61 protein-coding genes (1 of these 61 running past the window's edge) are annotated in these 57671 nt (G+C 31.7%); 36 read left to right on the top strand and 25 right to left on the bottom strand.

Going from position 1 to position 57671, the window contains the following annotated elements:
* Both H527_RS0109945 and H527_RS0109940 read right to left on the bottom strand, forming a co-directional pair.
* Positions 1-640, bottom strand: the 5' portion of a protein-coding gene (locus H527_RS0109945; RefSeq protein ID WP_027412577.1) for a universal stress protein. Its footprint begins 218 nt before the window's first position; 640 of the gene's 858 nt are visible here — the first part of the coding sequence; it begins with the start codon at positions 638-640; its stop codon lies off the left edge, out of view.
* A 42-nt stretch (positions 641-682) separates the two neighbouring features.
* Positions 683-1531, bottom strand: coding sequence for a universal stress protein (locus tag H527_RS0109940; RefSeq protein ID WP_027412576.1), 849 nt, complete (start codon positions 1529-1531; stop codon positions 683-685).
* A 136-nt stretch (positions 1532-1667) separates the two neighbouring features.
* Between H527_RS0109940 and H527_RS0109935 the strand changes: the two genes are divergently transcribed.
* The 9 genes from H527_RS0109935 to dsrP all read left to right on the top strand — a co-directional run bounded on the left by H527_RS0109935 (position 1668) and on the right by dsrP (position 12905).
* Entirely contained in the window at positions 1668-4058 is a 2391-nt protein-coding gene (locus tag H527_RS0109935) for a heavy metal translocating P-type ATPase (RefSeq protein ID WP_027412575.1), read from the top strand.
* Between the two features lie 2 nt (positions 4059-4060).
* Positions 4061-4672 (top strand): pyridoxamine 5'-phosphate oxidase, encoded by a 612-nt coding sequence (gene pdxH / locus H527_RS21800; RefSeq protein ID WP_051316713.1) that lies wholly within the window; start codon positions 4061-4063, stop codon positions 4670-4672.
* Between the two features lie 350 nt (positions 4673-5022).
* Positions 5023-6285, top strand: a complete 1263-nt coding sequence (locus H527_RS0109925) for an alginate export family protein (protein ID WP_035087793.1) — start codon at positions 5023-5025, stop codon at positions 6283-6285.
* Positions 6286-6297: 12 nt separating this feature from the next.
* The gene (locus tag H527_RS0109920) at positions 6298-6537 is read left to right on the top strand and encodes a hypothetical protein (protein WP_027412573.1); all 240 of its coding nucleotides are present in this window, start codon (positions 6298-6300) and stop codon (positions 6535-6537) included.
* A 4-nt stretch (positions 6538-6541) separates the two neighbouring features.
* Entirely contained in the window at positions 6542-8866 is a 2325-nt protein-coding gene (locus H527_RS0109915) for a molybdopterin-dependent oxidoreductase (protein ID WP_027412572.1), read from the top strand.
* Positions 8867-9109: 243 nt separating this feature from the next.
* A complete protein-coding gene (locus H527_RS0109910) occupies positions 9110-9793 on the top strand; it encodes a nitrate reductase cytochrome c-type subunit (RefSeq protein WP_027412571.1) in 684 nt (227 codons plus the stop codon).
* Between the two features lie 53 nt (positions 9794-9846).
* On the top strand, positions 9847-10443 hold the full coding sequence (locus tag H527_RS0109905; protein ID WP_229809263.1) for a cytochrome c family protein: 597 nt from the start codon (positions 9847-9849) through the stop codon (positions 10441-10443).
* 11 nt (positions 10444-10454) lie between these two features.
* The gene (locus H527_RS0109900) at positions 10455-11573 is read left to right on the top strand and encodes a 4Fe-4S dicluster domain-containing protein (protein ID WP_027412569.1); all 1119 of its coding nucleotides are present in this window, start codon (positions 10455-10457) and stop codon (positions 11571-11573) included.
* Between the two features lie 111 nt (positions 11574-11684).
* Positions 11685-12905 carry a sulfate reduction electron transfer complex DsrMKJOP subunit DsrP gene (dsrP, locus tag H527_RS0109895; protein WP_027412568.1) on the top strand — a complete coding sequence of 407 codons (1221 nt, stop codon included), beginning with the start codon at positions 11685-11687 and terminating at the stop codon, positions 12903-12905.
* Positions 12906-12960: 55 nt separating this feature from the next.
* Here the strand turns inward: dsrP and H527_RS24685 are convergent, their stop codons facing one another.
* Positions 12961-13095, bottom strand: a complete 135-nt coding sequence (locus H527_RS24685; RefSeq protein WP_262891727.1) for a hypothetical protein — start codon at positions 13093-13095, stop codon at positions 12961-12963.
* 504 nt (positions 13096-13599) lie between these two features.
* On the opposite strand from H527_RS24685, the gene ccoS reads away from it, so the two are divergent.
* From ccoS to H527_RS0109835, 12 genes are all read left to right on the top strand, one after another.
* The gene (gene ccoS / locus H527_RS0109890) at positions 13600-13794 is read left to right on the top strand and encodes a cbb3-type cytochrome oxidase assembly protein CcoS (RefSeq protein WP_027412567.1); all 195 of its coding nucleotides are present in this window, start codon (positions 13600-13602) and stop codon (positions 13792-13794) included.
* Between the two features lies 1 nt (position 13795).
* Entirely contained in the window at positions 13796-15988 is a 2193-nt protein-coding gene (ccoN, locus tag H527_RS0109885; RefSeq protein ID WP_027412566.1) for a cytochrome-c oxidase, cbb3-type subunit I, read from the top strand.
* A 5-nt stretch (positions 15989-15993) separates the two neighbouring features.
* Complete coding sequence (locus H527_RS0109880) at positions 15994-16179, top strand: CcoQ/FixQ family Cbb3-type cytochrome c oxidase assembly chaperone (protein WP_027412565.1); 186 nt, start codon at positions 15994-15996, stop codon at positions 16177-16179.
* A complete protein-coding gene (locus tag H527_RS0109875) occupies positions 16176-17132 on the top strand; it encodes a cbb3-type cytochrome c oxidase N-terminal domain-containing protein (protein WP_035087788.1) in 957 nt (318 codons plus the stop codon). Before H527_RS0109880 ends, H527_RS0109875 begins: the two co-directional genes overlap by 4 nt.
* A 162-nt stretch (positions 17133-17294) precedes the next feature.
* Positions 17295-18716, top strand: a complete 1422-nt coding sequence (gene ccoG, locus H527_RS0109870) for a cytochrome c oxidase accessory protein CcoG (protein ID WP_027412563.1) — start codon at positions 17295-17297, stop codon at positions 18714-18716.
* Positions 18717-18783: 67 nt separating this feature from the next.
* Entirely contained in the window at positions 18784-19230 is a 447-nt protein-coding gene (locus H527_RS0109865) for a FixH family protein (protein ID WP_027412562.1), read from the top strand.
* Positions 19231-19932: a sulfite exporter TauE/SafE family protein gene (locus H527_RS0109860; protein WP_027412561.1), complete on the top strand. Its 702-nt coding sequence runs from the start codon at positions 19231-19233 to the stop codon at positions 19930-19932.
* Positions 19933-20588: 656 nt separating this feature from the next.
* Positions 20589-21008, top strand: a complete 420-nt coding sequence (locus H527_RS0109855; RefSeq protein ID WP_027412560.1) for a hypothetical protein — start codon at positions 20589-20591, stop codon at positions 21006-21008.
* A gap of 169 nt (positions 21009-21177) precedes the next feature.
* Complete coding sequence (locus H527_RS0109850; RefSeq protein ID WP_027412559.1) at positions 21178-21621, top strand: hypothetical protein; 444 nt, start codon at positions 21178-21180, stop codon at positions 21619-21621.
* 33 nt (positions 21622-21654) lie between these two features.
* A complete protein-coding gene (locus H527_RS0109845) occupies positions 21655-22155 on the top strand; it encodes a hypothetical protein (protein WP_027412558.1) in 501 nt (166 codons plus the stop codon).
* Positions 22156-22258: 103 nt separating this feature from the next.
* Complete coding sequence (locus H527_RS0109840) at positions 22259-22900, top strand: hypothetical protein (RefSeq protein WP_027412557.1); 642 nt, start codon at positions 22259-22261, stop codon at positions 22898-22900.
* 4 nt (positions 22901-22904) lie between these two features.
* Positions 22905-23909, top strand: coding sequence for a 2-hydroxyacid dehydrogenase (locus H527_RS0109835; RefSeq protein ID WP_027412556.1), 1005 nt, complete (start codon positions 22905-22907; stop codon positions 23907-23909).
* Here the strand turns inward: H527_RS0109835 and H527_RS0109830 are convergent.
* From H527_RS0109830 to H527_RS23125, 18 genes are all read right to left on the bottom strand, one after another.
* Complete coding sequence (locus H527_RS0109830) at positions 23898-24311, bottom strand: DUF6691 family protein (protein WP_027412555.1); 414 nt, start codon at positions 24309-24311, stop codon at positions 23898-23900. The two genes, H527_RS0109835 and H527_RS0109830, sit on opposite strands and share 12 nt — an antisense overlap.
* Before the next feature lie 4 nt (positions 24312-24315).
* Positions 24316-24873: a YeeE/YedE family protein gene (locus H527_RS0109825; protein WP_027412554.1), complete on the bottom strand. Its 558-nt coding sequence runs from the start codon at positions 24871-24873 to the stop codon at positions 24316-24318.
* 67 nt (positions 24874-24940) lie between these two features.
* Positions 24941-25564: a class I SAM-dependent methyltransferase gene (locus tag H527_RS0109820; RefSeq protein WP_027412553.1), complete on the bottom strand. Its 624-nt coding sequence runs from the start codon at positions 25562-25564 to the stop codon at positions 24941-24943.
* Positions 25565-25670: 106 nt separating this feature from the next.
* Entirely contained in the window at positions 25671-27083 is a 1413-nt protein-coding gene (locus H527_RS0109815) for an MBL fold metallo-hydrolase (RefSeq protein WP_027412552.1), read from the bottom strand.
* Positions 27084-27255: 172 nt separating this feature from the next.
* Positions 27256-28053, bottom strand: a complete 798-nt coding sequence (locus H527_RS0109810) for a sulfite exporter TauE/SafE family protein (protein WP_027412551.1) — start codon at positions 28051-28053, stop codon at positions 27256-27258.
* Between the two features lie 65 nt (positions 28054-28118).
* Entirely contained in the window at positions 28119-28751 is a 633-nt protein-coding gene (locus H527_RS0109805; protein ID WP_027412550.1) for a Crp/Fnr family transcriptional regulator, read from the bottom strand.
* A complete protein-coding gene (locus tag H527_RS0109800) occupies positions 28729-29526 on the bottom strand; it encodes a patatin-like phospholipase family protein (RefSeq protein WP_027412549.1) in 798 nt (265 codons plus the stop codon). Before H527_RS0109800 ends, H527_RS0109805 begins: the two co-directional genes overlap by 23 nt.
* A gap of 13 nt (positions 29527-29539) precedes the next feature.
* Positions 29540-30961 (bottom strand): cardiolipin synthase, encoded by a 1422-nt coding sequence (gene cls, locus H527_RS0109795; RefSeq protein WP_027412548.1) that lies wholly within the window; start codon positions 30959-30961, stop codon positions 29540-29542.
* A gap of 27 nt (positions 30962-30988) precedes the next feature.
* Entirely contained in the window at positions 30989-31825 is an 837-nt protein-coding gene (locus tag H527_RS0109790) for a universal stress protein (protein WP_027412547.1), read from the bottom strand.
* A 105-nt stretch (positions 31826-31930) separates the two neighbouring features.
* On the bottom strand, positions 31931-32938 hold the full coding sequence (gene moaA / locus H527_RS0109785) for a GTP 3',8-cyclase MoaA (RefSeq protein ID WP_027412546.1): 1008 nt from the start codon (positions 32936-32938) through the stop codon (positions 31931-31933).
* Between the two features lie 34 nt (positions 32939-32972).
* Positions 32973-33884: a bifunctional molybdenum cofactor biosynthesis protein MoaC/MoaB gene (moaCB, locus tag H527_RS0109780; protein WP_027412545.1), complete on the bottom strand. Its 912-nt coding sequence runs from the start codon at positions 33882-33884 to the stop codon at positions 32973-32975.
* 135 nt (positions 33885-34019) lie between these two features.
* The gene (locus H527_RS0109775; protein WP_027412544.1) at positions 34020-34463 is read right to left on the bottom strand and encodes a molybdenum cofactor biosynthesis protein MoaE; all 444 of its coding nucleotides are present in this window, start codon (positions 34461-34463) and stop codon (positions 34020-34022) included.
* A gap of 11 nt (positions 34464-34474) precedes the next feature.
* Positions 34475-35584, bottom strand: a complete 1110-nt coding sequence (gene moeB, locus H527_RS21795) for a molybdopterin-synthase adenylyltransferase MoeB (protein WP_051316711.1) — start codon at positions 35582-35584, stop codon at positions 34475-34477.
* 24 nt (positions 35585-35608) lie between these two features.
* Positions 35609-35845 carry a MoaD/ThiS family protein gene (locus tag H527_RS0109765; RefSeq protein ID WP_027412543.1) on the bottom strand — a complete coding sequence of 79 codons (237 nt, stop codon included), beginning with the start codon at positions 35843-35845 and terminating at the stop codon, positions 35609-35611.
* On the bottom strand, positions 35829-36410 hold the full coding sequence (gene mobA, locus H527_RS21790) for a molybdenum cofactor guanylyltransferase (protein ID WP_051316710.1): 582 nt from the start codon (positions 36408-36410) through the stop codon (positions 35829-35831). Before mobA ends, H527_RS0109765 begins: the two co-directional genes overlap by 17 nt.
* 32 nt (positions 36411-36442) lie before the next feature.
* Entirely contained in the window at positions 36443-36778 is a 336-nt protein-coding gene (locus H527_RS0109755) for a winged helix-turn-helix domain-containing protein (RefSeq protein ID WP_027412542.1), read from the bottom strand.
* A gap of 616 nt (positions 36779-37394) precedes the next feature.
* Positions 37395-38570: a molybdopterin molybdotransferase MoeA gene (locus H527_RS0109750; RefSeq protein WP_027412541.1), complete on the bottom strand. Its 1176-nt coding sequence runs from the start codon at positions 38568-38570 to the stop codon at positions 37395-37397.
* Between the two features lie 279 nt (positions 38571-38849).
* Positions 38850-39392, bottom strand: coding sequence for a hypothetical protein (locus tag H527_RS23125; RefSeq protein WP_027412540.1), 543 nt, complete (start codon positions 39390-39392; stop codon positions 38850-38852).
* Positions 39393-39730: 338 nt separating this feature from the next.
* Between H527_RS23125 and H527_RS23940 the strand changes: the two genes are divergently transcribed.
* The 9 genes from H527_RS23940 to H527_RS0109700 all read left to right on the top strand — a co-directional run bounded on the left by H527_RS23940 (position 39731) and on the right by H527_RS0109700 (position 51146).
* Complete coding sequence (locus H527_RS23940) at positions 39731-39880, top strand: hypothetical protein (RefSeq protein ID WP_155837856.1); 150 nt, start codon at positions 39731-39733, stop codon at positions 39878-39880.
* Positions 39881-39964: 84 nt separating this feature from the next.
* On the top strand, positions 39965-41923 hold the full coding sequence (locus H527_RS0109735) for a tetratricopeptide repeat-containing sensor histidine kinase (RefSeq protein WP_027412539.1): 1959 nt from the start codon (positions 39965-39967) through the stop codon (positions 41921-41923).
* Between the two features lie 15 nt (positions 41924-41938).
* The gene (locus tag H527_RS0109730) at positions 41939-42607 is read left to right on the top strand and encodes a response regulator transcription factor (protein WP_027412538.1); all 669 of its coding nucleotides are present in this window, start codon (positions 41939-41941) and stop codon (positions 42605-42607) included.
* 90 nt (positions 42608-42697) lie between these two features.
* Positions 42698-42862 carry a hypothetical protein gene (locus tag H527_RS24190; RefSeq protein WP_162143814.1) on the top strand — a complete coding sequence of 55 codons (165 nt, stop codon included), beginning with the start codon at positions 42698-42700 and terminating at the stop codon, positions 42860-42862.
* Between the two features lie 726 nt (positions 42863-43588).
* Complete coding sequence (locus H527_RS0109720) at positions 43589-44557, top strand: FHA domain-containing protein (protein WP_027412537.1); 969 nt, start codon at positions 43589-43591, stop codon at positions 44555-44557.
* A gap of 65 nt (positions 44558-44622) precedes the next feature.
* Complete coding sequence (locus H527_RS0109715; RefSeq protein WP_027412536.1) at positions 44623-48651, top strand: TOMM system kinase/cyclase fusion protein; 4029 nt, start codon at positions 44623-44625, stop codon at positions 48649-48651.
* A 13-nt stretch (positions 48652-48664) separates the two neighbouring features.
* The gene (locus tag H527_RS0109710) at positions 48665-49531 is read left to right on the top strand and encodes an arylamine N-acetyltransferase (RefSeq protein WP_027412535.1); all 867 of its coding nucleotides are present in this window, start codon (positions 48665-48667) and stop codon (positions 49529-49531) included.
* A 5-nt stretch (positions 49532-49536) separates the two neighbouring features.
* The gene (locus H527_RS0109705) at positions 49537-50175 is read left to right on the top strand and encodes a hypothetical protein (protein WP_155837855.1); all 639 of its coding nucleotides are present in this window, start codon (positions 49537-49539) and stop codon (positions 50173-50175) included.
* On the top strand, positions 50169-51146 hold the full coding sequence (locus H527_RS0109700; protein ID WP_027412533.1) for a hypothetical protein: 978 nt from the start codon (positions 50169-50171) through the stop codon (positions 51144-51146). Before H527_RS0109705 ends, H527_RS0109700 begins: the two co-directional genes overlap by 7 nt.
* A gap of 368 nt (positions 51147-51514) precedes the next feature.
* Here H527_RS0109700 and H527_RS0109695 read toward each other — a convergent pair whose 3' ends face one another.
* Positions 51515-52018, bottom strand: a complete 504-nt coding sequence (locus H527_RS0109695; protein WP_027412532.1) for a ferritin-like domain-containing protein — start codon at positions 52016-52018, stop codon at positions 51515-51517.
* A 527-nt stretch (positions 52019-52545) separates the two neighbouring features.
* Between H527_RS0109695 and H527_RS0109690 the strand changes: the two genes are divergently transcribed.
* Positions 52546-53766, top strand: a complete 1221-nt coding sequence (locus tag H527_RS0109690; RefSeq protein WP_051316714.1) for a site-specific integrase — start codon at positions 52546-52548, stop codon at positions 53764-53766.
* 50 nt (positions 53767-53816) lie between these two features.
* Here the strand turns inward: H527_RS0109690 and H527_RS0109685 are convergent, their stop codons facing one another.
* Together H527_RS0109685 and H527_RS23935 are read right to left on the bottom strand one after the other, a co-directional pair.
* A complete protein-coding gene (locus H527_RS0109685; protein WP_155837854.1) occupies positions 53817-54110 on the bottom strand; it encodes a hypothetical protein in 294 nt (97 codons plus the stop codon).
* A gap of 322 nt (positions 54111-54432) precedes the next feature.
* Entirely contained in the window at positions 54433-54603 is a 171-nt protein-coding gene (locus H527_RS23935; protein WP_155837853.1) for a hypothetical protein, read from the bottom strand.
* A gap of 238 nt (positions 54604-54841) precedes the next feature.
* Here H527_RS23935 and H527_RS23930 point away from each other — a divergent pair, with 238 nt between their 5' ends.
* Genes H527_RS23930 through H527_RS0109665 form a run of 3 tightly spaced genes read left to right on the top strand, consistent with a single transcriptional unit; the run spans position 54842 to position 55918 of the window.
* The gene (locus H527_RS23930) at positions 54842-55009 is read left to right on the top strand and encodes a hypothetical protein (protein WP_155837852.1); all 168 of its coding nucleotides are present in this window, start codon (positions 54842-54844) and stop codon (positions 55007-55009) included.
* A 19-nt stretch (positions 55010-55028) separates the two neighbouring features.
* Positions 55029-55700: a hypothetical protein gene (locus H527_RS0109670; protein ID WP_027412529.1), complete on the top strand. Its 672-nt coding sequence runs from the start codon at positions 55029-55031 to the stop codon at positions 55698-55700.
* Positions 55701-55714: 14 nt separating this feature from the next.
* Positions 55715-55918 carry a hypothetical protein gene (locus tag H527_RS0109665; RefSeq protein WP_027412528.1) on the top strand — a complete coding sequence of 68 codons (204 nt, stop codon included), beginning with the start codon at positions 55715-55717 and terminating at the stop codon, positions 55916-55918.
* Here the strand turns inward: H527_RS0109665 and H527_RS0109660 are convergent.
* Positions 55915-56322 carry a helix-turn-helix transcriptional regulator gene (locus tag H527_RS0109660; protein ID WP_027412527.1) on the bottom strand — a complete coding sequence of 136 codons (408 nt, stop codon included), beginning with the start codon at positions 56320-56322 and terminating at the stop codon, positions 55915-55917. The genes H527_RS0109665 and H527_RS0109660 overlap by 4 nt on opposite strands.
* Before the next feature lie 642 nt (positions 56323-56964).
* On the opposite strand from H527_RS0109660, the gene H527_RS0109650 reads away from it, so the two are divergent.
* Positions 56965-57282, top strand: a complete 318-nt coding sequence (locus H527_RS0109650; RefSeq protein WP_027412525.1) for a hypothetical protein — start codon at positions 56965-56967, stop codon at positions 57280-57282.
* A gap of 140 nt (positions 57283-57422) precedes the next feature.
* The coding region (locus tag H527_RS21780; protein ID WP_035087777.1) for a hypothetical protein at positions 57423-57671 on the top strand (249 nt) is incomplete at its 3' end.

The following is a 57671-nucleotide window of genomic DNA, read 5'->3' as shown; positions in this document are numbered from 1 at the left end:
CTTTAAAATACATATCTAAATTACTCTTTGTTCTTTGTTGGTTGGCATCTAGAGCTACTCCGTAATATGCATTTAAAATATGTAGTTTGCTTATATGTTTGTCACATATCGTCTTTACTAAAGGTAAGTACTTGTTTTTCGGATTAAGATTATAATCTGTAGGAAATAAAACATCTTTGGGTTTTTCAAATTCAAAATTAGCAGGAACTGCAATAACTGGGCAGTTTACCTTTTTAATAGTATACATAGTGTGCGTTCCTATAAAAACTTCTTTAGCTCCAGTAGCCCCTTTAGTTCCCATAATTATAAGATCTATATCATATTTTTCTACTACTTCTTTTATCTCTCCAATCAAGGTGTTAAATGCAGATAATCGTACAAAACTATGTTTGGGGTTTTTAAATTTTTCTTTTACTTTTTCTTCTGTTCGTTCTATATCCCGATTCGAATTTATCATGGCTATATCCTCCATACCATAAGGCGTTGGATTTTCGATAAGATATCCTGTATGATACGAGACGGGTGTAAATGTATTCAGCAAATAAAAAGTAACTATATCTTCTTTAAAAAAATGCATTGCATATTGTATTGCATTAAATGCATTATCAGAAAAATCGGTAGGCAATAATATATGTTTCATTGTACTTTAATTTTTAAGTATTCGAAAACTCTTTTTTTTTTTTTAAGATCGTTGTAAGTTCTGCATAGCCAAAAAAGGAATCTTAATATGAAGTCCTATTTTATCTATAGTAGATTGGTATAAAATACTTTCTAAATAAGAATGTCTGGAGTTTACCATGACTAAAAAACCTATCGATTTTTTTTCAATAAACTCATTAATTGCAGTGGTAAGATCTTCAGCATCTTCTATATGAAAATTTAACTCTACATCAGGTAATGATTTTTTTAAGAAGTCTTTATTATCTTCTTGTCTAATAGATAGGTTTTTGCTACTAGAAACATAAAGAAAATGAATAACAGATCTAAAGCTTTTAGTTAATGTGCTCAGCAATTTTAATTCTCTTCGTTTAAAAGGTAATAAATAGTTGGTAGGAAACAAAACTCTTTCGGGGCGATTATAAGTGCAATCACTTGGGATAGCTAGCAAAGGGCATTTTACATACTTTAAAACCTGTAATGTATTGCTGCCAAAAGTAAGTTTTCTATTATCCGTACTTCCTCTTGTTCCCATTACCAGAATATCTATATTTTCTTTATCTACCAAATCATTAACCTCGTCAATCAAGCTTCCGAATCTGGATACTATGGTATAGGTATGTCTAGGATTTGGGGATATCTTTTGTATAGTAGAACGTATTTTCTCTAGAGCAAGGTCCGAGTTTTTATGAGTTGTTTCTTTTAGCTCTTCAAAAATACTCCTAGAAACCAAAGTATTATGATCATATACCTCATCGGCATACGCATGTACAATAAATAAATCTGCATGTTCATATTTAAATAGCTCTGCGGCATATCGTAAGGCATTCATTGCATTCTCTGAAAAATCTGTAGGAATCACTATTTTTCTCATTATTCTCTTTTTTGGATACTACTCAAAAATAAAGAACCATAAAAGCAAAAACTATGACTTATATCAGTTGCCGAAGTATGATATTTATCATAGAATATCCAGTCCTGCTTTTTAAAATTTGTAGCAAATAAATTGTATGTCAGAGTCTACTTGTTATCACTGTGGGAATGATTGTAATAAAACAGTAATCCAGTTTGATCAAAAAATATTCTGCTGTAATGGATGCAAAACTGTATATGATATTTTTTCGTCTAATGATTTATCCTGTTATTATGATCTGCAATCCTCTCCTGGGGCTATTCCTGAAGAGATTAAAGGAAAATACGAGTATCTCGATACTCCTGATATTACTAAAAAATTAATAGAGTTTGATGATGGTAATACACAAATCATCACATTATATATCCCGCATATACATTGTAGTTCTTGTATTTGGATTTTAGAAAACCTACATAAGTTACAACCAGCAATTACTGCTTCGCAAGTTAATTTTCCTAAAAAAAATATACGTATTACTTTTAATAGTAATCTTATATCCCTTAAAGAGTTAGTGATCTTACTAAATTCTATAGGTTACGAACCATATATTAGTCTGGATGATTATACAGCTGGTAAAAAACAAATTAACCGAAGTTTGATTTATAAACTCGGTATTTCAGGATTTGCATTTGGTAATGTAATGTTCTTATCCTTTCCAGAATATTTTGAAGTATCCGAGTACTGGCTAGAGCAATACAAACCTCTTTTTAGATGGTTAATGTTTGCTTTTTCATTGCCAGTGGTATTTTATGCTTCTTTAGACTATTTTATTTCTGCCTTTAAAGGATTACGATCCAAAATATTAAATATTGATGTTCCTATTGCACTAGGGATTTTGGTGCTTTTTGTAAGAAGTACTGCCGAAATCATTTTCGATTGGGGAACCGGTTTTTTTGACAGCCTTACCGGATTAGTATTCTTTCTTCTATTAGGAAAATTTTTTCAACAAAAAACCTATTCGTTTTTATCTTTTGAAAGGGATTATAAATCTTATTTTCCTATTGCAGTTACCAGAATTTCTACTGCAAAACAAAAAAACAAAAGAAAAGAAGAAAACATACAAGTATATGACATCAAAAAAGGAGATCGGTTATTAATACGAAACAATGAATTGATTCCTGTAGATGCTATCCTTATCGATGGTAATGCACAAATCGATTATAGTTTTGTAACTGGCGAGAGTGAATCGGTAACCAAACAATCTGGAGATACTCTTTTTGCAGGAGGCAAACAACTGTATGGAGCTATCGAAATTGAAGTATTAAAATCTGTGGAACAAAGTTATCTTACGCAATTATGGAGTAACGATGTGTTTAATCAAGATAAATCTGCTTCTTTTACCAATCTAACAGATAATGTTAGTAAATATTTCACTATCACCATTCTATGTATAGCAATACTTGCAACCACATTTTGGTTATTCACAGATTCTTCAAAAGCCGCTCAAGTATTTACCGCGGTACTTATTATTGCCTGTCCTTGTGCACTTGCTCTAGCAAGACCTTTTGCTCTGGGTAACATTCTTCGCATATTTGGGAAAACTAAATTCTATCTTAAAAATGCAGATGTTATAGAACAATTTGCTATGGCAGATACTATGATTTTTGATAAAACGGGGACTATTACCACTACTATTACCAATGATGTGAGCTACGAAGGAATGAAATTAACACCAGAGGAGGAATCTCTTCTTAAAAATACGTTACGTGCATCCAATCACCCTCTTAGTAGAACTCTGTATAACATACTAGATGAGCATGATATTTTAACATTAGATGAATATCAAGAATATGTAGGTAAAGGAATTGAAGGAAAACTACAAGAAACTTCTATAAAAATAGGGTCTGCAAGTTTTGCAGGAAACGACAAAGATTATGAAACCATAGATACATCTGTTTATATTAGTACAAATCAAGAATACAAAGGGCGCTACGTTTTTCATAATCAATATAGAAAAGGTGTTCAAAAAATATTTAAGCAATTATCCAAAGATCATAAACTTGCCATTTTATCAGGAGATAACGAAGGAGAAAAAAAACACTTAAAACAAATACTACCACAAAATACATCTTTACTTTTTAATCAAAAACCAGATGACAAGCTAAACTACATCTCTTCATTACAAAAAAACAATCAAAAAGTAGTGATGATTGGAGATGGATTAAATGATGCAGGAGCATTGGCACAAAGCAACGTTGGTATCGCAATTTCAGAAAATGTAAATGTGTTTTCTCCTGCTTGTGATGCCATTTTGGATGCTACAAAATTTAATATGATCCCTAAGTACCTACAAGTATCCAAGCAAGCAATAGCCATTATTAAATCAAGTTTTGTAGTGTCCTTTTTATATAACTGTATAGGATTATATTTTGCAGTTACTGGGCAACTCTCTCCTGTTATAGCCGCTATATTAATGCCCTTAAGCTCTATTACTATTGCCGCATACGTTACTATACTCACTAATTGGGCTGGTAAAAAAATAACATAAAAATGATACTAGATTCTTCTCAAGAGCATAACCCAATGCAACTTTTTCAACAATGGTTTTACGAAGTAGATAAAACATATCCTGAAATCGAAGTCAATGCAATGTTGTTTTCTACTATCGGCGTGGATGGTTTTCCTAAAAGCAGAATAGTACTATTAAAACGTTTTACCTGGGAAGGTTATATTTTTTTTACAAATTATAATAGCGAAAAAGGAAAAGCAATTGCACAAAACAATAAGGTTTCTATCTTATTTAACTGGGCTGTAGCCAAACGCGAAGTTTTAATCTCTGGAAAAGCAGAAAAGATTGCAAAAAATTTATCCGAAGGATATTTTGAGTCTCGCCCAGAAGGCAGCAAACTAAGTGCCTGGGCATCTAATCAAAGTGAAGTAGTCTCTTCGCGAAAAGTACTAGATGATCAATTAGAGCATTATGAAACCAAATTTAAAAACCAAAGTATTCCAAAACCCAGTAATTGGGGTGGATATCTAATTAGACCAGATAAAATAGAGTTTATAGAATATATTCCCTTAACAGGGCTTAAATGCACTATAACTTACGAACTTTCGTCGGATTATAATTGGAATATTAATATTCGATATAGCGTAAATTAACAATCTTTATCAAATCATTCATATCTGAATGAATCTCTATCTATAATATATAATCATTATTATGATATAACCTCGTTATAAAAAAGAAGATAAAAAACATTCTTATTTAGATCGAATCCTTATAAATGTTTTATGACAAATGTCATGTTTTATGTCTTCTTTAAGAAATAATTTTATACGTATATCAGAGTACTAAAAATAGGTTTTTCGTTCCTTTTAACAAAAGCACATGCTTTTTTCTAAACTGGATTGAAGAGTAATGATAACTGTTACATTTTATATCTTCATTTAAAATCGAATAAAAAAATATCAATAATATATATATAGTTTATCCATAATCAAATATTTACATGAAACTTATTAAAATTAGCATTCTTACTTTCTTTATATTATTTTTTACGAACATCCATGCTCAATTAAAAATTGACGCAGAAGTACGTCCTCGATTTGAGTATCGACATGGGTTTAAAACCCTTTTTCCAGACGACGCAGATCCAGCAGCATTTGTATCCCAACGTACAAGATTAAATGCTGGGTACACAATGGAGAAGTTAAACTTTTATGTAAGCATGCAAGACGTTAGAGTATGGGGGGATGTACCACAACTTAATACCACAGATAAAAATGGTTTTAGCGTTCATCAAGCTTGGGGGGAAATACTTTTCAACCCTGATATATCATTAAAATTAGGGCGTCAAGAAATTATGTATGACGACCATCGTATTTTTGGAAATGTAGGTTGGGCACAACAAGCCAGAAGCCACGATGCGGCACTTATAAAATACACGAAAGAAAGTTTTAAATTTGATCTCGGTTTTGCATTCAACCAAAATGAGGAAGCCCTAACAGGAACTACCTTAACAACACCTAATACGTATAAAAGTATTCAATATGTATGGCTACACAAAGACTGGAAAAATTTTTCAGGAAGTTTTCTTTTTCTAAATAATGGATTACAGTTTACAGATACCACTAATCCTGATAATGATGAAACCCGATATAGTCAAACTACAGGAGCACATTTAAAATATAAAAAAGAAAAATTTGACCTTATATCCAACCTCTTTTATCAATTTGGGAGTGATGTTAACAACAATGATTTGAGCGCATATTTACTAAGCTTAGAAACTAATTATAAAATATCTGAACAATGGAAAGCAACACTGGGAGGAGAATTACAAAGTGGTAATGATAATGGAGCACCTGCTAATGGAAACAATGATGCTTTTACACCTTTTTATGGTACTAACCACAAGTTTAATGGGTTAATGGATTATTTTTATGTAGGAAATCATGTTGGTAATTTAGGGCTTATAGATCTTTATATAAAAACTAATATCAAGTTTAATCCTAAATCTTCCCTAAATATAGCAGCTCATAATTTTATGGCAGCAGCAGATATGCCAAGGGATAACTCTAAACAATTAGGGACAGAGATAGATCTGGTGTATTCCTACAATTTGCAAAAAGACATAAATATCAAAGCTGGATATTCTCATCTATTTGCTTCAGATGGGATGGAAATATTGAAAAACAACTCCGACGGTAACACCAACAATTGGGGGTGGATTATGGTAACTATTAAACCAACACTATTTACAACCAATCCGTAAATCGAAAGTCATATGCCAATCAAAAGTTATTTAGCCCATCCACATAATGGTAAAAAAAATGAGCTTGTACAAGCATTATCTAGGATAGATCAATGTGAAGTGATGCCAGCTCAAAATAAAGATTTACTTATACTGATCACAGAAACAGAAAGCAATACAGAAGAAGAAATTCTGAAAGAAAAATTAGAAGCTCTAAAAAGCCTTAAACTGCTTGCTATGGTTTCTGGATTTAATACGCCACAAAAAAACTAGGATTATGTACACCTCTCTCACCAATAGAAGAAAATTCATAAAAAAAATGGCTATGCTATCTGCAATGACAGCAGCTGCAACTATGTTTCCTGGGATATTGTTTGCCGATGAACAAGAAAAAGGATTACCCGATGGAGATATAAACTGGACAAAAGCACCTTGTAGATTTTGTGGTGTAGGATGTGGTGTTTTAGTTGGAACAGAAAACGGAAAAGCGGTAGCAGTAAAAGGAGATCCTAAATCTACAGTTAACAAAGGACTACTTTGTGTAAAAGGATACCATCAAATCATGTGTTTGCAAGCAAAAGATAGATTAACACATGCTTTGGTTAAAAAAAATGGCACTTATGTGCAAACACCAATACAGGAAGCCTTAGATCTGGTAGCTAGCAAGATGAAAGAAACCATTGAAAAACATGGTAAAGATGCTGTAGCAATGTACACCTCTGGACAATCTACTATTCCAGAAGGGTATGTAGCCTCCAAATTCATGAAAGGAGCTATAGGAACCAATAACTTGGATTGTAATGCACGATTATGCATGGCAAGTGCAGTAACAGGGTTTTTAACATCATTTGGAGCAGATGAACCTATGGGATGCTATGAAGATATAGATCATGCAGATGTTTTTGTTCTTTGGGGTAACAACATGGCAGAAATGCACCCTGTGTTGTTTTCCAGAATGCTAGAACAAAAAAACAGAAGAGGAGCAAAAATTATTGACTTTGCAACAAGAACAACCCGTACTAGTATGGCTGCCGATAAGTCCATCCTTTTTAAACCACAAAGTGATTTGGCAGTAGCCAATGCTATATGTTATGAGATTATAAAAAATGGATGGGTAAATACATCTTTTGTAGAAAAGCATTGTAGCTTTAACAAAGGGCTTACCAATATGGGTTATGGTTTAGAAGACAATTACAAGTTTAAAGATAAACCCGAAAAAATTGATTTTAAGGCATATAAAAAATTCTTAGAAGACTACACCCCTGAAAAAGTAGAAAAAATATCAGGAGTGTCGGTTAAAGATATAAAATATATGGCCGCATATTTTGGAGATCCAAATAAAAAAGTAGTCTCCTATTGGTGTATGGGGATCAATCAACATACCCGGGGTACATGGATGAATAATTTGGTATATAACATTCATTTATTAACAGGTAAAATATCGCAACCCGGTAACGGACCATTTTCTTTAACAGGGCAACCTTCTGCATGTGGTACCGCACGAGAGGTGGGAACGTTTACTCACAAACTTCCAAAAGGAGTAGTAACCAATGAAAAGCATAGACGTTTAGCTGCCAAAATTTGGAAAGTTCCTTACGAGCGTATCCCATCAAAACCAACATACCACGCTACAGAAATGTTTAGAGCTGTAGATCGTGGAGAAATAAAATTTATTTGGACACAAGTAACCAATCCTTTAGTTTCTTTACCTAAAACAAGTCGATACCGACCAGGAATGGAAAAGGACTCTTGTTTTGTAGTCGTATCGGATGTGTTTCCTACCCCAACATCAGATGTTGCAGATGTAATATTACCAGCTTCTTGGCACATCGAAAAATCTGGTTTGTACGGAAACTCAGAACGCAGAACACAACATTGGGATAAAATGGTGGAAGGACCTGGAGAAACGACTCCAGATGCATGGATGACTATTGAAGTTGCTAAACGAATGGGATTTGGAGATTTATTTCCATATAGTGAAGAAAATCATGTAGAAGAAATCTATAATGAATATAGACAGTTCCATGAAGGAGATAAACATGGAATGGCACCATTAGAAGTCCTGAAATCTCAGCCTGGAGCCATTTGGCCTTATGTAAATGGAAAATCAACACAATGGCGATTTAATGCCAAATACGATCCAGCATGTTCTAATAATGAAGACTTTCATTTTTATGGAAAACCTGATGGAAGAGCAGTCATCTGGCAACGTCCTTATGAACCCGCACCAGAAGAGCCAGATAACGAATATCCGTTTTGGTTAAATACGGGTCGGGTTATAGAACATTGGCATACAGGCTCTATGACTCGCAGAATTCCTGTACTACATAAAGCCATGCCAAATGCCTATGTAGAGCTACATCCAAAAGATGCAGAACGCTTACAAATAAAAAATGGAGACAAAGTAAAACTAATCACACGTCGTGGTGAAATCATAATGCCTGCTTCTGTAAATCAGCGAGGTATACCAACACCATTGCAGGTTTTTGTACCCTTTTTTGATGAGAATATGCTTATTAATGATCTTACATTAGATTCTTTTTGCCCTATATCCAAAGAACCTGATTATAAAAAATGCGCAGTTAGAGTAGAAAAAGTATAGTGATAATTATAACAAACTAAGGTCTACTAATCCAGTGGTTAGTGATTATCTCGATAAAGCTGGACAAGTATTTGTTTGATAAAATATTTTTGATTTTGTAGCAAACATTAAAATATTAGAACCTCACTTAGTGAGTAAAATTTAAATCAATAACCTCGGAGCAAGCTCACGAGGGGTGCTTCCGAAAATATATTTTGTTTTCGAGGCAAACCTCTGAAAATTAAACTCCACAATGTGGATTAAATGAAAAGATTAGGTATCATATCACTATTTGTATTGTTGTTTATAGCATTTATAACTATTTGGAATTACAGCTATCAAACAGGATTGAAAGATGCATACATCCCATTAGAAAATGAGATTTCGTCTCCAAAAATCCCTTCAGAAGCAGGAGTTTTTCAGCGATCTGAATACGCATTCGATTATGTAAATATGCCCGTCGACGAAAAGCATCAAAGAACATTAGAAACATACTATGATAATAGAGCATATCATGGAGCTCCACCTAGTATACCTCATCCTGTTAAACAAGAAATGAGCATGGGAGGGAATACATGCTTGCAATGTCATCAAAATGGAGGATTTGTACAAAAATTTAATGCATACGCACCTGTAACGCCACATCCCGAAATGATAAATTGCAGGCAGTGTCATGTAACTCAAAATACCGAGACATTCTTTACTGAAACTAGTTTTGTAAAAGTTCACGCACCAACAGCAGGTATACATAATGCCTTACCAGGAAGCCCCCCAATGATCCCGCACTCTATACAAATGCGTGAAAATTGCTTGTCTTGTCATGCAGGGCCAGCTGCTCCCAAAGAAATTAGAGTTACGCATCCAGAACGTATCAATTGCAGACAATGTCATGTACCAAACGCTATTGAATACTCTGAAAAAAGTGTTTTTTCAAGAAACAATAATTAAGAATTATGACTAACTACTGTAGCACATATATACTAAGTTATTTACTTTTATTTATGATACTGTTTGTTTCCTGTAAACAAAATGAAGATAAATACCATAGCCTTACAGATAAAATTAAGGATAAAAGTAATCCCTATCATGGCACATCTATTCATTCTGAAAAATATTTGGAAGATATGGATCTTATAGAAATTACTGAAGGGGAACATACTTTTTTAATCCCTGAACGTAAAGGAAAAATAAAATCGTATGCCTGTATTGAGTGTCATTCTAAGCCATTAGATCAAATGCAAAATAGTGTAGATAGTAAAAAAGCACATTGGGATATCAAAGTAATGCATGCCAATAGCAATACCATGAACTGTACTACTTGTCATAACGGAAAGGATATGAATACACTTACTAGTCTAACTGGAAACAAAATAGATTTTAATAGAAGTTACCAGCTATGTAGTCAATGCCATACTAACCAATTTGAAGATTGGAAAGGAGGAGCACATGGAAAAAAAATTGCCGGCTGGGTACCACCAAGAGCATCAATGACTTGTGTAAACTGCCACAACCCACATAAACCAAGTTTTGAAAAAAGATGGCCTGCAAGATTTAATACCCAAACCGTAAAAGAGAGAAAAGAAGAATTAGAGCATTAATAATATAAGGTATGAGCGATAACAAAAAGTGGTTTTCATTAAACCTGAATAGTGCAAAAAAAGAATCTTCTGGTTCGTGTAGCTGTGGAAAAACATCTGGTGGATGTGGCTCACATGCTAAAAGCCAAATTAGTGATGAAGAATTTGATAATGCGGTAGATACTGCTATTGGAGATGAACGCAAAAGAGATGGTTTTGATCAAGTTTTTGATGTACAAATGGATCGTCGAACTGCATTTAGAAAATTAACAGCTAGCTTATTAATAGGCGCTGGAGCAGTAAGTACATCTTGCAGTATAACTACAGGAGAAGAGTCTAAAGAAAAAGCACAAATCGATTGGGAAGAGCAATTTAAAGGAAACTATAAATTGATGACCAATGATGAAAAAAAAGGAACTGTAGATAGATTGGTGCGCTCCTACCAGCTTCGTACTGGAAAAACAATAAGTATGACTTCTGAAAATGCCGAAGAAGATGTGCTTTTTGGATACGCATTTAATATCTCTAAATGTCAAGGGTATATGGATTGTGTGAGTGCCTGTGTTGAAGAAAATAATCAGGACCGAAACTCGCAAATGCAATATATCCGTATTCATGAAATGAAAGATGGAGAAGGTTTTAAGTTTGATGAAGCAGACGATAATTATTATCATGAAGTACCAGCTGAAGGACATTTTTATATGGGTACACAATGTTTTCATTGTGATAATCCACCTTGTGTAGAAGTATGCCCAGTTCAAGCTACTTGGCGAGAGGATGATGGTCTTGTTGTTATTGATTATGACTGGTGCGTAGGGTGTCGATATTGTATGGCTGCTTGCCCATATGATGGTAGACGTTTTAATTGGAGTACCCCAGAAGTTCCTGAAAAGGAAATTAACAAAAACCAGCACTATTTAGGAAACCGTATGCGCAAAAAAGGCGTAATGGAAAAATGTACTTTTTGTGTGCAACGATCTAGAAAAGGTCAAAATCCTGCTTGTGTAGACGCTTGTCCTACTGGTGCTCGAATTTTCGGAAATTTATTAGATCCAAATAGTACCATAAGATGGGTATTAGAAAATAAAAAAGTGTTTAGATTAAAAGAAGATCTGGGTACAGAGCCAAAGTTCTGGTACTTTATGGATTAATACTATATAATGCGTAAGGGATTGAAGCGGCATCCTTTTTTATTTCAAAAAAGATATAGTGTAAAGCCCGACCCGAAGTTATGAGGGGAACGCCATAATACAAATAGAATAATGAGACGATTTAAAGTTTTAAAAGGCTTAATAATAGACAGCCTGGATACTATAACACAAGGGTCTAAAAAATACCATATATGGATGGGTTTTTTAACTTTAGTGATGCTCATCGGGATGTATTGCTACTCTATACAGATAGAACATGGGTTAAGTGTTACGGGTATGAGCGACAGAGTAAGTTGGGGGTTGTATATATCTAATTTTACATTTTTGGTCGGGGTTGCTGCTGCTGCTGTTATGCTGGTTATGCCAACTTATGTGCTTAAAGATATTGATTTTAAACAAGCGGTACTTATAGGCGAAGGCTTGGCTGTAGCTGCACTAATTATGTGCTTAGCATTTGTTGTAGCAGATATGGGAGGGCCATCGGTTCTTTGGCACATGATACCTGGCATCGGAGTTTTTAATTTTCCGAATTCTATGTTAACCTGGGATGTGATTGTCCTTAATGGATATCTGTTTATTAATATTAGTATTCCTTTTTATATACTTTTTAGACGTTACCAAGGAAAAGTACCAAATCCTAAAATATATGTTCCTGGTGCCATATTATCTGTTTTTTGGGCAGTAGGTATACATTTAGTAACTGCATTTTTATACCAGGGATTACAAGCTCGTCCTTTTTGGAACAATGCTTTATTGGGGCCTCGATTTTTAGCATCTGCATTTGCTGCAGGACCTGCTTTGATTATATTAGTGTTAGCAATCATTCGAGGATTTACAGAGTTTAAAATTGAAGATAAAACGATTAAAAAAATTAGTATGATCGTTACAGTAGCAGCACAAATAAACTTAATCATGCTGGTTTCTGAATTATTTAAAGAATTTTATGCTCCTACACATCATAGTGAAAGTGCCTATTATTTATTTTTTGGTTTACATGGTAAGACTGCTTTATTACCTTGGATTTGGACTGCAATACCCTTAAATGTATTAGCAACGATAATGCTTACCTTTGGCAAACTAAGAAATAATTTGAAAGTATTATATTTTTGTTGCTTTATTCTTTTTGTTGCTATTTGGATAGAAAAAGGATTTGGCTTAATAGTACCTGGATTTATCCCTGGGCCTTATGGGAAAATTGTAGAGTATATGCCTACAGGAATAGAAATAGGAGTAACCATAGGTATTTGGGCATTAGGAGCTTTTATATTTACGATACTTGCTAAAACTGCGATCAAAATAGAAACTGGAAAATTACGTTTTAAAGCTAAATAAATGAAGCCGAATTCCACTATAGAATTCGGCCTCTTAGTATATTATAAAGTTTAAGTTAATACGCGTATGGCTTAATTTTTTTAAATAAAACATCCTCATTATCATAAAAATTAGTAGTACAATCCAAAAACATGTTTTGTTTTTGTGTTACGGTTTTTAATCGTTTTCTAATATTTTGTATAGTTTTCATTATGGTTAGCTTTTAAACCTCGGTACAGAGGTGGTTAATAAATAGGTGTTATCTATAACGCCTTTTTGAATTCCATGTATATCCATTAGGTGCATTTAATTTTCTAGTGATTCGGTTATTTTCTATAGTTCTCATAATTTCTAAATTTTATTTGTCTTTAAAGTTGTTATAATGCTTTGTATAATTAATTTATTTGTAACGTCTTTTGGAGTTCCATATATATCCTTTACTACCTGTTACTTTATTTGTGATTTGGTTACTGTCTAAAGTTCTCATATTTCTGTTGTTTAATTGTTTCTATACTTACTAGACGTGCTTTGTTTAATTATGTTACAGTACTATGCATTAAAAGGTACTATTTTAACATTTGTTAACATTGATTTATTCTAAATAACGTCAAAAAACCTTCATTTTTAGCTACAACTGATCATTATTAAGAAAACCTGATAAATGTCATTCTTTAAGAAAACATTCACACATACTTTTGAGGAATAAACGTAAACCATGGGTGTTATTTATATCCTTTTAACGATTAGTATAATCGTTGCCATAGTCTTTTTTATAAGTTTCATTATCTCGGTTAGAAATGGTCAATATGATGATGTATATACCCCATCTGTACGCATGCTATTTGATGACGAACTTATAAAAGAAACTAAAGAAAAATCTTCAGGATCCAATACAACTAAACAATCATAATATGGAAATGGAACAGTTCTATTACGATAATAAAATCGTGAAAAAATTCTTATATGCTACAATACTTTGGGGTATTGTTGGTATGTCGGTGGGGTTACTACTGGCATTTATGTTTTTATTCCCTAATCTAACAGATGGTATTTCATGGCTTAGTTTTGGTCGATTAAGACCACTGCATACTAATGCTGTAATTTTTGCATTTGTGGGCAATGCCATCTTTGCTGGTGTATATTATTCTACACAGCGATTATTAAAAACCCGAATGTTTAATGATACACTTAGTAACGTTAATTTTTGGGCATGGCAATTAATTATAGTTGGTGCTGCTATTACACTACCTTTGGGATATACATCATCCAAAGAATATGCAGAACTAGAATGGCCTTTTGATATTGCAATAGCAATAATTTGGGTAACTTTTGGGTGGAATCTTATCGGAACTATCTTAAAAAGAAGACAACGTCATATGTATGTTGCAATATGGTTTTACTTGGCAACCTTTGTTACCGTAGCTGTCCTTCATATATTTAATAGTTTAGCAATACCAGTAAGTGCTTTTAAAAGTTATTCGGTATATGCAGGAGTCCAGGATGCTTTGGTACAATGGTGGTATGGTCATAATGCGGTAGCATTTTTTCTAACCACTCCTTTCTTAGGATTAATGTATTATTTTATTCCAAAAGCGGCAAACAGACCTGTTTATTCTTATCGATTATCTATTGTTCACTTTTGGTCTTTAATCTTTATTTACATATGGGCAGGACCTCACCATCTATTATATTCGTCTTTACCAGAATGGGCACAAAATCTTGGGGTAGCATTTTCTGTAATGCTAATAGCTCCATCTTGGGGAGGTATGATTAATGGTTTATTAACTTTAAGAGGTGCATGGGATAAAGTGCGTACGGATCCTGTGTTAAAATTTATGGTGGTAGCTATTACCGGATACGGTATGGCGACTTTTGAAGGCCCTATGCTGTCTCTAAAAAATGTAAACGCAATTGCCCATTTTAGCGATTGGATTATTGCTCATGTTCATGTTGGAGCTTTAGCTTGGAACGGATTTTTAACCTTTGGAATGATATACTGGTTAATCCCAAGATTAACCAAAACCAAATTATGGTCTACAGGGTTAGCAAATCTTCATTTTTGGATTGGTACTCTTGGTATTATAATGTATGCCCTACCAATGTATGTTGCAGGATTTGTACAAGCATCTATGTGGAAACAATTTAATCCTGATGGAACACTTACTTATGGCAATTTCTTAGAAACCGTTAACGAAATTATCCCAATGTACTGGATGCGTGCCATAGGAGGTAGTTTGTACATTTTGGGAGCATTTGTAATGCTATACAATATTGTTAAAACAGTTAGAAGTGGTAGTACTGTTACAGATGAATTAGCACAAGCTGCTCCGCTTACCAAAGTAACTAAACATAGAACTGCCAAAGAAGGATACCACACATGGCTAGAAAGAAGACCTGTAAAATTAACCATCTTTGCTACTATTGCTATTCTAATCGGAGGTGTTGTTCAAATTGTACCTACACTAATGGTAAAGTCTAATATACCAACGATTACTAGCGTAAAACCATACACTCCTTTAGAATTAGAAGGTAGAGATATTTATATAAGAGAAAGTTGTGTTTCTTGTCACTCCCAAATGATACGTCCATTTCGTAGTGAAGTAGAACGATATGGCGAATATTCTAAAGCTGGAGAGTATATATATGATCATCCTTTTCTTTGGGGAAGTAAACGTACAGGACCCGATTTAATGAGAATTGGGGGTAAATATTCAGATAACTGGCACTTAAACCACTTTTATGATCCACAAAGTACCTCATCAGGATCTATTATGCCAAGTTATAAATGGCTGATTAAAGATGAACTAGATAAATCTAATACCGAAACCAAAATGAATGTTATGGTAACTCTTGGAGTACCTTATACTAGCGAAGAAATTGCCAGAGCACAAGAGTGGATGGATGAACAAGGTACACAAATTGAGAAAAATTTATATACAGATCCTGATTTTGCAAAAACGTATGAAGCAGACAAAAAATATGCTGAAGAAAACGGGTTAGATTTTATCGAAATGCGAAACAGAGAAGTCGTTGCACTGATAGCATATATCCAAAGATTGGGAACCGATATAAAAGTAAAAAACGTAGTTCAAACTAAAGAATAAACACCATGCTAAAATTTATAAAAGGCCATATGGAAAGTATTGACGGTATAGAGATATACCCTATAATTTCCCTTCTTATATTTTTCATATTCTTTGCGGGATTATTCTGGTGGGTTTTCACCGCAAAAAAAGACCATATAAAAGAAGTAAGTCAAATCCCATTAGATAACGAAAACGAAACTGTGTTATGAGAAGTACTGCATCCTATATAAGAGTTATTGTTTTTCTATTAATTACGTATCTGTTAATAGAAGTAACTGTCGAATCAGGAGAACAATCTGCATTTATAACGCAACCATTAACCTGGCTAGTATTAGGGATGGTAGTCTTGTTTTCTATTGCTATAGAAATTAGTTTAGAAGCATTACGTAGCATATTGTTCCGTTCTTTAAAACCTGATGCGCAAGAGCGGTATCTTTTGGCTGAAAAAACTAAAAAAGAAAAGCAATTTAGAAAAATTAAAAATGTTTACTTAAAACTTCTGGATAGCAAACCTGTAGAAAAAGAAGAAGAAATAATTCTGGATCATGATTATGATGGAATTAAAGAACTGGATAACAATCTTCCGCCATGGTGGGTATATAGTTTTTATGCAACAATTATTTTTGGAGTGATTTACTTAGTTCGTTTTCATGTATTAAATGAATACACGCAAAATGAAGAATATGAAACCGAAGTTGCCGAGGCAAAAATTGCTATCGAAGAATATAAAAAGACCGCTAAGGATTTGGTAGACATAAATACGGTTACCCTACTTACAGATGCCGCTGATATAAATGCAGGAAAAGCTGTTTTTACCACCAATTGTGTTGCATGTCATAAAGCTGATGGTGGTGGTGGTATTGGGCCAAACCTTACGGATAAATATTGGATTCTGGGTGGAGGTATTAAAAACGTGTTTAAAACAATTTCTGAAGGAGGACGAGACGGAAAAGGAATGGTTGCTTGGAAACAAACCTTGAAACCTGCCGAAATAGCACAAGTATCTAGTTATGTAATTACACTTGGAGGTACAAATCCTACAGAAGCAAAAGAGGCACAAGGAGAGATCTGGATAGATCCCGATGCTCCTGAAACAGAAGTTCCAAAAGAAGAAGCTCCTGAAAGTATATCCGATTCAACCTCGGTGGTTGTAAACCAATAAAGGTTATAACCCTTAATATATACTTAACTGAGTTTCTCAAAGATTTTTTAAAATGGTTATCCAAATAATCTTTGAGAAACTCAGATATACAGATAAGTTTTTTGAAAAACTCCCTGTAAGGTTTTAAAACAATTGTAATAATTACTAATAAAAACCACACCATTGGAAACACCAGAAAACGAAAAATTTAGAGATTCTATCGGAACAATAAACGAGGAAGGAAAACGTGCTTGGGTCTACCCTAAAAAACCTGATGGCAAATTTTATACGTATCGTAAATGGGTTAGTTATGGATTATTACTTTTTTTGTTTTCTGCTCCTTTTATCAAGATTAACGGAAATCAATTTCTGTTATTCAATGTCTTAGAACGTCGATTTAACATCTTTGGAGCCCCATTCTGGCCACAAGATTTTCATCTATTCGTTATTTCGATGCTTATAGGAGTCGTATTTATTACCTTATTTACTGTTGCTTTTGGAAGAATTTTTTGCGGATGGATTTGTCCACAGACTATTTTTATGGAAATGGTTTTTCGTAGAATAGAATATTGGATCGAAGGGGATCGTGGTAAACAAATACGCTTAGATAAACAACCTTGGAATGCCGAAAAAATAAGAAAAAGAATCCTTAAATGGTCTGTGTTTTTTATTGTTTCCTTTTTAATTGCTAATGTGTTTTTAGCATATCTAATTGGTAGCGACAAACTAATACAGTACATTACAGGAGACCCTTTTAAAAATATTAGCACCCTAATATCATTACTTATATTTACTGCTGTCTTCTATTTTGTTTTTGCATGGTTTAGAGAACAAGTTTGTATTATTGCTTGTCCTTATGGAAGATTACAAGGAGTGCTATTAGATGCAAAATCTATTGTAGTTGCTTATGATTATAAGCGTGGAGAAAAAGATGCAGGACGCGCAAAATTCAAAAAAAATGAAGACCGCCCTTCTACTGGAAAAGGAGATTGTATTGATTGCTTTCAATGCGTTCATGTTTGCCCCACAGGGATTGATATTCGCAATGGTACGCAATTAGAATGTGTAAACTGTACTGCTTGTATTGATGCTTGTGATCACATGATGGAAAAAGTAAATTTGCCCAAAGGACTTATACGATATGCCAGTGAAGATAATATAGCCAAAAAAGCAAAATTCGAATTTACTCCAAGATTAAAAGGGTATAGTGCAGTATTAGTAATTCTTACAGGAGTTCTCTTAGGAATGTCATTTTTACGAAATGATGTAGAAGCAAACATATTAAGACTACCTGGACAACTCTACGAACATAAAGAGGATAATATTATAAGTAATGTGTATACTTATAAACTAGTAAACAAAACTACCTCTACAATTGAAGATATTCATTTTGAACTATTATCTCACAAAGGAAAAATAGAATTAGTTACCCATAAAAACTTTAGTGTTCCAGAGCAAGGGCTCTCTGAAGGTACCTTATTTATAGAAATCAATAGTGCTGCATTAAAAGGGGATAAAGATCGATTAAAAATAGGTGTTTATAGTAAAGATGAATTAATTGAGACTACTACTACAGCCTTTTTAGGCCCTAGAAGCTATAAATAGTCGAGGAGTTTTATTTTTTTTGATAAATTAAAAAAACTAAAACTCACAACATAAAAAACTAAAAATCATGAAAATAAACTGGGGTACATCTATCGTATTAGTCTTTATAGCATTCATTTCTTTTATTTTATACTTCGTTATACGAATGAATACTGAAAAAAAATATGAGCATGATCTGGTAGTAAAAGACTACTACAAACAAGAACTTGCTTTTCAGAAAGAAATTGATGCCGAAGAAAATTCAAAAAGTTTAAATACTAATATTACTGTAAAGAAAACAGATAAAGGCTTAGTAATTTCTTTTCCAAAAGATAAAAATTACACAAAAATATCAGGCAATATCTACCTATACAGGCCATCTAACGAAAATTTAGATTTTAAAATACCTATTTCACTTTCTGAATCAGAGTTTGTGATTAAGGGCGAAAACATGATAGAAGGACGTTGGAATATAACCATAGATTGGAAATATGACAATACTCCTTATATGTACAAAAAATCACTTACATATTAAATGATAATATCGGCATTCATACTAGGTCTATTGGGTAGTTTTCACTGTGTAGGAATGTGCGGTCCGATTGCATTTATGTTGCCCGTAAATAGATCTAATTCTATTCAAAAATTTTTTCAAGTATTTCTATACCATTTTGGTCGGTTATTAGCATATAGTATTATCGGTGTATTTTTTGGAATCTTGGGAAAAAGTTTTTCTATTTTTGGGCTACAACAAAATCTATCTATTGTTATTGGAGTTCTGATGATTATATTCGTGTTAATTCCATATCAAATCTTTCTAAAATATAATTTCTCTAAACCTATTTATAAAATCATTGCCAAGGTTAAAAACAATTTGGGTGCAGCGCTAAAAAAGAAAACTCCCGATACTTTTCTTTCCATTGGTTTTCTTAATGGTTTTTTGCCCTGTGGTTTAGTTTATATGGCTGTTTTTGGATCTATCGCTTCTGGTACTATTTTAGATGGTAGTCTGTATATGCTTTTTTTTGGATTAGGAACCATTCCTTTAATGACTTTAGCTGTTTATGCAGGAAATTTTTTATCCCAAAAAGCACGACAACATATCCAAAAAGCAATTCCTATATTTGTAATACTAATTGGTTTACTTTTTATTATACGTGGCCTTGGGCTAGGCATTCCATATCTTTCTCCAAAACCTGTAGTAGAAATAGTTTCTTCGGATTTTGAATGCCATTAAATATTGTACGGAAGAAGTTGTATCGAGAAGTGATCTTGTGCAGAAAAAGTTCTCAATACATTTTTTACTGCGCTACGCTTCTTAAAAAACACTCCAACTGACTTCCTTGTCTCTTCGATCACTATATACACAAAAAACTTTATTCGGATTCAACAATAAAATTACACGCTAGACTTATAGCGAAAATAAAACACTGATTTTAAGGTATTTAATATTGTTATTTAGAATGAGTATGCCAAACTGGAAAACGCCCCGTATTTTACGGGACGTTTTCCAGTGCTACTGGATGTGGTGCCGTAAAACACGGGGCGACTCCAGTAGCACTGGATATTATGTCGTAAAATACAGCAAGCCACCCCATTCAACTGGAGACTCATCACACTTTATGAGGTGTTTTTATGTTGATTTTATATGGTATTCTGTCTTTTTTTTAAAAGAAAGAATAAAGGAACCTATATAAATATAGAAGGTAAAAGATAAAATAATACTGTTTTTTATCAACTCTCCATCACCGAACCCTTAGACACTCGAAAGGGCAAGTAGCGCAAATGTAAAAAGTAAAAAAACTATGGTAAGGATCACAAAACCTGATAATTATCATTTCTGTTTTTTAAAATAGTATGTAACTTTTCAACATACTATAAAACCGAAAGTAAATGGCAACAGAAATCAATGGTACTTCAGAAAAAGAATTAAAAGACTTTCATTTAGATATTTTAGACTGGAAATCAAGTATTCAATTTATCGAAACCGAAATACAATTCGTAAAACAACTACTAAACTCTTATGTATTTGAACCTAATACACCTAATCTTTTTGAAAAATTACAAGAATTTAAGGATCAGATGGAAGATGTAGAGAACGAAATACAAGCGATACATCTGGGGATAAGAAAACACGAAAATGAATTAGGCGGAATGTTAGAGTGTGATACCATTTCTTGCGATACAGTATACTACAAAGAACATGACAGGTTATCTAATCTGTTTAATGATTTTTATAAAAAATTTAGACAGTTAAAGTTGAAAACTTTTTCCTATGCTGGAGGAATTTTAAAAAATAATAAAAAGCAATAACAAATATGTAAACCTGATAATTATCATATCAATAAACACAAGGTTATTCTATTTTTAAATTAAATAACGTAATAAACAACAACAGTATTTTACTACTTCAATTGGTACAAATACTAAAGATATAGAATAGCTTTATATTAGTATTCTTTGTCTTTTTTTACATAATCTTATGAAAACAGAACAAACAAATCCAAAATATATAGAGTGGAGAAGTCCCGAAGAATTACATGAAACTTCTTTGCATTGGATTTTAGAACTTAAATTTATAAAAGATGAACAACATTTTTTAGAAGAACTTATTGAAAATCACACTCTAGAACTCGTCTCAAAAATAATATTTGGTAAAAGTAAATCCATAGTAGAGGCATTATCCATAAGTAAGAAAAATATAAAGCCACTGTTAAAAAAAATTACCAATCATCATAATGAACTTACAGTACTGTTAGATGGAGTAGATCAGCCAATAGAAGAAAAAAAATATAAAGAAGAACACCGCAAATTAACGATTGTAGTAAATGAATTTTTTGAGGAGTATAGAGAAGTAAAACGAGACATCTTTGATCTAATTAAAAGCATATTAAAGCAAAGCAAACAAAAGCGTTTATTAGATTAATTTTGATAATATTCAGATAATAATATTTTGAAAATGAAACGAGTTTTCAAGATTATAATCGGGCTTCTTTTGATAGGGTTTTCAGGATTCTGGATATGGTACGAGTATACCTATTCTATGGATACCGTAATTCCTTTTAAGGTTAAGGATCCAAATTTAGAAACCAAAGTTTTAATAGCATCACAAGGTAGTAGGTTTAAAGATTCCTTAGTTCAGGGGATCCTTAGACATTACCAAAAAGATCCTATACATTTTAAAGTAATAGATGTATATACCATGTTTACTGTAGATATAGATAAGTGGGATGCATTGGTTATTATTAATTCATGGGAGTATGGCAGCCCGCCAAGAAATGTAAAAAAGTTTATTAAAAACCATCCGGATCGATTGGATAAACTCATTATTCTATCTACCGTGGGGAGTAGTAATATAGCTTTAAAAGATATAGATGTAATATCAGGAGAGTCCATTATTGAAAAAACACCAGATTATACTAAGATTTTGGTAGATCGGTTAAATAAAATAATAAAGTAAAAAAATACGGGTTAGAGTTTTTTTGAACCCAAAAAAATATTTTGTTTCCGAGGTAAGCCTTGCAGGATTCAAACATCATTTTGAATAGAATAAATAATAAAGTATGAACAAATTATACAGATATATATTAATTGTTGTTGGACTACTTTATAGTTGTACATCTAGTGAATTGGTTGAAAATTGGAAAAATCCAGAAATCAAAGTTTTTGAAACACAAAAGGTTTTGGTTATAGGGATTACGCCAGAGGAAAGTACCAGAAAAGTATTCGAGAAAAAATTAGTAGCAGAGTTAAAAAAGAACGGAGTTAATGCTGAAAAAAGTGAGGATTATTTTGAGAATTCTTTTACCTCTTCGGCCAAAACAGAAAAAGAAATGATGGCTCTCGAGTCTAAGCTTATCGAAAATGGTTTTGATGCCATATTGCTTTCTAAAGTATTAGGAGTAGAGGATAAAATCACAGTTGTAAAAGCGTATAGAAATATAGATAAGACATTTAAGAGTTTTAGAGAGGATTATTATGAGAATCAAAAAATTTATTATGATGAAGATTATTATCAAGAGTATCAGGTTTTTCATGCAGAATCCTCCCTCTATTGTATTTGCCCAGATAAAGAAAGAGAACTAATCTGGAAAGGGGCTATAGATGTTACAGAACCCAATAATATTAAAAAAGCTGTTGGAGATTATGTTAAGGTGTTAGTTTGGGCATTAAAAGAGCAAGAATTATTAATTGTAGAAGAATAAATTTATGAAAACACTAATATACAGTGCTAAGGACTTCGAAATTCCTTTTCTTGAAAAAGCAAATAACGACGTGTATCAAGTTAAATATATACCAGAACGTCTTACTGCTAAAACTGCGGTATTAGCAATGGGTTTTGATGCTATATCTATTTTTTCTGCAGATATCGCATCCTCTCAAGTTCTGGAAAGATTAAAAGGATTTGGGATTCATTATATTGCTCTTCGCTCTACAGGATATGATAATATAAATCTTATTACTGCAAAAAAATTAGGGATCAAAGTGGCAAATGCTGCAGGATATTCCCCATATGCTATTGCAGAACATGCAGTGTCCCTTTTGTTAGCATTAAATCGTAACCTAATACGTGCCAATGAACAAGTACATGCCTATAATTTTTCATTAAGTAATCTGGTAGGGTTTGATCTTCATAAAAAAACAGTTGGTATCGTTGGAGTTGGTAGAATAGGAAAAACAATAGCTAAAATAATGCATGGATTTGGTTGTAAAATTTTAGCAAATGATCTTTATAAAGATCAAGAAGCAGAAAAAGACTATAAAATGGCCTATACAGATTTAGGGTACTTATGCAAAGAGGCTGATGTGATATTTTTGTGTATACCGCTTAATAGTAAGACACATCATCTTATCGATGCAAATTATATTCAATACATGAAAAAAGAGGTAATCCTTATCAATATTGCCAGAGGAGCAATAGTAAATACTAAGGATGTACTACAAGCATTAGAGTCTAATAAAATTTCGGGATATGGTGCAGATGTTTATGAAGAAGAAAGTGGCATATTTTTTTATGATCATTCTAAAGATACCCCAAAAGATGAGGTGTTAAAGCGCCTTATCGAGCAGCCTAATGTTCTTCTTACACCACATCAGGCATTTGCTACAAAAGAGGCACTTATGACTATAGCAGAAACCACATTTTATAATGTGAACTGTTGGCAGCAAAATATACCTAGTAAAAACGAACTAACATTAGAGTTAGTGGGGTAGTTTATTTTTTACTATTCCGTAGACTAAAGTGCCAAGGATGGCAGAAATAAGTACGATCAAAATTGGTAGGTAACCTGCACCTAGTAGTACAAACATTGGTCCTGGACAAGCACCAGCAAGAGCCCAGCCTAGACCAAATAATATACCACCAAACATATATCGGCTAAAACTCTTATCCTTGGGAGCTATATCTATAGACTCTCCATAAAAAGACTTGATTTTAAATTTTTTAATAAGTTGGGTGATTATAATGCCTAATCCTACAGCAGATCCAATAATCCCATACATATGAAAAGATTTGAATTGAAACATTTCATAAATTCGGAACCAAGAAGCGGCTTCAGATTTGAACAAAACAATTCCGAAAAAAATACCAATACCTAAATATATAATAGAGCGCATACGTTTAAAAAATTAAAGGGAATAAAAGGTGTACCATTAGTAATCCACCTATAAAAAAGCCAAATACAGCAATTAATGATGGCAATTGCAAATCACTAAGCCCAGATATAGCGTGCCCAGAAGTGCAACCACCTGCATATCTGGCACCAAAACCAACCAAGAAACCTCCTACTATTAATAAAATTAATACTTTGGGATCTGTTAGAGCATCGTTAGAAAATAAGCTATCTGGCATATATGCCTGGCCTGCACTTTCAAAACCTTTGGATTGAAGATCTGCGACGACTTCTGGATTTAGTTGTACTGCGGTATCTGTAGATAAAAATGTGTTAGCAATAAACCCACCTATAACTACTCCAAATGCTAGGATTAAATTCCATCGTTGTGCTTTCCAATCAAACCTAAAAAAACCAGAGGCTTTTCCTGCACCACAAATGGTGCACATTGTTCTTAGATTGGAGGACATTCCAAATCTTTTGCCGATCATTAGTAATACAAAAAGTACTAATGCAATTAAGGGGCCCGATACATACCATGGCCATGGGTTATAAATCCAATTCATCTGTGTTATTTTGTTGCAAAGTAATTAAATTCAAAAAGTGCTATTGGTAACTTATGTTACACAATTATCATTTTTGCTTTTGAAAGCTACAAAAAATAAAATTTTGAGTAGTGTTAAAAGGGGTTTCATGATTTATATAAGAACATTTTAATTTTTTAAAAGAGCTTTTAACTAAATCACTCATTGACTTTTCAGAATATGGAGTAATATCGATACCACTACATTTTTTTGGGCCATCTAAAGAAAAAGTTCCTATTATCAATGCTCCAGCAGGGAGTATTGCGTTTTCTATAGTCATGACATAATTATCAATTTCTTTTTGTTCTCTTAAAAAATGAAACGTAGCACGATCATGCCAAACATCATATTTTTCATTAGGTGTAAAATCTGTGATATCTGTTACTATCCAAGTAATAGTATCTGCAAGATCTCCTAATCTTTCTTTGGCTTTATGTATTGCCGTTTCAGAAACATCAAGTACTGTAATGTTACTATATCCTAAGTTTAGTAGATGATCTACCAACAAACTATCTCCGCCACCGATATCTATTATTTTTGCAGTTTTAGGAAGGTTAAGAGAAGTAATAAACTCTATAGAGGTTGTGGGAACTTTTTGATACCAGCTAACCTCTTTTAAATCTTTAGTACTATATATAGTTTCCCAATGTTTTTTTCTGTCAAAATCATTCATTTAGTTTCCTTTTAATCTCATCTGGATGGTTTAACTCCTTCAGAGGTTTGTTTTCAAAAGCAAAATATATTTATAGAGATATACTTGTTAGAGGTTCCTTCCAGAATTATTTTAAAGTAGAAGGACAAACATAATTGGTAGTTTTAATTCCTGACTCTTTAATATCCTTATAGCCACCAGCAATATCAATAAGGTTATGAATACCACGACTTTTTAAAATAGAAGCAGCAATTACAGAGCGGTAACCTCCTGCACAATGCACATAAAAGTTTTTATCTTCTGGAAACTCGGTAAGATAATCGTTAATAAAATCCAAAGGAGAGTTATTTGCTTTTTCAACATGTTCTGCTACAAACTCACTTTCTTTACGAACATCAAAAACAGGAACATCTTCATTGGTCATAATGTTCTTAAATTCTAAAGCAGAGATAGATGTTATGGTATCATAATCTTTACTAGCTTTTTTCCAAGCGGCAAAACTACCATCAAGATATCCTAAGGTATTATCAAATCCTACTCTGGATAATCGAGTAATAGTTTCTTCTACTCGTCCTTCTGGAGCGACTAATAATATAGGTTGTTTAACATCTGCTATCAAAGCACCTACCCAAGGAGCAAATCCACCATCAATACCAATAAATATAGATCTTGGGATATGTCCTTTTACATATTCATTTTGATGTCTTACATCCAAAACAACTGCGCCAGTTTCATTAGCTAACGCTTCAAAAGCATCTGGAGATAAAGGGGTGGTTCCTTGTTCTATTATTTTATCGAGATCTTCATATCCTTCTTTATTCATTTTTACATTTAAAGGAAAATATAATGGAGGAGGTAATAATCCTTCGGTGACTTCTTTTACAAATTCCTCTTTGGTCATATCTGCTCTAAGGGCATAATTCATTTTCTTTTGATTACCCAAAGTATCTACTGTTTCTTTCATCATGTTTTTACCGCACGCAGAACCTGCACCATGAGCAGGATATACTATTACATCATCTGCAAGAGGCATGATTTTAGTGCGTAAGCTATCATAAAGTTTTTCTGCTAATTGTTCTTGCGTTAAATGAGCTGCTTTTTGGGCTAGATCAGGGCGACCCACATCTCCAAGAAATAGAGTATCACCACTAAAGATAGCATGATCTTTACCATTAGCATCTTTAAGAAGGTAGGTAGTACTTTCCATAGTATGTCCTGGGGTATGTAAAGCTATAATAGTGATGTTTCCCAGAGGAAATTCTTGACTATCCTTGGCAATTATTGCTTCAAAAGATGGATTTGCATTTGGACCATATATAATGTTTGCTCCAGTCTCTTTAGCCAAAGTTACATGACCACTGACAAAATCTGCATGAAAATGGGTTTCAAAAATATATTTAATTTTTGCGTTATCTTCTTTTGCCTTTTCTAGGTATGGTTTTATTTCTCTTAGAGGGTCTATAATAGCTACTTCTCTATTACTTTCTATATAATAAGCTCCCTGAGAAAGACATCCTGTATATATTTGTTCTATTTTCATTGGTTCTATTTTTTTAATTATAATTATCTAGAGATTTTGTTGCCTGTATCTTGATTAGACTTTGATGCTAATTATAAATATTAATTGAATTTATGAGTGTTATATTATTTATTATTCAAAAATACGGCAATTATTATTTCTTTATGGTAACAATTGTTACAAAGCCCGTTGCTTATGTTAATTCTTTAAAGAGGATGTAAATACCCATTGCCAAAACAAAGCCCCCAAATCCTTTTTCTAGTTTTTTACCATCTATAAAGTTAGAGATATAGATACCTATAAAAATCCCTACTACAGAAATTGCGGTAAATATTAATAAGAAATTCCATTCTATTTTCAGGTTTTCTACATCTCCTATAAAACCAATTAAAGATTTTATAGCGATTATTAATAGGGAGGTAGCAACTGCCTTTTTCATAGGTAATTTTGCTAATAGTACTAAAGCAGGAATTATTAAAAATCCACCACCTGCGCCTACTAACCCAGTTAATATTCCTACAACAAATCCTTCGATAATAATTAATGGATAATTGTATTTTATGGGCGCCTCTGTTGTAGTTTTATTTTTGTTGTTTTTTATCATGGATATGGAGGCTAAAAGCATAATAACAGCAAAGAATAACATGATACCAATATTTTTAGTAATCATAAATTCATTAATAGAAAAAAGCGGATCTGGTATCGCAGGAACTATATATTTTCTTGTAGTGTATACTGCTATAAATGCAGGTATTGCAAATACAATTGCAGTGCGAATACTTACTAAACCTTTTCTAAGATTACTAATAGTACCTACTAATGCAGAAATACCTACAACAAAGAGCGAATATGCTGTGGCAGTAACGGGATTAAGATACATAAGGTATACAAGTACGGGTACAGTTAGTATAGATCCACCACCTCCTATTAATCCTAGAACTACGCCAATGAATAATGCTCCTATATATCCTAAAACTTCTGTAATTTCCATCTAAATATTTTTGTCAAAAATAATTTTAGAGTAGAGCTTTTACAGTAACATTTGTTACATATAGGTTAGGTTTGTAATATTTCGATATTATTTCTATTTAGTTTAACAATAGCATCTTTCTCTAATTTTTTAAGCAATCTTGAGATTACTACTCTGGATGTGTGAAGATCATAAGCGATTTGCTGATGTGTACTATGGATAACACTGGTATTATTGATTTTGATTTTATCTCTAAGATATTTTAATAAACGATCATCCATATTAAGAAAAGCGATACTATCAATAGTTTCTATTGCTTCAATTAATCTTTTATGATAGCTATCAAAAACAAAATTTCTCCAGGATTTGTATTTAGTAGTCCATTCTTCCATTTTAGATATAGGGATCATTACTAATTTGGTATCTGTTTCTGCTATGGCTTTAATTTCACTTTTATGATGTCCTAAACAACAAGATAATGTCATAGCACAAGTGTCCCCTTTTTCTAAAAAATATAATAATAACTCATCTCCATCATTATCGGTTCTAAGAACTTTTATTGCGCCATGAATAATCAAAGGCATAAATCTAATATAGCTGCCAGGTTTTATAATTTCAAAACCCTCGGGTATTTCTTTAAAAGTGGCTATTCGATTAATCTCTTCTAATAGTTCTTCTTCAAAAAAGTCACCATAACTATTCTTTATCTCTTGTATCATTTTCTTGTTTTTTTAAAAAAGATTGCAGCTGCAATTTAGCTTCCTGATATCCATACTCATATACTTTGTCTAAGCTACTGGGATTAAATACGCTATGATGGATAAGCTCTTTAGGCTGAATTATAATATCACATTGTTTAAATTTTGTTTCTCCGTTAGGCATTGCTCTAAGATAATATGCGCGTTGCATAACGTTATAAGAATGTTTAAAATCGCTAATTTTTGGCTTTTTGATAGGAGATACGTCTACCCCGATAATCAAATCACAATGTTTTTCAAGAGGAGTTATAGGAAAGTTATCTAAAATACCTCCATCTGCATATAATTCGTTATTAATCATTACGGGTGTAAAAACCCCAGGGAAAGCTGCAGAAGCAAGTAAAGGTTTGATTAGCTCCCCAGTATTAAACACTGTTGTTTTTCCTTCTATTAAATCTGTAGCGGTAACAAAAAGTTTTTTTTGCAAAGATTCAAAGGAGTTTTGAGGAAAATAGGCTAATAGATCTTTATAAAATTTTTCGGTATCTAAGAATCCTGCTTTTTTACGAGTCAATCTATTAAAGGTGAATAGAGGGGTGTTTTTGAAAAAATCTTTTATTATTTTAGGAGAATGCCCTGCAGCATATAAGGAGCCTACTATAGCTCCTGCACTTGTTCCTGAAACAAAGTTTGCGATAATCCCTGCCTCTTCTAGTGCTTGCATAGCACCAATATGTGCTACTCCTCTAAACCCCCCTCCAGAAAGAACTAATCCTATGTTTTTTGTAGTTTTCATTTTGATAATAAATTTACAAAACAGGGCTAAAAATTTTAGCAAAACCCTCTTTTAGTTTTTGACTCCATGGTCGTTGCATGAAGGTATTGAAATCTAGTTGGGTACTGTTTTTAATATCTTTTAAAAAATCATCTTTTAATGCTAACGCAAATGTATCATCATAAATTACTGCATTTACTTCGTAATTTTGTTCAAAACTTCTAATGTCTAGATTTGTGGTGCCTACAGAGGATATGGTAGTATCTACTACAATAGTTTTACTGTGTATAAACCCTTCTGGAAACAAATATATTTTTACTCCTGCTTGTAGCAAACCTTCAAAATAAGAACGAATACACCATTTTACAATAACATTATCTGATTTTTCTGAGAGTAATATTCGTACATCTACTCCGCTCATAGATGCCACTTTTAATGCATCTAGAATAGATTCTCCAGGTATTATATAAGGATTAGTAATATAGATATATTCTTTGGCTTCATTAATCATAGAGAAATACATCTGTTGTGTAGCAGAAAAATCAGAATCTGGCCCACTATGCACAATCTGAACTGTAGATCCATTTTCTTTTTTATACGTATAGAAACACGAAGTGTCTAAGATAGAATCCTCCTTACTAACCATATACCAGTCCATTGCAAAAATAGCCTGAAGACTTTGAACAACAGGGCCTTTTAGTTGTAGATGGATATCATACCAGACTCCTAAATCGGTGTCTCCTTTTATATATTTATCAGAAACGTTGATACCACCTGTAAAAGCAGTTTTGCCATCAATGACAATAATTTTACGATGATTTCTGTAATTTATGGAGGATAGAAACTTACCAAATTTTATAGGTAAAAATTTATGAATTTCAACACCAATGTTTTGAAGTTGTCGAATGTATTTTTTACTTAAAGACATGCTCCCAATACCATCGTATAGGATCTTTACAGTAACGCCTTCTTTTATTTTTTTTTGAAAAAGATTAAAAAGATCTGTAGTTAATTTTCCTTCTTCAAAAATATAATATTCTAGATGTATAAAATGTTCTGCACTTTTTAATGCATCAAATATAGCTCGAAAAGTTGCTTCGCCATTTTTTAATAATTTTACATCATTTCCAGTACAAGGAGCAAAGTAGGAGTTTTTGGTAATTAAAGAAATGATTTTATGATGCTCCTCAAACTCTTTTTTTGTAATGGGGGAGTATTGATGTATGGCTTTTGCAATATAGGAGGCTACTTTTGGAGTATGTTTAAGTTTAAATAATTTATTTTTTCTTCGATTTCTGCCTAGCATTAGGTATAGAAAAATTCCTCCTACTGGTATAGTAAAAATGGCAAATAACCAAGCAAGTGTTTTGGTTGGTCGCATGCCATTTAAAAGTAACCGTATAACGATAAATCCTCCAATTAGAATATAAAGAGCTGTAGCAACATATAGTAACATTTTATAGTTTCTATTTTATAGTTTTTTTTAACTATGCATAATCAATAAAGGCACTTTTGTACCATAGCTTATTTTAGAAGTTTCGGATCCTTTAAAAAAACGATCTAAAAAAGTTTCTTTTTGAATAAATATAGCCGTCATATCCATATCCATAATTTGTACAAAGCTATTAATAGCCAAAGCAGTAGGAACATTGGATATGGAATGAAAGGTAGGTTTTATTTCTTTAAAAAAGGAATTCATGTGTTTTTTATCATCAAAATCGGCTACGGTAACGGTATCGTCTTCTTTGATTTTAAGGATGCGTAGAGTAGATGTGTATTTTAAAAGGGTGCTCATTAGTGGATCGATATTTTCTGCATTAAAATGATCCCAATAATCTATAGCATATAAAATATTTTTTGGGTCTTTATAGGTGTACCCTTGTGGTATAACAATGGTGGGGCAATCTATTTTACGAATAACATTAAGGGTATTGCTGCCAAATACAACTTCGGTTGCTCCTGTAGCACCATTTGTACCCATAACAATTATATCAATATTTTTAGATTTTACAGTTTGTCTTATAGCATCAATAAAAATATCATAATCATTAATAGCATCAAAAGTATAGCTTTCATTAGGGTATGTTTCTTTTAGTTCTTCTACCAAATCTTCTAATTTCTTTTTAGCATCACTAATGACAGATTGATGAATAGAGGTGTTTGCAGGAGCGGCCATTAAATCATCTGTAGTATACTTAGAAACTTTTTGAACATTAAGAAGATGAAAAGTACAAAGTTCATTTTTAAAAAATTGCAAGGCATACTCTATTGCATTTCTAGCATTATCAGAAAAATCGGTAGGAAGCAAAATATTTTTCATGTAAATAGTGTTTAATATATATTCAAAAATAAATCCTATTACACAGGCTAACTATGATATCGGTCATGGATGAAAATGCTTAAAAACTTATGGGAGTAATGTTTATTATCCTCCTATTGTGATCATACTTCGGTTATTAGAATGTATATCGGTTTGGCTAAATTTATCCAAGGTGTCCATTCCATTGCGTATTTTAAGCTTAGACTGTATTGTTTTTTGGATAATTGAAGTTATAGATTTACCTGCTCTAAGCGGAGTTAATAAGTCGGATTCTTTTGTAGAGAATAAACAATTTTTTATTTGCCCGTTAGCAGTCAGGCGTATTCTGTTGCAACCATCGCAAAATGGATTAGTAACGGAGCTTATAACAGCAAAAGATCCTTGATATCCTTTGATTTTATAGCTTTTGGTAGTGTCGTTAGGGGCGTCTTCTAACTTTATAATTTGGCTTTCGTTATAATTAGAATGTACTTGAGATAGAATCTCTTGTAAAGAAACCAATTTATCTATGTTCCATTGGTTTCCATCAAAAGGCATAAATTCGATAAATCGAACGTGTATAGGCAGATCTTTACTTAAATTAATGAAATCTATGATCTCATCATCATTAAAACCTTTTATTAAAACGCAATTTACTTTTACGATAAAGCCCTCTTTAATAAGTAAAAGAATATTTTCATATACTTTTTTAAAATAAGATCTGCGAGTAATTTCTTTATTTTTCTTAGAATCTAAAGAGTCTAAGCTAACATTAAGCGTTTTAATTCCACATTTTTTAAACTGCTCAATAAATTTATCTACAATAACCCCATTGGTAGTTAATGTAAGTTGCACAGGCAGTGAAGCTAATTTTTCCAGAATAAGAGACGCATCTTTACGAACCAAAGGTTCTCCACCAGTAAGTCTAATTTTTGTAACTCCCATATTTACAAACTCTTTGGCGATAGTATAGATCTCTTCATGAGTCATGATATGCTCTTTAGGAGATAATTGAATCCCATCTGCAGGCATACAATAGGTGCATCTAAGGTTGCATCGCTCTGTAAGCGAAATCCTTAGGTAGTTATGGTTTCTGCCAAAGGTGTCGGTAAGAATATCTTCTGTAGATCTCACAGGTTTTAAAAACCTATGAGGTTTAGCGTTTGGTTTAGTCATGTCTTGCGCCTTTTAAAATTCTAAACACATGCAATACTTCAGGAAAAATAGCATCCATAGATTCTTTTGCTCCGTTGGTAGAACCTGGTAAAGCTAATACAAGAGTGTTTTTTATAGTACCGGCGACACTTCTGGATAACATAGCGTAAGGCATACGGTCTTGACCATATTTACGTATGGCTTCTTCGATACCAGGGATATTTCGATCTAATAAAGGTTTTAGAGCTTCTGGGGTTACATCTCTTATAGATAACCCAGTGCCTCCTGTATATATAATAAGGTCGGCACCTTGTTTTTGATAGTAGATTGCTTTTTCTTGTATGATGTCCTTTTCATCGGGGATGATTGTGTAATCCAGAATATCTACTTCACAATTCTCTAATTTAGCAATGATAGCTTTGCCAGCTTTATCTTCTTTTTTTCCTTCAGAAATAGTATCTGAACAGACAATAACAGCAGCTTTAAGATCTCTTCTAAACTTGTCTGTATAATCGGATTTCCCTCCTTTTTTATCTAATAGTTTTATATGATGAATTTCTATGCCTTTGTCAATAGGTTTTAGCATATCATACATGTTTAGAGCTACGATACTGGCTCCATGCATGGCTTCGACTTCTACACCAGTTTTATAAATGGTTTTTATGGTTACCAGGACGGTAATTTCCAGACCATTAATAGTGTATTCAATTCCTGTATATTCTATAGGTAAGGGGTGACAATCTGGTAGTAAATCCGGAGTTTTTTTTACACCAAGTAATCCAGCAGCTTTACTCATTGCAAATACATTTCCTTTGGGTACTGTATCGTTTTGTATTGCTTCTATAGTTTCTGGCTTACTAACCTTTATAATAGCTTGTGCTGTAGCAACTCTTAATGTGGATATTTTATGTGTGATGTCTACCATACTTTTATAAATAATAATTTTTTAGATTTAAACTTAGTTTTATTTTGGATTCCAGCATACGCTGGAATGACAAATCATAAGTTATTCTGTTTCATTCCTTATTTATTTTAGGATTTTATGATTTATAAAAAAGTATTAGCTATTTTCTTTCCATTGATGTGTTTGATCCTCAAAAATTTCTTTTCCAAAAACAGGCACATCGGCTTTAATTGCTTCTACGACATATTCCAGAGCCTTAAATACTACTTTTCTTTTTGGCGAAGAAACAAAAACAAATAAGCAAATTTCTCCTGCTTTTACGGTTCCAAGACTATGGTATATATGCATACAAGTAAGATCAAATTTATCGAAAGTAGCTTCGCGTATATCGTGGAACTTTTGATTAGCCATTTCTTCGTATGCGGTATAATCAATAGCAGTAACTATTTTGCCATCGATAGTATCGGCACGAACCTGACCTAAAAAAATGTTATGTGCACCTATACTAGTTTTTGATTGATGTTTTGCGATAGAGGTACCTATAAAATCAGATGAAATAGCTCCTTGTATAAATACATTTTTTAGTTTCTTTTTTTCCATATTCCTTTTTTTTAATCGTATTTTAATAAACCTGTGAGGTTTGATATATTTTCATGTAAAGCGACTGCACCACCTTGTATATGAGATACATTTTTAAAGCCTTCTTGCAAAAGAATTTCTACTGCTTTTTTACTTCTAATACCAGATTGACAAAAAAGGATTATTTCTTTTTCTTTGGTAATAGTATTTACTTTTTCTTTTAATTTTCCTAAAGGTATGTATATAGGATGTAAGCTGTCAATTTTTGGTTGCTCATGTGGATCACGAACATCTATAAACTGAACATTTTTTATAAGAAAAGCTTCTTTAGGTGTTATTTCGGTTATTTTTTGTATCCCGCAGAATAGATCATAGTCTATAGTTTTAAAATGACTTGAGGTTTCCAATACCTTGGATATTTCGGTTTCTACTCGGTTAATTCCAAAGTTAGAGGAACGGGTAGTTAAGCAATCATAAGTAAACAATTTTCCAGATAGAATAGTATCCAAACCTAAAATAATCTTAAGAACTTCATTAGCTTGCATACTACCTATAATACCTGGTAATACCCCCAGAACGCCAATCTCTGCACAAGAGGGAACGCTTCCTGCTTTTGGAGGTTCTGGAAAAAGGCATCGGTAGGAGGGGCCATTTTGATAATTAAATACAGATACTTGTCCTTCAAACTTAAAAATAGCACCATATACCAATGGTTTTTTTGTAATAACACAGGCGTCATTAATCAAATATCGAGTAGAAAAATTATCGGTACCATCAACAATAATATCATATTCTAAAAAAATAGAAATTGCATTTTTTGTAGTTAACCTCTCTGTATATGTCGTAATGGTTATCTCTGGGTTTAGATCTATAAGACGTTCTTTTGCAGCTACAGCTTTATTTTTACCTAAAGAACTGGTGCCGTATAATATCTGACGGTGTAAATTGGAGGTGTCTACAATATCAAAATCTACAATACCTATAGTGCCTATTCCTGCTGCAGTAAGATATTGTAAAATAGGACAACCTAGTCCACCAGCTCCTATAACCAATACTTTAGATGCGCTAAGTTTTTCTTGACCAGAGAGACCTATTTCTGGTAGGATAATTTGTCTTTGATATCTAGAGTGTAACGAATTCATTATTTGTGTCTTTATATATTAACATTAACCTCCTGCAAAAGGGGGTAATAAAGCTATTTCTGCATTGGTTTCAATTATATAATTAAGATCAATTAATTGTTGATCTACTGCAATTTTGAAATTAGTATCTCCTAGTTTTGGGTATTGATTTTTTAGGGTTTTCACCAATTCAAAAACAGAACAGGTTTCTGTTTCTAATAACTCTTCTGTTGTAGCTGTAACTTCTGCCAGAAGTCCAAAATATTTAATTGTTAATTGCATTTATTACTGTTTTTAATTCATCTATTGTATTTATGTTGGTTACTAAAACCTGTTCTGTTTTTGGTAAACTAACTGTTTTTGTGTTTAAAGCAGAAACGAGCTTACGCAGACGGCGTTCTCCATTAAGAAGTAGTTTTTGACAAGTATTGGTACATCTTTTTTTATACAGTGCGATTAAAGGGATTGTAGTTCCTTCGGTTTTAAATTGAACGATATCAAAATGCTCATCATTATGAGATATTAGTTTTTTTAAAAGTGAAGTGGTAACCATTGGTACATCACAACTTAATACCAGATTATTTTCGGTTTTAGAATATACTAGTCCTGCGTGTAATCCAGCTATCGGTCCAGCATTAGATACAATATCTTCTACTCTTTTTACTCCGAAAATATCATAATCAGAATTTTTACTTACAATAATAATTTCGCTAACCAAAGGTTGAAGAGCCTCAATACAATATTGAACAAATGGTTTGTCATTAAGTAATACAAAACCTTTTTCACGAGTCATCCTTGAGCTTTTGCCTCCTGCTAAAATGATTCCTGTATTATTTTTTTTATTCATTTAGGGGTATGTTATTATTGGGTGTTTTATACTTATAAAGAAATATTTTTTAATTCGTTATCTAAAAATTCCCAGCATTTTTGATTAATAGTATCAAATGTTTCTATAACTTTTTCTCCGTAGGAGGTTAGGTTAGCACCGCCCCCACCTTTACCACCAGTAGAAGTAATAACTAAAGGTTTTTTGGCAGTTTTATTTATACTATCTAATAGTTTCCATGCTTTTTTGTAAGACATGTCCAGAGAGCTAGCAGCTTTGCTTAAAGAACCGGTATCTGCAATAGCTTTTAGTAACCGTACTCTTCCTTCACCAAGAAAAACACCGTTTTCAGACTCTATCCAAATCCGACTTTTTATTTTATAGTTCATAAGCAAAGCGTTATACCTTCAAAGATACAACGTTTTTCAAGAATTTTTTTTCTTTACTGTAGATTTTAACTAGTATGTAGGATAGAAATCAATTAGATATCAAAATCATTATAAAAAACTGTTTCAATATACTTTTAATCCGCTTTTATGTAGTAGAACTTCGTAATAAAGCTTGAAGGTGCCCTAAATACAGTCGTTTTCTTGATTTTAGTGAGCATTGCTATGGTTACATTAAAAAACGGAGCAAAGCATCTGTATTTGTAACAGCTACAATATGTAATAGATTTTCTACTGCATAAAATGGGTTTAATACGATTTACAAATAAAAATCTCGCATATAATCGCATTCTTTTTCTACTATATTTTCTTCATAAAATGAAACAATAGCTATGGCTATTCTTTAATTTGATTCATCAATCTAGCGAAAAACCTTTGCAATTATTTATACGCAATTCTCATCCGTGAATCGTATAATCGCTACAATAAATTATCTGTTAGACGACTTGAGTTACTAATAAAAGCTATGTTTAATCTACGTTGTGGAGTTTAATTCGAGGCAAGCCTCGTGAGCTTGCTCCGAGGTTATTGATTTATAAAACTGAAATTACTTAAGTGTTTATGGTAGATGAATTACTTGTATATCATCTCCAATCTTTACTTCGGTTATTTCTTCGGGAAGATACACCATAGCATTTGCCATAGCAAAAGATCGCAGCATAGAAGATGCTTGTCCATCTAAAATGGTTACGGTATCTTTTTGTACCAATGCTTTTAGAAACTCTGCGCGTTCTCCTTTTTTAGTGTATGTAGTTTTGGAAGTGGCAGTACTGCGTTTTAGATCACAATTTGTTTGTCCAGATATTTTAAATAAAGCTGGAAGGACATATACATATAAACAACTTAATGAAGATGCTGGATTACCAGGTAAAGCAAAAATAGTAGTTCCTGATTTTTTAGCAAAGTATAGAGGTTTTCCTGGTTTTTGTTTCACTTTATAAAAGATTTCCTCTACTTGTAATGCTCCTAAGGCTTTGCCTACAAAATCATAATCTCCAACCGATATTCCTCCAGAAATTAGAACTACGTCATAGTGCTCTATGGTATTTTCTAAAAGGGAAAGAGTGATATCATAGGCGTCTTCTACTTTAAAATAAGATATATCGGTAAAACCACTTTTGGAAAGAGCAGCCGAGAACATGATCGAATTACTTTCATAAATCTCTCCATACTTTAATGTTTGCCCTGGTGGCACTAATTCGTTTCCTGTAGCTATAATTGCAATCGATGGTTTTTTGTATATATCGATGTGAGTAATACCTAAAGATGCTAGATACCCAATACCTGCAGCAGTTATGACAGTTCCTTGTTGTAGAGCTGTTTCTTCTTTTTTTATTTGTTCTCCAGCTGGGCGAATGTTAGTATCTGGTAGAGCAGGTTCTTGTAGTAGTACCTTATTATTTTGGATCTCGACTTTTTCTTGCATGATTACAGCTTTGGCACCAGATGGTACAGGCGCACCAGTAAAAATACGTATAGCCTCGCCAGCTTTAAGTTCTGGATCGGTATCATCTCCTGCTTTAACCTCGCCGATAAGAGTAAATGTTTTTTCTAAAGTAGATCCTAAAGCATAGCCATCCATTGCAGATTGCCGAAATGGAGGCATATCGATAGGTGATAAAATATCTTTTGCAAGCACATATCCAAGTGCTTTAGATATAGGTAGTGTATGAATTACTTCTGTTTTTTGAATAGTATTGGAAGTTAATGCAAGTGCTTGTTCTACAGTTATCATAATTAGATTTGTTATAAATGTAAAAATACAACCAAATTTTGATACAGAATCCCTGTATTTGTTTCATCAATTTTAAAATACAAAATAGAAAAGTTTACAGTAGTTGGTAGGCTTTTGAATTTAGGAGTGTTGTGGTGGTTAGTTTTTGAGATTGACTGTACTATAAAGTATTTTTTGTAACAGGTTCAATAAATTTTTAAAAGATCAAAGACCTCATAAGGTTTTTAGTCATATAAGGTCTGATTAATAGTAATTTGCGTTCATATAAAGGTGTCTTTATTACAGAGATACAATAGTTGTTATTTTAAGCGAAGGATTTATTTGAGAAATAATTGTAATACTCTTATTGGTTCTTTGAATCACTTGGGTTTCTGGTATGTTTATTTTTTCTACTTCGTTTTTTACAGTTATCTGTTTTACATTAAGTAATGTTGTTTCATGCTCATCTTCAGGCTTAGGGTTTGTTTTTAAATAAATAGATAGAGGTCTTTTTTTAAAATCAATAAGCCAACTAATTAACTCTAGGTTTGCAGGTGTTGTAGACTTAGTCTCGCCTGTTAAAAAATTAATGATAGGTTTAAATTTATCTCCATGAGTACGCTCGATTGCATAGGCTTTGTTTTCTCCTTCTTTAAATTGAAAGAAACGGTTTAGAATACCTTCATCATACTTTTCGTTTCGTCGATGTAATAGCCATAGGCAAGCTTCTTTAATTTGCTTGCGAGTGGGTTTAAAAAGGTAATTATTCATCTCTCCTCCTTTTTCTCTTTTGTACTGTTCAAGAATTTCTTTTTTGTAGGTATCACTCGTTTTTGTTCTCATAAATAATCTAAGTTATTGGAATTTTTAGGATTTCTTAGGAATCTTAGGAATCCTTGGAATCGTATGCAAACATAGACTTGGGGTCTTTATAAATTCACAATATCAATTAGTTCCGGTTTCACTTTGCTAACATAGTAAATGTTTAGACTCGGTTCTTACGGAAATCCATAAGGTTACGGTAAAAGCTCCCCTGGAAAGTGGCTAAACACTGTAATTGAAGATTTCGACTTTCCAAAAAATAAAAGGAGTACTCCCTTAATGCATTGGATTACATATCCAAATATCTGGTGAAATACCGGGCAGCAATACCCATGTTTAATCTTAAAAAAATAAAAATCATGAAAACTATTTCTTATATACTCATAGCCTTATTTATTACAGTAAGTTTTACCTCATGCACCGCAGATAGAATTAATGATAACGAAGATATCTCTTTAGAACAATTTGCTACAGGAGATGGAGAAATTGATCCCGATGATGTAGGGTAATTGAAATAAATATTTAAATTAAATCCAGTGTATATAGTATGAAATCTATTATATGCGCTGGATTTAATTTAGTATTTTAGAGGGATGAAACTTTGGCGCGTCGATTTCCTTTCTTATGCTATTATAAGGATTATATTTTTATATAATTTTATTCCTGTTTTTGGGCAGATAAAAGTAGAAAATTCTTTATTCACTCAAGATTTAGATATTCTTACATATTATTATCAGCAAAGTGATATGGATACTCTATCAATGTCAAAGCGCTTAGAGTATATTTCTTCTTTTTTAAAAGGAGCGTTGTTAACAAAACAGGATTCTTTGGTTTATATGGGGTTGATGCGAAAAACAAAACTATTAAATAAGGCCAAGCAATATGATAGTGCCATTGTGTATTCTCATCAATTATATGATTTAGCAAAAAAAAAAAGAGATACTCTTTATATAGGATATAGTTTAACAAAACTTGGGATCTATCATAAAAGCAATAATCAACTAGTCAAAGCTTTTAAATACCATACTAAGGCTTTTAAAATGTACAAAACTATAAATGATAGTCTTATTGCAGGGAGAAGTTTGCTATATATGGCAAATATACAGACTTCATTAGGGGATTATTCTGGCAGTAAAACGACAGCTATTGATGGAGTAACGTATTTAGAGCATACAGATGACTTAAGAAGCTTAGTAGGATTTCATCATATAATTTCAGTAGCAAATAGAATGCAAAAAAATTATAAAGAAGCATTGCGTTATAACGAGAAAGCATTATCACTAGGTAAAGATAGTCTGTCTATTAGTATAATAAGACTCAAAAATATTTTGATGCTCAAAAATACTAAGGCTTTAATCTTAGCAAATCAAGGTAATTACAGAGAGGCAATAACTATATTAGAAATATTAAAAAAGGATAAGATTGTACAGCAAGATAAAAGTGAATATGCAAGAGTATTAGGTAATCTCGGATATGTGCAATGGTTACGAAATAGAGAAAATGAAAACTCAGAAGAATTATTGATAAAAGCGTTAGAAATACAAAAAGAAATAAACGATGTATTAGGTTCAATTACTAATAATATTTATTTAACAAAATACTATTTTGAAAGGAATAAAGATAAAGCATTGCAGCACGCAGAAGCGGCTTATTATAATGCAAAAAAGCAGCACAGTTTGGCACAATTACTAGAATCTTTAGGGTTTATTTTCAAATTAAGAGAAAATACAAAAGAAGAAGCTATAGAATATGATCGTATCCACAAAGAATTAGAAGAAGCTAATCAAAATAATCGAGAGATCTATGCAGTAACTCGCTATGAAAATGATAAACTCACTAACGAGAATCTAATTTTAAAAGCAGAAACAGCAAGAAAAGAGCGCCAAAAAATAATTTATCTTTTTAGCACCTTATTTTTACTTTTAAGTGGGGTAGTGGTTTTTTATTTTTTTAAACAACGATATAAACGAGAAAAAATACGAGAAGTTTATAATGCAGAAACCCGTATCTCTAAAAAATTGCATGATGAGTTAGCCAATGATGTGTATCATGTGATGATTCAGATGCAAAATAATAATACTGATACTCAGAAGATGTTGGATAAATTAGAGGGTATTTATAAAAGTACCCGAGATATCTCCAGAGAGCATAATAGCTTTAAAACTGGCAAGGAATATGGCGTAGAACTTAATAATATGTTGAGTAGTTATAGCTCTAATGATACCAAAATTATTATAAAAGATATAAATGAAATTAATTGGCAATCTATTAACCCAGAAAAAAAGATTATTGTGCACCGATCCTTACAGGAGCTAATGACTAATATGAAAAAACATAGCCAGGCAGAATTGGTAGCGATAACCTTTAAAAAGATGGCTAAAAATATTACTATAACCTATGCAGATAATGGCGTGGGCGTATCTGCCGAAGAGATAATATATAGCAATGGACTACAGAATACGGAAAACCGTATAAAAACGATTGGAGGATCGTTTATATTTGATTCAGAAAAAGGAAAAGGTTTTAAAGCTAAAATACATTTCCCGAGTTAATTATAATACAGTATTATGTTTAAAAAAGTTTTAGTCGCAGAAGATTTTGGTAGCATTAATCATGGAATCGCTCAGATTCTTAATGAAAGAGCTAAGATTGAAGAGATACAACAAGCTCAATATTGTGATGAAGCCTACCTAAAATTTAGAAGAGCCTGTAGTGATAACTCCCCATTTGATCTACTTATAACTGACCTTTCTTTTAAAGAGAGCCATCGAGAACGAAAATTAGTTTCGGGTACTCAACTTATAGAAGCTATACGAGCAATACAACCAGATATAAAAATTATTATATACTCTATGGAGGACAGACCTGGTAAAGTAAAATCTTTTTTTAATGATTTAGGTATTAATGGATATATCTGCAAAGGTCGTTATGGATTAAATGAATTGGTACAGTCGGTGAAAGAAATTTATGAAGATAAAACATATATTTCTCCCCAATTAGAAAGTGCAATGAGTAAAAACAACGTATTTGAACTAAAAGACTACGATCTTTTACTATTAAAATATTTATCAGATGGTCTTACCCAAGAGGAGATAGGAGATTGTTTTAAGAAAAACCATATCTCTCCTAATAGTATAAGTTCTATAGAAAAACGTCTGAATAAATTAAAATTTAATTTTAAAGCCAAAAACGCAATACATCTGGTAGCAATGACCAAAGATTTAGGGTTATTATGAGTTGGTAGAGTTCTAGTTTCCCATCCTATAATCAAATAGTGTATTAGAAATCAAACCTGTTCAGGAACGTAAAAAATAAGTAAATATTTGATGATTTGGATGTTTTTAAAAGTAGATTTAAGCGATTTTAACGATTTTATTATGAATGCGCATAAGGATTTGTCATTTATTAGCTTTAACTTTGAGATAGAGCCTATGATGGTTAGTTATTTTGCCTATCGTAAAAATGAAATAAACGTTTTTTTAATTCCTTAAGGATTTAATTATAAAAACAACCCCACAATTGTAAAACTTTGGCGAGCCAACAAAAGCAGGGTCTGAATAACGATTGATTTTATAAACCAACCATTATAAAATATATTAATTTTCATTTAGTATTTTCCTACATGCCAATATAGTAAGAAGCTTTTAAATATTTACGGTTTCCCGTAAAATATTTACTGTTTTTTTGATTATACTTTCTGCTTTTTTTATTTGAAACAAGATAAATTCTTAATAAATAACTAAAAATCAAATATTTGAAAATACAACTATCAGTTGCTAGTAATCCTAGGATCTTAGTAATTGTAAGAGGATAAATAATTGTTTTATAATAAATCCATAACCTCGGGCAAGCTCATGAGGTATGCTTTCGAAAATATATTTTGTTTTCGAGGCAAGCCCCCTAAATTAAACTCCACAATGTGGATTAAAATTTCAAAAATAAAGTCAGAAAAAAACTACATATTTTAGTTGTGATATAACATAAATATACCAATAATCACTTTTTGTAGTTCTTGATATGATTTCAATTTTTATAGTGTCTTTTTATATGTCCCTCATTTTTATAATTGTTTTTGTGGTAATATAAGTATAGGAAACTCAGTTTATTTATTTGTTGATTAAAGTAAATTGTGTAAATTGATAAAGTAATTATTTAGTTTTATAAAAATTAAATAGCAACTCTTAAACCTATACTTCACAAATACCCTTAGAGCAACCATGGCAACTATTAAAAATAAATTATCTGGGCAAATTGTTATACTAAATACGCAAAATACATTTGGGAGAAACCAACAAAACTCTATAACCTATATTCCAGATATGGATGTTTCACAATCGCATGCCGTTATATTTTGGCAAAATGAAGATTGGTATATACAAGATTACAGTCGTAATGGGACGTTAGTAAATGGAGAATATGTACATCATTCTACACGAAAACTAACGGAACATGTTACGATTCAATTTGGTAAAGGCAAATTAGCACAATGGCAATTAATAGATGTTAAAGAGCCGTCTAGTTATTTAAGATCTTTAACAAGCCCAGAAACAATATTGGAGCTTAATAGCTGTCATATATTACCTAATGGTAAAGATGCAGAGATACTTATTTATTTTTCTAAAGACAAAAAGTGGAAAGCAGAAACAGCTTCTTTAACTATAGAATTTGAACATGGCAAATCCTATCACCTTAATGGAGAAGAGTGGCAATTTATAGATAACGAACCTCTGGAGGACACTATTGATAATGGTAACGTTGTAGATAGTGCAAATTTTTTATTTTCTTTAAGCGAAGATGAAGAGCATGTAGGCTTAAAAGTTGTTGTCGACGCGATAGAGCTGGATTTGGGGGAACGAGTACATCATTATTTGCTTTTAATGTTAGCAAGAAAAAGACTTTGTGATATGAATAATGAAGATATATTTAATGATCATGGGTGGATATCGATAGAGGATCTGGTAGATCAAATGTCAAAAGAATTATACAAAGAAATTGATGCATATTATTTAAATCTTCAAATTCACCGTTTTCGAAAACAGTTATTAGGGATACAACCATATGGTTCTTTATTTATGGATGTTATTGAACGAAGAAGAGGAGAAATTCGTTTTGCGCATCATTTTTTTCAGATTTTAAAAGAAGAAAAAAATGAAGGAGAAATACTGGTTGTTTCTAGCCAATTATAATTGAAAAATTATTTTTGAGAGCTTTACGGGCATATTAAAATAAATGAAGCATAATCTGAATTCTTTTGAAGAAAGTTACTTTAAAAAAACTCGATAATTATATTCTTCACGAGATAATAGGTGAAGGAACTTATGGTGTTATATGCAGGGCAACCCAAGAAAGTACTGGGCAGGTTGTTGCAATAAAAATGCTAAAACTTAAAGGAGTTTCTAATATTCAAAAAAGAGACTACCAAATTACACGCTTTGAGCGAGAGACACGTTTATGTGCAGAAATGAACCACCCTAATATCATAAAACTTTTAGATAAAGGATATACAAATAAAAAAGAACCATACGCTGTATTTGAATACTTATCAGGACAAACATTAAATGAGTTTATAGCCAGAAAAAAAGAATTTTCGGGTATAGAAATAAGTAAGCTCATGGGGCAGGTATTAGATGCTATTGCATATGCCCATGCAAAAGGTATAGTACATCGAGATCTAAAACCACAAAATATAATGATAATAAAAACAGGATCCAGATCGTATGCTAAAGTTCTGGATTTTGGAATAGGACTCTTTACTCAAAATAATCAAAAATACGACCGTAAAAGTTTAGATAATACACAAAAAATGTTAGGAACTCCTGCGTATTGTGCACCAGAACAATTAAGAGGAGAACCACCAACGGTTAAATCAGATTTATATGCCTGGGGATTAATTTTGATAGAGTGTATTACAGGAAAAAAGGTAATGAATGGCGAAAGCTTATCTGAAATTCTACAAAAGCAATTAAGTGCAGAAAATGTTCCTTTACCAAATTTATTAATAGGGCATCCTTTGGCGGATATTTTAAACAGAATACTTATAAAAAATCCAGCTCGAAGAGCGGGAAACGCTAGTACTGTTTATGAAGAGTATACAAAAATAGATGTAAGTGATGTTTTTAATAAGTTAACTCGTCAAAAAAATGTTGATCGAGCAGAAGATCAATTAACCCTCGTAAATACCCTTGGTTGGCATCATAATAAAAGCGAGAAACGACAAATAACAGTACTTTGTATAAAGCTAAGCTTACTCTTAAAAAAGGCAACAAAACTAGATTTAGAAACGTTTGACACTATCCAAAAAGACCAATTAAATCTATGCCTTGATGTAGCTGTTGGTTACGGAGGACATATTGCAGGCACTTTAGCAGATAATGTGGTAGTTTATTTTGGATACCCTCAATCTAGCGACAATGATGCACGAATGGCAGGTAGAACAGCTTTGGAACTAATGAACGAAGTAAAAAACAGAAATGCACTTTTGTATAAAGAACATGGGGTCAATCTGGATATTAGAATGGGGATAAACTCAGGAATGGTGCTATCCAAAAGAGACGATACTCCAGAAGGAATGGTCCCAAATATAGCATTTAATTTACTTTATCGATCCGAACCTGGGCAAGTATTGGTAAGTAGACAAACAAAAAAATTATTGGATCCCTTTTTAGAATTTGAACCTTCAGAAAATGGTTTTTTATTATTAGGAGAGCGCCAAACAGAGTCATTGTTGTTTTTAAATCCAAGAAGTGCAGGAAGAACAATTATTGGAAGAGATAAAGAGATAAAAATCGTTCTAGATCGTTGGCAAAAGGAAAAAATATGTGGTAAAGGAATTATGATTAAGGGGCAAGCTGGAATAGGTAAGTCTAAATTAATCTATGAAATTAAACAACAAATTTTAATAAAAAAAGGGATTGTACATCATTGTAGATGTTTGCCAGAGCATCAAAATAACGCCTTATATCCAATTTTTGAACTACTAAAAAAACATCTCGATATTAGAGAAAATTCTAAAAATAAAGAGGTAATATCTAAATTAGAAAAAGCTCTTCTGGTAGCACATTGTGATCTTAAATTATCATTGCCTATACTTTGCTCGTGGTTTTCTATACCAATTAAAGAACAGCAGGAATCTCAAATATCACAACAGGAACAAAAAAAATTTATTCTAGACATCTTACAGCAGTTAATATTTAGCATAGGGGATCAAAATAAATTTTTATTTATTGTTGAAGATTTGCACTGGATAGATCCTACCAGTGAATCTTTTCTTAAACAACTATTACAAGAAAATAAAGAAGATAAATGTCTGATAATTTTATCAGCACGACCAGAATTTACATCCGATTGGATAAACAATTTAATAGAAGAAATAGAACTCTCTCCTCTAGAAAATATATTAATAAGACCCATTATTGAAGAGATACTTAATGGAGCTCAAGTTAGTGAAAATGTATTACAGTTTATTTCAGAAAGAACAGATGGAATAGCACTTTATGCAGAAGAATTGACTTATATGCTGCTAGAGAAAAAACTTTTACAATTAGTAAATGGTAAATACGAATTTAAACATGAAATAGAAGACTTAGAAGTGCCATCTACATTAATAGGACTATTGCAAGCAAGGTTAGAAAGTGTTGGGGTGGCTATGGAAACAGCGCAATTAGCAGCAACAATTGGGCGTGAATTTACATACGATCTGTTAGTAAAGTCCTCATTAAAAGATGAAGCGATGGTGCAAGCAGATTTAGATTTATTTATAAATGCAAATATTATTTATAGACGACGAAAAGTAAAGGATGGAAGTTACATGTTTAGACACGCATTAATTAGGGATGCTGCATTTAAAAGTATGACATCTAACCCTAGAAAAGAAGCACACCGAAGAATTGCTTTTAATCTTAAATATTATTTTAAAAAATCTCCTAAAAAATATGTTCAAAATCTAGCATACCATTTTTATCAAGCTGAAGAACATAAAGAGGCTATAAAATTTTATAAAATAGCAGCAGATCTAGAAATGCTTAAGAAACTTGGGCATATGGAATCGTTAAATTTAACCAATAAAGCTTTATTAGTTATAGATTTAATGAAGAAAAAGACTTTATCAGATTATGATAAAGTTCAGGAAGCAAGTTTAAGAATTCATAAAGCAGCAGTTTTAACCAATAAGCTAGGATGGAACCACCCTGAGATAATAGAAAATTACCGTTTGGCAGAATCTTTATTAAAAGGGTCTGCAACTACTAATAATAAGTTAGAGTTTGCCTTAGCAAAAGGGATGTGGATTTTTGAATGTACCAACGGGAATATAGCTAAGATGCATGTGCTTACCAAAAAAATGATGAATGCATCTAAAGCATTAAATAACACTAGTTATTTGGCACAGACATATGATTGTTTAAGTCAAACTCAGTTTTTTGAAGGAGATTTTAAGAGTTGTATTCGATCTTGCCAAAAATGTTATAAAATCTATAATCAAGAGCAAGGAAAACGAAAATTAGTAACAGATGGTTTGGATCCCTATATTGTATGTAAGAGTTTTGAATCTTTAGCAAGATTATTTATTGGCGAAGCAGATAGGGCAATTGCTATAATGGAACAGACATTAGAAGAAACAGAATCTTATAACTGGCCAAATTTAACCATGGGAATTTTTGCGCAAACATCTAGACTTTATTTATATATATGTTCTTTTTTGCCAAATTGTAAATATGAAAAAGAACAACTAAAAAAAATAAATCCAAATACAATCCTTTGTCAGGAAAAAGGTGTTTTTCCGTATTGGGAAAGCGCAATTAATCTAAATAAGATTTCTGCAGAGGCTCTATCTGGTAAACAGGTGTTTTTTAATCAATATAAGAAAGCTCGAAAAAAATGGGCGCCAAAAACCTCAGCCAAAACCTATTATGATTTAGTAGAGGTTGTTACTTGTTTAAATAAAAATGCATTTGATAAAGCTCTAAAAATATCAAATGAATCTATAGAATTTGCAAGAGAACATAACGTAATGTTTGCGATAGGATATGCTTATTGTTTTAAAGCAAAAGCTTTGGATGGTTTAGATAAAAAAGAAGAGGCTCTAAAAGCTTTTATAGAAGCAATAAGAATATGTAAAAATCAAAAATCGAAATGGATAGAATTATTCGTTTCAGAGGCTTTTAAAAGTTTTCTTTTAAAAGAAAATATCGATATTAGCAAGTACAATGATATAGAAGATATAAGTATTCTTACAAATCATTCTCTTACTTTAATTAAAGAACAAAATTTGGTAATATCTTAAAAGAATTAGAATAATGAATGACCCAAAAAATGTATTATTAGATACTACATTGACTCCTGAGGTTGCAGGAAAAGTTTTAGAACGCTTAGCCATAAATTTGCCATTAACATCTAATGAAGAAGGGTTAACGAAATTGTATCGTGGTTGGTGTAGAAATATTCCTTTTGATAATTTTTGGAAAAGACTTAAGCTTACTGAAGAGGAATTCTCTGATCACGACCAAATCGACGCAAATCAGTTTTTTGAAATATGGTTACAACATGGGTTGGGGGGTACTTGTTGGACAACTGCTAATGCAATGTGTGAATTGCTAAAATATTTTAAGTTTGATGTTCGCATGATTACAGGCTCTATGGGAGATATGGGAGAGGTTAATCATGTTAGTCTATTAGTATCCCTTAATGAAGGGAAAGAATATATTATCGATACTTCTATATTAAACGAACAACCAATAAAGATAGATGGGGTACATATAGAAAACCCAGTTCATCCTATTCAATTAATTCGCAATTCTGAAACTACAAAAATTATCTTTGAGCATTGTACTAAAAGAGAACATATGCCATGCGCAATTAATAAAAATAGAATTTCTAAAGAACAAATAGTAGAATTTTATATAGCAAGCATACACAATAGCTTGTTTAATGATTGCGTATATATTCGTAAAAATGAAGAAGGAATAATACATAGTATTGTAGGCACTACATACTATACGAAATCTAAAAATGCCTTAGGAAAGAAAGAATTAAATGAGGAGGAGAGAAAACAAGTACTCATAAATATCATGGGGCTTTCTGAAGAGATTGTCGAGCATATTTCTAAAACTAATTTATTTAACATACCACAAGAATCTATATTAATAAATCTTACTAAATACTAATGATTATGAAAACCGAAACACTTAAAACCGTACAAACTGCTGCGCCAACTACTGAGGAAATCAATCGTGATTTAATTAGATTCATGCAAATATTGGCGAATAATGAGAATAATACAAAAACCATTATGAAAGGTTTTGAACTAAAAATGGCAGACGCAGTAAAAAATAACAGAGAAGAAGAGGTTTTAGAATATCAGGATAAAATTACAGAATTGATTTATGATCGAATGCAGTTGGATGAAGCTGCAAGAACGATGACCTCTGCGATTTTTTCAGATATCAGAAACTTGGATCCAAATTGGTGGGCAGTAAATAAAGTTATAGGGAGATCAACTACCGATTTGATTTGGGGGTATTCATGGACTTCAGAGGATCAGGATGCTTTTATTAATTTTATTAATATTATAAGTAATGATCCCGAGAGTCAATTTACTAAGCTAGCAACACTAATGCGATCTTCTATAGAAAATAGTAAGAAATATTACTCAAGTTTTGTAGAAAGTATAGCAAATGTTCAAAGTCAAATAGAACCAAAAATGAGTCAAAGATTAGTAGATACATTAATTGAAAAATCAAGTTACCCAAATTCTGAAGCAGAATTAGAAATATTGTTTGATAATTTGGTAGAACCAAAAACTTGGTAAATATAATACCTAATAATATAGTGCCATACATCTTTCCTGTTGGAGAAGGGTGTATGGTTTCTTTTTTAGCAGCAAATAGTTTAGAAAAACAATTACTTAGCTTTTATCCGCGACTTCATATATCTTATGTGTTTGAGTTCAGAGTCGAAGATGGTAAAGACCAAGTTGATCTTGCAATGGCAATATCAGAAAAGGAAGATTTACAGTTTTTTAAAATATATTTTGATAAAACTCATGATCATAAAAAAGTTGGAATTTGGTTTAGTAACTGTATTGCATTGCAAGAAAAAGAACAAGCTATTAAAAGTTTTTGGATAGAAGCAGATTTGGATGGTAGTGAACAAGATCAGATTCCTAGCCTGTTTATTAGTCCAAAACAAAAAAGTATAACACTTGCTGAAATGACTAGCTTTTTTGAAGTATTAAATTTACAGTCGCTTAATAATAAAAATCAAGAATTTCTAAAACAATGTATAAATGCTTTAGAAGATAGTCAATATATAGAGCACTTTGGAGTAATGCATTCTCGTGGAGATAGCAAAACTACACGAATGTATATAAGAGGTTTTGAAAAGGATAGTTTATTGCTTTTTTTACATAAAATAAATTGGCCGGGAGATAAAGAGGTGTTAATAAAACAGTTCGAAGGAATCTCTATGGTATCCTATATTAGTGTAGCAATAGAGTTTAATGATGTTTGGTTACCAACTATAGGCATTGAGTTTCATCTAAAAAAAGGAATAGAATACAGTGACGCTTTTTTACATAAATTAAAAACATCAGGTTTTTGTACTGAAAGGAGAGTTGCGGCAATTAGAGATATTCTTTGCCCTAAAAAAATTAAATCTGGTAAATTTACTTACAAAAGAAGCCTTAGTCATTTTAAAATAACGTTAGGCAGAGCAAAAAAGATAGAACCAAAAGTATACGTACAACTTACACCAAACTATTTGGGGGTTATGGGATTTTAAATGCTTCTAATCATCAATACCCTAAAATAGGAGGAGCATTTAAAAAAGATTGAATTCTTACTTTTTTTAATTATAAAATAATTAAAAAGGAAATAGGAGAAGAGCCTTTACCCCCAAAGACTCTTTACTCCTTTTTAGAAAGCGATTAACTTTCTTTTCCTGAACGTAGTTAATGTGCAATAAAGCATCATTTTGCAATCTCTAATTTTTAAAATAAATATTAGAAATTACGATCTTCAAATATTTGTTGATCCACCAATTCTTATGATAGCAATTATATGTTTTGCAGTTGCTTTTTTCGATAACCATTTGGTTTACAGTATTTTTGTTCTTGGTAATACAATCAAACGTATTTGATTTTTACTTATTTACTCTCTTACTTCAGTCATATTTCGTTTTTCAATTTTTAAATATGGTGTAAGAATTAGAGTATTCTTAGTGAGTTTTATTTTTTGATGGATATCAAAAATGTGTTTTTCTTCACTTATATGTTCATTAATGAAAGCGTGAAATACTTGTTCGCTTTCAGTATCTTTTAATTCAACTGCCAAAGCATATAAATCTATTGTTGAGGAAATGACTTCATGTTTATCTTTTAATGCAGATTGAAACACTTGAAATGGTGATGGGTAAAGGTTTTCTGCTTTTTTTAAATTATTTAACTCTAATTTACCTACACGTTTTTTTAAGTATTCAAAAAGATATAAAGCATGTGCATGTTCCTTTTCTCCACGTTTTTTCATCCATTTTGCATAATCTTTAAATGGCGTATTTTCAAGATATGTAGCTTTATCTATTAAGCTTTGAGATATGGCCCATTCTAAGTGGATTAAATTGTATATAGCCTTTTCTAGTTTAATATCAATTTTCATGGATTACCCTTTTCAATCTTAATATTTTTAAATGGTTCAATAGTCTGTTGGTACAAGATTAGGGATTTTACGCACTAAAAAATATTTCATCATATTTCATGGTAGATGATATATATATGTAAATAACTGCACGTTAAATTATTACGTATTATTTAATGCTAAAAAAAAGAAAGAATTTATGTGACAATATATTAAAAGAGATGCATAAACTTTGTTTTCAGAATATAGATTTTGACACATAGTTTACGTTCTAAACAAAAAAGCCGACTCGTTAAAGTCGGCTTTTCTTTTGCTGTGCGGGCGGGGAGACTCGAACTCCCACACCTCGCGGCACTAGATCCTAAGTCTATTATTATATGATTCTTAATGGTTTCTAATAAGCTATAATGTTTTGTTAGATATTGAAAATAAAGAGTTTTAATGTTTTTTGTAAATGTACGAAATCATTAAGAAACATGAAATGTATGACCTATGTATGACCCATTATTTAAATATTTGCTATATTCGAACAGAATAAAATGAAAATAATGGCGACTATAAAAGTACTACTACATCCTAAAAAAGATAATCTTGGAGGTAAGGTTTATCGAATAGCAATAAGGGTAACTAAGGATCGTAAACAAAATTATCTGTATCTCGCTAATCTTAATCAAAAGAATGAATGGGATGAGCAAGGAAGAATTGTGACAAATAAAAATCCAAAACATAGTCAATTAAATAGGCTTATTAGAAAAAAATATGATGCTATAGAGGATTTGATATTAGAATATGAAGCATCTAAAAAATCGTTCACAGCAAGACAAATTATAGATGAAGTAAAAGGGAATGGGACTGGAGAAACTTTTTTTCAATTGGCAGAGGAACATATAAAAAACCTGAAAAGAGCAAAAAAACATAATAGAGCAATTTCTGATAATAGTAAGATTAATAGCCTTTTTGAATTTGTTGGTAGTAAGAGTTTACCTTTTAATGAAATTGATGAGACATTACTGAATAGATTTAAATATTATCTCCAAGCAAAAGGTACTCTTAGCGAAAGGTCTATAATGAATATTTTTATATTAATTAGATTGCTTTTTAATAGAGCTATTAAAATGGGAATCGTCGAAAGTAAAAATTATCCATTTGGGAGCGATAAAATTAGGATAAAACTACCTGATACTTTAAAGATAGGTCTGGATGAATTTGAGTTAAGAAGAATAGAAAACTTGGAGTTGGAAGAAGGTACAACCATTGCTCATACCAGAAATGTTTTTCTTTTTTCATTTTACCTTGCAGGGATACGTATTGCAGATGTTCTAAAAATGAAATGGAGTGATATAAAGCAGGATAGGTTATATTATAAAATGGGGAAAAACAATAAAGCTGTTTCTATCAAGCTTCCAGAAAGAGTAGTAGCTATCTTAGATGTTTATAGAGAGAGCCAAGAAAAAACTAATGATTATATTTTTCCAGAACTTAAAAAAGCAGATCCTAAAGACACAAAGGATATTTATACTAAAATAAAAACAGCTACTAAAAAATTTAATAATAATCTTGCCGAGATGGCTAAATTAGCTGATATTGACAAAAAACTCACAAATCATATAGCACGACATAGTTTTGGTAATATAGCAGGAGACAAGGTCTCACCACAGATGCTGCAGAAATTATACAGGCACACAAGTTTAAGTACAACTATTGGTTATCAAGGTAATTTTATTCACAAAGATGCAGATGATGCTTTAGAAAAGATTTTAAACTTTTAAGCATCATCTGCTTTTTTAATTACCCTAATTATTTAATTATAAACTAGGGTTTAATTGATTTTCGACACTGTATCTGTTATGTTCTTTTCCTGCGTTTCTAGGAGATATTCAATGGTGTCATTGTTAAGATAAAGTTGGTACATTTTTCTCCAGGATTCAGGATATTTAGATTTAAAAAATTTCACAATTTCTTTGTCTGATTCTACATCAACAAGAAATCTATATGTAATTTTGTGTCTTCCTTTACGAATAATTGGAATCCCACTCTTTTTGCACCATTTGATCGCAGTACGAATGTCGTTGCACTTAATTCTTTTACATACTTCTTTTAAATCGATGAACATATCATCTTTTTTATAAGAATACATTTGTTACAGTATAACCATGCTTCTACTTTATAGGTAGTCAGCACAGCGATTTGGATTAACTCTGCTTTTATCGGCAGTCGTATAACTTTCTATAATAGAATTAGATTGAAATTTAGTAACACTTCTATCTATAGATAACTAAATTACTACTTATTTCTAAATTTATCATATACCAATATGTTTTATTTATGGTTTTAATAAAATTGGAGTTTTTTTAAATGTATTTTTGCTACTTACTCTCATAGAGTGTGGTTCTCATTTTTAGTAGCCAAGTTCAAAACCATAATACTCTTTAAAATCATCTTTCATTATAAAATTCTTCATTTAGGCTATCCTTCATTGCGACTCTTAACTGACTCCTAACATCTTCTTTTGCCCACTCCATTAAATCCTCTGTTGATATATCAAAAACATTAGAAATTACGCTTTTAACGTAATTAATTTGTGTTTTTAATATATTGTAAATCAATTATTTATAATTAGTTTTTTTGAAAAAAAACTAAAATCTGCGTTTTTAACACTTTTTTAAACCAAAAATGTGGGACTTAAGCCCCGTATTTTGATAAAAATCAGGCAAAAGTACTGCCAAAATATTAAAATTGCAGTACTCATATTCTATTAATATTTATTTAATTTTATTGTTTATCAGCAACTTACATAAAAGTAAAGTTGTATCACTATTTATAAATTTATTAAATTCAGTTTAGATGAAAATTAAACCATTTTTTTTAGCATTTCTTTTTATATTTTTAACAAATTCATTTATTGCGTGCACTGGAGAAACAGTAGACGAAGAAATTGATTACGAATATGCAATCGACAAAGAAATTGTTCCCTCTACAGGAGACAAAGAAGACGGAGAAGACTCCAACTAATAAAAAATTAAAGAATTTTTTGTTCTATGTAGTCGCTATTGTAATCGCAATAGCGGCTTTTTTACATATTTTTTTTAATCCCGAATCAAAAAACCTTTCCGAAATAAGAAAAAAACATAGTGAAGCTAAATTAGAAAGAAATAAACTAAATCAAGATATTTTGATCTTGATAACGGATTATACAAATAATAAAGTCACATCTTCTCAATTAAATAGTTCCCTTCCAGATATTATTGACAATTACAAACAAAGAGAAATAGATGCTTTACAATTATTTGAACTACTTAACAAAGAGAAAGAAAAAGAGAAAATATTTGGTTTTAAAAATATTCATACTTTTTTATATGCTTTGAGTCTTCCTTTGTGTTTTTTAATCATATCAGTAGTAATGTTATTTTTCTCGGTTTCTGAAGATTTAAAACAATTATCAAAAGCAATTACTTTTCTAGGTTTTACAATAATGTTTATTTCATTATTTTTCCTTTCATGGATTTTTCTACCAATTTCAGATATGCCATATTGGAGCTATATTTTGTCCATTTTCATATGTGCTTTTTTAATTTCTTTCTTCACAAAACTCATTTTGAATTGGAGAATTAAGATTTTTAAGAAAAAGTACAGTATCGATAGAACCAAATTTTTGGAAAGTGCATTAGAATTATCCGCTAATATAATTGACAAAAGTAAGTAAGAGGGTATTTTTATATGAAGATTAATAATTATCAAAAATTATCACTACTAGCTATAAACATTCAGCAACAATTGAATGATGGTAATATTAATATAGATGAAGCTAAACGGCTTTTTACTACACTATATGAAGAATTTAAAGCTCAAGAAGTAAAAGATATAAAAGATGAAGATGTTAAATTGCTGAATTCCTTTTTTATTCATAAGACAAAATTTTAACCCCCGGTTTTTATATTAGAATTTTCTTTTTCTTCTATCAGTTTGCGAAGATTATCTAAGTCAGATTTCGCCCTACTTTTACTCACATATTTATAGACATAATCTACTTTCTCTCTAATCTCCATCAAAACCTTTTTATCTAATTTACCATGTTTTTCATCCTCATAAACTATAGGTATCAGCTTATCCATATCAATTCTTGAAAGATTCTTGCAAACTAGATCATCTAATCCTATTTTGAAATAAGAAGCTATACCTAACAGGGTATCGATATTTGGTTGAGATTCTCCTCTTATATATGAGCCTATAACACTTCTTTTCTTTCCAATGACTTGTCCAAAAGCCTCTTGGCTCAAACTACCTTTCTTTAAAAGGAAAGCAATATTGCTAGAAAAATGATTCATAAGGGTAATTTTATGCCGATAATTTTGGTTAATACCAATTATTTCGGTAATATTGCATGTGTTTCTTAACAAATGTAGGCTTTTTTCAATTATCCTTATAATTAAGAATACAAAAAACAAACTATTTTGATTAATAAAAAATGTATTAGTAAACGTGAGTTTACTAATTGTTATTAGAGTATTGAGAATTATCCCACATTAGTTTCTCTGCTTCTCTACAAGTTTAGAATAAGATACTTTGTGATCTTAAAGTCTGTATTGAGATGAAACCAGAAAAAAGAAATAAAGTCGAAATGTGGCTCAAAAAAAATGAAGATATACTAAACTGTTCTGGATTGGATAGAAAGTTAAATTTTCCAAGAGGGACAATGCAAAAATTTTATAAATATCAGCGGAAATTAAATGATCATAGAATTAATAAAATAAACAGATTGATAAAAAGAGTTTTTATTGAATATGATCAAATTAACTCTAAATAAGTATTTGAAAAGAAATTTAAAACACATAAGAATCTTAAACAGGAGTAGTCAATTTCAGGCAATCAAATTGGGATTTGGTTAAACCTATTGCTTATACGATTACTCCTGTATTAATATAAAAATCACCAAAATGAATATATCGATAACCCTAATAAATTGAAATATGAAAACAATTGTAAAATCAAGTCCAGAAAAAGAGAGTAGGATTTTTGAAGCCCAAGTGCTTAAACTATTGCATATAGAGCAATGGCACTTTAACTACTCTATAGATCAGTATAAGGGCTATGCAATTTTGTTGCGTAACTGGATTAAGGATTGTCGTAAACAAGGACAAACCACTTTTGATATCGCTAATACCATACGTAAATCCTCATTAGCATTAGAGAGTATATCACAGGGAGAAGCACTATGTTTTCATCCAATTGCAGTTATAGAAACTAGTACATTACCCCAAGTCGATGTAAACGCATTATCAAAATAGGTAGGGTAAAAGGAATCGCGGGGGTAATCTGCTATTTTATATAAGTCGAGTTTGTGTAATTAGAGCCTCGTACTTTAGGATTGCTCCCGCACCCTTTTACTGATACAAAATAAACAGCTTGGCAAAGCAATGTATTACTAATGTTAGATAGCAATTCTACATACAATCAATTATCTAAAGAAGAACGGGTTTTGGTACAACAAAAGATAGTAGAACTAAGCCGTATACCATCTGCAAAAGAAATCATTGCAGAGGTACTAAAAAATATAAACCCTGTTGTAGAAGTAAAAAAGGAAAAAGATATCATAATCATTAGCAAGGGGGCTTATAATAATATTATGGAAATGGTTAAAAAAATAAATTTAAAGGAATATTGGAATGCTAAAAAC

Origin of the sequence: Aquimarina muelleri DSM 19832, assembly GCF_000430665.1 — a bacterium.
Classification (GTDB): Bacteria; Bacteroidota; Bacteroidia; order Flavobacteriales; family Flavobacteriaceae; genus Aquimarina; species Aquimarina muelleri.
Note: the sequence above shows the minus strand (reverse complement) of the source record. Positions and strands in the feature narration are given on the sequence as shown.

Coding starts and splice junctions, on each gene's coding strand:
- H527_RS0109940 (WP_027412576.1), bottom strand. CDS start 1,531: ATGAGAAAAATAGTGATTCCTACAGATTTTTCAGAGAATGCAATGAAT.
- H527_RS0109935 (WP_027412575.1), top strand. CDS start 1,668: ATGTCAGAGTCTACTTGTTATCACTGTGGGAATGATTGTAATAAAACA.
- pdxH (WP_051316713.1), top strand. CDS start 4,061: ATGATACTAGATTCTTCTCAAGAGCATAACCCAATGCAACTTTTTCAA.
- H527_RS0109925 (WP_035087793.1), top strand. CDS start 5,023: ATGAAACTTATTAAAATTAGCATTCTTACTTTCTTTATATTATTTTTT.
- H527_RS0109920 (WP_027412573.1), top strand. CDS start 6,298: ATGCCAATCAAAAGTTATTTAGCCCATCCACATAATGGTAAAAAAAAT.
- H527_RS0109915 (WP_027412572.1), top strand. CDS start 6,542: ATGTACACCTCTCTCACCAATAGAAGAAAATTCATAAAAAAAATGGCT.
- H527_RS0109910 (WP_027412571.1), top strand. CDS start 9,110: ATGAAAAGATTAGGTATCATATCACTATTTGTATTGTTGTTTATAGCA.
- H527_RS0109905 (WP_229809263.1), top strand. CDS start 9,847: ATGATACTGTTTGTTTCCTGTAAACAAAATGAAGATAAATACCATAGC.
- H527_RS0109900 (WP_027412569.1), top strand. CDS start 10,455: ATGAGCGATAACAAAAAGTGGTTTTCATTAAACCTGAATAGTGCAAAA.
- dsrP (WP_027412568.1), top strand. CDS start 11,685: ATGAGACGATTTAAAGTTTTAAAAGGCTTAATAATAGACAGCCTGGAT.
- H527_RS24685 (WP_262891727.1), bottom strand. CDS start 13,095: ATGAAAACTATACAAAATATTAGAAAACGATTAAAAACCGTAACACAA.
- ccoS (WP_027412567.1), top strand. CDS start 13,600: ATGGGTGTTATTTATATCCTTTTAACGATTAGTATAATCGTTGCCATA.
- ccoN (WP_027412566.1), top strand. CDS start 13,796: ATGGAAATGGAACAGTTCTATTACGATAATAAAATCGTGAAAAAATTC.
- H527_RS0109880 (WP_027412565.1), top strand. CDS start 15,994: ATGCTAAAATTTATAAAAGGCCATATGGAAAGTATTGACGGTATAGAG.
- H527_RS0109875 (WP_035087788.1), top strand. CDS start 16,176: ATGAGAAGTACTGCATCCTATATAAGAGTTATTGTTTTTCTATTAATT.
- H527_RS0109865 (WP_027412562.1), top strand. CDS start 18,784: ATGAAAATAAACTGGGGTACATCTATCGTATTAGTCTTTATAGCATTC.
- H527_RS0109860 (WP_027412561.1), top strand. CDS start 19,231: ATGATAATATCGGCATTCATACTAGGTCTATTGGGTAGTTTTCACTGT.
- H527_RS0109855 (WP_027412560.1), top strand. CDS start 20,589: ATGGCAACAGAAATCAATGGTACTTCAGAAAAAGAATTAAAAGACTTT.
- H527_RS0109850 (WP_027412559.1), top strand. CDS start 21,178: ATGAAAACAGAACAAACAAATCCAAAATATATAGAGTGGAGAAGTCCC.
- H527_RS0109845 (WP_027412558.1), top strand. CDS start 21,655: ATGAAACGAGTTTTCAAGATTATAATCGGGCTTCTTTTGATAGGGTTT.
- H527_RS0109840 (WP_027412557.1), top strand. CDS start 22,259: ATGAACAAATTATACAGATATATATTAATTGTTGTTGGACTACTTTAT.
- H527_RS0109835 (WP_027412556.1), top strand. CDS start 22,905: ATGAAAACACTAATATACAGTGCTAAGGACTTCGAAATTCCTTTTCTT.
- H527_RS0109830 (WP_027412555.1), bottom strand. CDS start 24,311: ATGCGCTCTATTATATATTTAGGTATTGGTATTTTTTTCGGAATTGTT.
- H527_RS0109825 (WP_027412554.1), bottom strand. CDS start 24,873: ATGAATTGGATTTATAACCCATGGCCATGGTATGTATCGGGCCCCTTA.
- H527_RS0109820 (WP_027412553.1), bottom strand. CDS start 25,564: ATGAATGATTTTGACAGAAAAAAACATTGGGAAACTATATATAGTACT.
- H527_RS0109815 (WP_027412552.1), bottom strand. CDS start 27,083: ATGAAAATAGAACAAATATATACAGGATGTCTTTCTCAGGGAGCTTAT.
- H527_RS0109810 (WP_027412551.1), bottom strand. CDS start 28,053: ATGGAAATTACAGAAGTTTTAGGATATATAGGAGCATTATTCATTGGC.
- H527_RS0109805 (WP_027412550.1), bottom strand. CDS start 28,751: ATGATACAAGAGATAAAGAATAGTTATGGTGACTTTTTTGAAGAAGAA.
- H527_RS0109800 (WP_027412549.1), bottom strand. CDS start 29,526: ATGAAAACTACAAAAAACATAGGATTAGTTCTTTCTGGAGGGGGGTTT.
- cls (WP_027412548.1), bottom strand. CDS start 30,961: ATGTTACTATATGTTGCTACAGCTCTTTATATTCTAATTGGAGGATTT.
- H527_RS0109790 (WP_027412547.1), bottom strand. CDS start 31,825: ATGAAAAATATTTTGCTTCCTACCGATTTTTCTGATAATGCTAGAAAT.
- moaCB (WP_027412545.1), bottom strand. CDS start 33,884: ATGGTAGACATCACACATAAAATATCCACATTAAGAGTTGCTACAGCA.
- H527_RS0109775 (WP_027412544.1), bottom strand. CDS start 34,463: ATGGAAAAAAAGAAACTAAAAAATGTATTTATACAAGGAGCTATTTCA.
- moeB (WP_051316711.1), bottom strand. CDS start 35,584: ATGAATTCGTTACACTCTAGATATCAAAGACAAATTATCCTACCAGAA.
- H527_RS0109765 (WP_027412543.1), bottom strand. CDS start 35,845: ATGCAATTAACAATTAAATATTTTGGACTTCTGGCAGAAGTTACAGCT.
- mobA (WP_051316710.1), bottom strand. CDS start 36,410: ATGAATAAAAAAAATAATACAGGAATCATTTTAGCAGGAGGCAAAAGC.
- H527_RS0109755 (WP_027412542.1), bottom strand. CDS start 36,778: ATGAACTATAAAATAAAAAGTCGGATTTGGATAGAGTCTGAAAACGGT.
- H527_RS0109750 (WP_027412541.1), bottom strand. CDS start 38,570: ATGATAACTGTAGAACAAGCACTTGCATTAACTTCCAATACTATTCAA.
- H527_RS23125 (WP_027412540.1), bottom strand. CDS start 39,392: ATGAGAACAAAAACGAGTGATACCTACAAAAAAGAAATTCTTGAACAG.
- H527_RS23940 (WP_155837856.1), top strand. CDS start 39,731: ATGAAAACTATTTCTTATATACTCATAGCCTTATTTATTACAGTAAGT.
- H527_RS0109735 (WP_027412539.1), top strand. CDS start 39,965: ATGAAACTTTGGCGCGTCGATTTCCTTTCTTATGCTATTATAAGGATT.
- H527_RS0109730 (WP_027412538.1), top strand. CDS start 41,939: ATGTTTAAAAAAGTTTTAGTCGCAGAAGATTTTGGTAGCATTAATCAT.
- H527_RS24190 (WP_162143814.1), top strand. CDS start 42,698: ATGATTTGGATGTTTTTAAAAGTAGATTTAAGCGATTTTAACGATTTT.
- H527_RS0109720 (WP_027412537.1), top strand. CDS start 43,589: ATGGCAACTATTAAAAATAAATTATCTGGGCAAATTGTTATACTAAAT.
- H527_RS0109710 (WP_027412535.1), top strand. CDS start 48,665: ATGAATGACCCAAAAAATGTATTATTAGATACTACATTGACTCCTGAG.
- H527_RS0109705 (WP_155837855.1), top strand. CDS start 49,537: ATGAAAACCGAAACACTTAAAACCGTACAAACTGCTGCGCCAACTACT.
- H527_RS0109695 (WP_027412532.1), bottom strand. CDS start 52,018: ATGAAAATTGATATTAAACTAGAAAAGGCTATATACAATTTAATCCAC.
- H527_RS0109690 (WP_051316714.1), top strand. CDS start 52,546: ATGGCGACTATAAAAGTACTACTACATCCTAAAAAAGATAATCTTGGA.
- H527_RS0109685 (WP_155837854.1), bottom strand. CDS start 54,110: ATGTTCATCGATTTAAAAGAAGTATGTAAAAGAATTAAGTGCAACGAC.
- H527_RS23930 (WP_155837852.1), top strand. CDS start 54,842: ATGAAAATTAAACCATTTTTTTTAGCATTTCTTTTTATATTTTTAACA.
- H527_RS0109665 (WP_027412528.1), top strand. CDS start 55,715: ATGAAGATTAATAATTATCAAAAATTATCACTACTAGCTATAAACATT.
- H527_RS0109660 (WP_027412527.1), bottom strand. CDS start 56,322: ATGAATCATTTTTCTAGCAATATTGCTTTCCTTTTAAAGAAAGGTAGT.
- H527_RS0109650 (WP_027412525.1), top strand. CDS start 56,965: ATGAAAACAATTGTAAAATCAAGTCCAGAAAAAGAGAGTAGGATTTTT.